Source organism: Streptomyces sp. NPDC028928, from assembly GCF_055564915.1.
The window spans coordinates 409472-465136 of the sequence record NZ_JBVHVI010000005.1; the positions used below are offsets into that span (position 1 = coordinate 409472).

The window sequence follows — 55665 nt, forward strand, 5'->3', positions numbered from 1 at the left end:
GTGCCGGGCTGGGCCACGATCTTACTGGTGCTGCTCCAGCTCGCTGCGGCCGTGGTCTCCTCATGGCTGGCCTGGCCCGCCTGGGCGGCGGTCTGTGTGACCCTGCTGGCCGCGGCCACCCTTGTCACGGAGCGTCGGCGCTGGCGCTGGCTGGTTTCCGCGATGCCACTCGCCAACTCAAGCGCTCGGTCACAGTTCCTGTGACTGAGCGGAACAGTTGGCCTGGAAAGACAACTCCGATGCTCAGGAACTGAGCCGGCTTCCCCAGACCCGGTAAAGCCGAGGACGTCGCGGCCCTTCCAGCGGTGGGGCGGGACGGGAACCTCGGGCGGTCTCCGTACCGGTCCTCTGCGAGTAGTTGGGCAACCACTGGTGACGCCCTTCGTACAACGCGCCCGCGCGCCCCATGGCGATCAGCTTCTCGTTGCCGGTAGCACCTACGGCAGTCCCGGCGGCCTTGCCGACTGCCTGCTCGACCTTGGCTCGAACCTTCTCTCCGTTGAGTGATCCGATATGCACGGCACGCATGCCCTTCAACCTGTGAAAGTAACCCACATTTTGTGTGCTTGTAGGGCTGAGATAAGGGCATCCGGTGGCCAGGAGGTTGATAACGATGGTTCCCCTGCTTCTGGTTCTTCTGCTGGCTCTGATCCTCTTCGGTGCGGGTTTCGCACTGAAGGCGTTGTGGTGGATCGCGGTGATCGTGCTGGTCGCGTGGCTGCTCGGCTTCGTCGTCCGTCCCGCGGGCAGTGGTGGCCGCAAGGGGCGTTGGTACCGCTGGTAGACGAAGGTGCCTGTGCGCGAGGTGTGCGCAGCGCGCGAAGGCTCAAGTGGGCCCGGCCGGGTATGGCTGGGCCCCACGCGCATGCCGGTCCTGCGGAAAACCCAAGGCCGGTGCTACAGGAGAACCCCCCATCTGTACGACGGGGTCCAGCAGCGCCTGGTCGCGCCCGCCATGCTGCGGCGAAGTGGCCTGCTGGGCCTACCCCTCAGCACTGGGGGCGTTCGCGTGCCCCGCGCTGGCCTGGCAGGCCCCTGGCCGTTCTGGCCGACCGCGTATTCCCCGCGTGCCATCCGCAGCCACCTGCGGCGCCGGGGCATCCGTGCGGTCATCCCACAGCCGTCCGACCAAGTCGGCCACCGCCTGCGACGAGGCCGACCGGTGGTCGCCCGCCGGCCTTCGACAGCGAGGCACTGGACCCGACGCTGACCAAAGAGACAGAACCTAGGGGTTCACCAGATTCCGGGAAGCAGGCGGGCCGTCGCCGTCGCATAGTCAGTGTAGGCGGGGCCGAATGCCGTCGTGAGCAGGGCTTCTTCGGCGCGGATGCGGTAGAGCAGGCCGACTAGGGTGCTGCCGACGAGGGCGGCTGCTGCCGGGGGATGGTCGAGGGCGACGGCGGCCCAGCCGATCGCGAGGAGGCCACCGGCGTAGGAGGGGTGTCGTAGGTGGCGGTAGGGGCCGGTGCGGGTCAGGGATTGGCCGGGGTGGACGTCGACGGTGGCGCGGTGGTGTTCGCCGAGAGTGGTCACCGCCCAGTGACGCAGGGCCAGACCAGCCCAGACGCCGGGCAGGGCGATGAGCGTGGTGGTGGCGCGGTCGCCGAGCAGGCGGCGGGTGGGCGCGTAGCGCAGCAGGGCGACGGCGGAGAGTTCGCCGAGGACCGCAGCGGCGAGGAGGACGCGACCGCTGTGTCGGTCCGCGGCCAGTGGCTGCACCGGGTGGGTACGGCACTGGTTGCGGCGGCGCAGGATCCAGTTGGCTTCAACAGCGCACCAGGTGACGTGCGTGGTGGCGGCCAGACCGTAGGCGAGTGCCTTTTTCACTGCGCCTGAGGAGTGCGAGGGGCGGGTGTCGCGGGCTGGATGCGTGCGGAACGTGGATAGCTTGTCGGTCATGAGCGACATCGTGTCTTTGCGCCCTTTTCGGGAGGGTGATCTGGAGGTTCTCGTCCGGTTGATCAGTGACCCGGGGGTGTTGGGGCCGTTCGCGTGGACGGGGTGGAGCGGCGGGGCCGGGAAGCTGCGGCAACGCTGGGAGATGGACCGGTTGTTGTCGGCGGACGACGGCATGCTGGCGGTGGTGCGTGGTGATACCGCGGTCGGGGTGGCGACGTGGCGCGCCGTTTCGTACAACGCCGTGTCGCGGTGTTGGAACGTGGGGTTGTGCATCCTGCCCGAGGAGCGCGGCAGGGGCGGGGCTGTGTCGGTGGGGCGGTCCTTGGTGGAGTACCTGTTCGCCCACACGCGGGAGCAGCGCGTGGAGGCTCACGTGGAGGTGGGCAACACGGCGGCGGGGGTGGCGTGCGAGAAGACCGGGATGGTGTTGGAGGGCGTGGCGCGTGGCGCGCACTGGCGTGACGGCCGGTGGCGTGACGTGGAGGTGTACGCCGTTCTGCGCGACGACTTCCCGCCGCGACCGGGGGTGTGAGGGCCCGGTCGCAGCGGGAGGTCGCCGCGGCCGGGCCGGGAGGTGTGGCGGTGTCCGGCCGGTCAGGCGCGACCGGTCAGCCGGGCCAGGAGCTCCCGGTCCAGCGGCCGTTCCGGCAGGGGCGGGACCACCAGTGTGGTACAGGCACTCATCGGGGTGTCGGGGAGCTTGACCAGCGGGACGGTGGTCTGGCGCGGCGGTACGGTGACGTACGGCGACGCCTCGTACGCGGTGACGGGATGGTCGTCGGGGTAGTGGGCGGCCAGGAATTCGACCAGAAGCGCGGCGCCGGGGCGCGCGTCGAAATCTGCGTCCCGGTCGAACATGCCGATGACGCCGACCTGCCACAGGATCAGCAGGCTGGTCGGGTCGAAGACGCGACGGTGGACGATGAAGTCGCTGGCTTCGAAGCTCTGGCAGCCGTGGGTCGCAGGGTCCAGGCCCAGATCGGCGAAGAGCCAGTCTTCCGCGGAGTTGGCCGGCAGCATCCGCGCGGGGATGCCGTCCAGTTGCGCCCGGCGGATCGCCTCGTGTCCCACGCAGGCGAAGACACCGGGGTGCCCGTACAGGGCGACACACACGAATTGGTCGCGGCGCACTTCCGCGAGGATGTGGTGGACCATGTCCTCGTAGGAGCGCTGCCGGGGTTTCCCTGGGGCGTAGTGGCCGTCGAGGGTTTCCACCGTGGGGTTCAGGCGCTCGATGTGCCGGGTGACCAGAGGATCCCCGATCAGGCACAACACCTTGTCAGCCTGTTCCAGACTGGCCCTGGCTTCCGTGGTCAGGTCCCCGACGGCCCGGTATCCAGTGCCCACAACGACCAGTTGCGCGTCGTTCATGACCAGCTTCGCCGGGCCGTCGGGCCCCTGTGTCACATTCGGTTCCACGCGCGGTGGATCAGTTCTCGTCGTCGCCGAAGGCGAGGACGACGACGAGGACGCCGTGGGCCTCCTCCTTGACGGGGCTGTGCTCGGCCAGCAGAGCGCGGATGCGGTCCACCTCGCCGGAGGTGAGCGCGGCCTGTTCGGCCGGGCTCAGGCCGCGGTCGGCGGTGTACTCGTGCGGCGAACGGCGAAACGCCTGCTGTCGACGGGGGTCGGTGACCAGTTCTTCCATGAGCTCGACCACTGCAGGAGACATACCCACTCCTTCATGACAGGGACAAAACCTTCTAAAGTCGAACACAGTCAGCGCCGCCTCGCCTCGCCCGCCTGCTGAAAGTGGGCCTAACGGCGCAATCGCGGTCATCCTCACGGGGCGAGCCGGTGGACGATCAGGCAGCAGGCGAGAAGCGGTACAGCCAGGCAGGTCCGCCCGATCACCCACCGGCGGGGCACCCAGGCCGCTGCCTTTTCATGGTGCCCCGCCGTGCCACGAAGGGCACGAGCCGTCGGGGCGGGCCTGCTTTCGACAACTGCCGTGGTGGTAGCCGCGTTTCGCGTGGGATGGCGGCACGACGCCGCGGGCGCGGACCTGCCTGCGGTAGAGATCGTGGTCGTAGCCGCGGTCCGAGTGGGGCGTTACCGCTCTGCGGCGGGGCCGGCCGACCCGGCCGCGTACTGGCGGCACAGCATCCAGCAGCGGCAGGAGCTGGGTGACGTCGCCCACGGTTGCGGCCGGTCAGGATGACGGCGAGCGGGGTGCCGTGTCCGTCGATGATCAGGTGGTGTTCGGAGCCGGCCCGGCCCCGGTCGACCGGTGACGGGCCCGTCGCGACCGCTCGTCCGGATGCCGCACAATACCTGCCGGTTCGGCAACGGCTTCCGGCCCGGATACCGGAACCGGCGTTCCCGCCTCGGCGACAGCGCTCGTCGCTCCGTCACCTCATTGTGTTAGCCGCTGTAAAAACGGGGGCCGAACCCCTGGCTCCTTGTCGACAGCACTGCCCTTCCGGCCGGCTCGGCGCGGAGGCGGGCTTGTTGGTGATCACATGCCAGGAGACACTTCTACGGCCGTAGATTCCCATCCGGAGGGCGGACCTGATGTTCGGCTTGAGTGAGCTGGCCGTGATCCTCCTTGTCGTCGTCGTGGTCCTCGGAATCAAGAAGCTTCCCGAGCTGACGCGGTCGGCGGGCAAGGCGGCCCGGATCTTCAAGAGTGAGGCCAAGGCGCTCAAGGTGCAGGACGCGCCGCAGTCGGCATCCCGCGCCGGCAGTCGGGTGGTATCCGGTGCGGCGGTCGACCGGGACGACGCCGTTGCTCACGATCCCGCCTGCGCCAGAGGGTAGTGGGTTTGGTCCGGCTGGCGTGACGCGCGTTTACGGGCTCGCCAGCCAGTCGGTGTACCAGGATCGGAAGCCGGGGCTCACCGGTACGAAGCCGCCCCAGTCCGGATCGATCTGCCAGATCTGTCCTGCGTGTGGGCCGTTCAGGATGAGCCGGGTGTAGATGCCGCAGCCCTGTTCGGCCAGCATGAGCGTGCCCCGGGTGAGATCGGCGGGTGCTCCGATCGGGCCGGGCCGGGGTTCGGTGAGTGGGAACGGCTCGGCGAGGCGGCCCGGCAGCCGGTCCTCCTCCCACTCGTCGTCCGCAGCCCATTCCTCGTCGGCCTCCGGGCGTGGGACGGTCAGCGACATCATGCCGTGCCCGGGCCCGGCGGGGCCGTTGCCGACCTCCGCGACGAAGGACCGGTACTCCACCGGGAGAGCGATGCCGTGGGATTCCTCGAACGCCCGGATCTCCGTCTCCGGTAGCTGCGGCGCCAGCGCGTACCGATGCGTGCGTGCCCCGAAACACCTCCGCTCCGGGTCCCGTGCGGCCATCTCCCGTATCCGTGCGCGGACGCCGTCCTCGTCCCAGTTCGCCATCCAGCGACCGTAACAATGACGTCCGCGCCCCGGCCCGCCGCCCCTCTCGCTACGCGGCCGTCGGCTGTGGGGTTCCGCAGCGGGGCGTCTGTGTCCGTTCTCGACAAGGTCGCTGGCTGGCGGCCTCTGAGCTGGGAGTTTTCGTCTTGGGGTGAGGCAGCTTCGCTCGCTAGGTCACGACTGCTTGGGCTTGTGTGCGAGGAAGAAGGCTTGCTGACCTTGTCGGGGTTTTTCGCTCTCGTCCGGTTCGCGGATCATCTGGGCGTCCATGACGAGGCCGGCCTTGCTCATCAGGTCGGCAACGTGATCAGCTGACATCCAGTAGACGTCGAGCGACAGCTCGTGGCCGTATGCCTGGTCCAGGTGCCGACGCTGGTCCCCGACCTTGAACGCCAGCAGCGTGTGGCCGCCCGGGGCCAGCACCCGGTGCCACTCCGCGAAAACGGTCGGCAGCAACTGCGGTGGGGTATGGATGGTTGAGTACCAGGCGACGATGCCGCCCAGAGTGCCGTCCCCCAGATCCAGAGCGGTCATCGACCCCTCCTCGAACCGAAGACCCGGGTGCGTCCGACGGGCCAGCGCGATCATCTCGGGCGACAGGTCGATGCCGAACACCTCCACTCCAAGAGCGTGGAGGTGAGCTGTGATGCGGCCGGGCCCGCAGCCGAGGTCGGCGACCGGCCCGGTGCCCGGCGCCTGCACCAGTTCGGAGAACGCGGCGAGCATGGCGCGGTCCAGCGGTTTGGTGTTCAGTTCGTCGCGCAGGAGTCTCTCGTAGTCGACGGCGACGGTGTCGTAGGCCGTCCGAGTGGCGTGCAGGTAGGCCGCTTCGGTCATGGTCGACGACGGTAGCCCGTTCCGGCCTTGCTCGTCGTCAATTCCGGTGGGGGTCGATTCTCTGAGCTGGGGTTGCTCAGTCTCGCGCCGCCGAGGTGGAGGAGCATCTGATCCAGTGGCCGGCCCACTTCGGCTACATCACCAGCCCCGAGGAGGAACAGGCCGCCCGTGCCTGCGGCTACAGCATGCTCGGTTCCCGGGTCTTTCCCCGTGGCCCCGTCGAGATCACCCCGCCCCCGCGAACTCATCTGGCCAGGCGCCCTCGCCCTCATCGCCGCCCTCGCCGAGGAACATCACTGCGCCTACCAGGAGGGCCCCTCGACCTCGCCGTCGCGATGCACACCGAGGAGACCCGCAGCTTCCTCGACCTGGTCGAGGAGGAGCGGCAGCGCGGCTGCGACCCGCGCATGGACCGGTACTTCACTGGCATCGCCCACTGGATCCGCGGCAACCTCGACTGGAGCCTCACCACCAGCCGCTACAGCGCCGGCCCCACCGCCAGCGGCCCGCAGAATGACCAACTCCCCTCATCCCGTAATCACAGCCGGCCTACGCGAGCGCGGTGACGCAATGCACCCAGGGCCGGGACCGGAAAACACATCAGACCGTCGGCGACCGGCATTGGTCAGGCGTCCTCGATGGGCGCGGGCCTCGTGTGCCTCATTGCTGACCCGCTCTGTGCCGGGCGGACCGAGTGTGTCAGGAGCAGGCGGAGGTCGATGACGCGGTAACCGCGAGCGGTGACCGCGTCGAGGATCCGCGGCAGGGCCTGGGCATCGATCACGTCGGTCTGGCCCTCGGTCGTGCCGACATGCATCTGCAGGATCATCCCCGGACGCAGGGCGTCCAGCGCCCGGCGCACCGCACGGCCCACGGTCATGCCGCCCTCGGTGCCCTTCCACCCGTTGGTGTCGGTGGTGAATTCGATATCCGCGAATCCCAGCCCGTTGACCTCCTTGATCTGGGCAGGGCTGGTTTCGCTGTAGGGGAAGCGGAAGAACGGGGTCAGCGCCGCTCCTGCCCCGGCCGCACGCAGGGCCTGGTCCGCCGCCCTCACCTCCCGGCTCCTTCCGGCGGCGGTCAGATCCTTGAAGTAGGGGTGGCTGTAGGAGTGGTTGCCCAGCCCGTGTCCCGCCGCGGCGAGCCTCTTGACCACCTTGGGGTGGCGGTCGGCGAAGTCGCCGGTCAGGAAGAACGCGGCAGGCGTACGCCGGCGTGCGAGCTCACTGAGAACGCGTTCGAGACCAGCATCGTTCCAGGCCGCGTTGAACGTCACCGCGACCACCCGCTCACGCGTACGGATCACACGGTTCTCCGCCCCGAACAGCGCCTGCAGACCCTCCTCGTCCGCAGCCGCCGCCCGACGCGGCGAGAAAGCCCTGGCCGCTCCGGCAGAGGCCCCGGGGACCACCCCCCAAGCCGCAGCGAGCAGCCCGGCGGTCACCAAGCGACGGGAGACGAGACGACGTGCGGCGTGACAGCGCGTTTCCATGCCACCGTCATCGGCCGGCCGATACCGGTCCTTGAGCCCGGACCGTGGCCACGCTGAAGGCCCGGTAGGTAGGAAGAGTTGCTCCAGGGTCCCAGCCTCCGCCTGATCGCTGCGCGGGATGCAGCCACGTACCGTGTGCTGTGCGGCGGTGTCGTTGCGCCGAGGCCGCTCACATGTAGGCGCCGGCCGCCACCCGGCACGCCATCGGAACGACCGTGACCGCGTGATCACCAAGCAGCTCCCGGTTCGAGCTGTGAGGTGCTTCCGGGGCGCGGACAGGGTTTGGCGGTATGCCCCCGGCGTACGCCGTGCCAACTCGAATGGCGGTTCAGGCCGGCCGCGTGAGCGGATATCTCTGAGTTCGGCTACCGGCTCCAGTCCGGCCCCCCGGCCCGGTGCAACAGCGCTTGACTCGGCCCTCGTGTTCCGTCTCAGCCGCTGAAACCGCTCCGTCAACCTGCCCCGACTCGCATATGAAGGAGGATCCGACATGTCCACCCCTCAGACCGAACCGCAGGCGGCGGCCTCGGCCGACCTCACCTCCCCGAAGGCGCGGATCTACGCGATGCTGGACACCGACGGCGACGGAGTCGCCTCCCGGCACGACTACTTCGTCCGTATCGAAAGGGCTCAGAAAGCAACCGGACGCAGCGACGACGACCCCCTGGTCCTTGCCGCCCGCGCCACCGGAGAACGCGCCTGGGCCGCGATGGACGCCAACGGCGACGGCATCATGACGTACGAGGAGTACATCGCCTGGGTCGATGCCGAAAAGTTCGACAACATCTGCCAGTACGCCCTCGGCGCCCTGTTCGATCTTGCCGACGCCGACCAGGACGGTGCCCTGGACCGGTCGCAATTCACCATGTTGCGCCAGGCACTGGGCAACCAGGCGGACAACGCCGATGCGGCTTTCGACGCGCTGGACAGTGACGGTGACGGACGCGTCAGCCGCCAGGAGTACCTGGCAGCGATCCGCGCATACGTCACCAGCGGCGACTCTCCCATGGGAGAGGCCCTGTACTGACCACTTCACCCAAGCCGCGACCGCGCCAGCCTGAGCCATGATGCGAGGTCCGTACATGCTCCGTAGCCCCCTGCAACAGCTGCGCAGAAGACCTTCCGACCGGCAAGGTCGCCGACTTCCTCCGAGCCGCCGAACCGGAACCCGCCAACGCCCGGCCTGACCGGTGATCCCACGCGGCTCTCCCGACGCCCGGTGGACAAGTCGGATACCCAGCCACACCAACTGCCCTCGTTCGTGCATCCACGCCAGGTACCGGGCGTCCGCCTCGGCAGCCGGCGGGCCGAGGAGTCGGCGGGCCGCGCGGTCGGCGACGGGTCGTGTGCCGCGGCGGACGATGGCCGGGAGGGCCTGCGCGGTGGCTGCCCGGGTGGTGTTGCAGGCCCCGGGTCTGGGCCAGGGCGCGGTCGTAGAGGGTGCCCTGACTGGTGCTGCCAGGCGTAGGAAGCCGTGGGTTTACGGGGGTGCGCCGTCCGGTGTGCGCGGACTGCGTGACCTGCCGCCTCTCCTGCTTCCGCGGCTCGCCCCGACCATCAGCCTGAACACGGCGGGTCACCCGGCTGCTTCTCTGTGGTGCTGTGAGCGGTGTGGTGGAGGCGGGGGTGTGGGTGGAGGCCGAGGTAGAGGCCGGCGGCGGCTTGTTCAGGGTTGGTGGGCAGCGGCAGCAGGTCGCTTGTTCCGTGGCCTGCGAGTCCGGGCGGCAACTGGCCGTTGACGGGTTGGCGCACGGTGTGCAGGAAGGCGTCGACGGGGTCGGTCTGGGTGTCGTGGAGGTCTTCGGCGCCGGTGATGATGTTGAGGAAGGATTCGTGCAGGCGTAGGGGTGCCTGGTCGCGGCGGCTGAGTCGTTGGGCTGTGCGGAAGTAGGCGTCGCGGCCGTCGTGGATGCGGTAGAAGGCGCTGACCAGGACGAGGAGCCGTTCGTATGCGTGCCGGTAGGCGGCCTGGTAGAAGGCGTGAGCCGCGTCTTCGTCGACTTCGCCGCGCAGCACGCTGCCGATGGAGGCGGCGGCGAGCAGACCGCTGTACAGGGCGAGGTGGACGCCGGTGGACAGCAGCGGGTCGAGGAAACAGGCGGCGTCCCCGGCGAGGAACCAGCCCGGTCCGCTGAACGCCTCGCTTACGTAGGAGTAGTCGCTCTCGGTTTTCAGCGGGGCGTCCTGTCTGGCGCTGGTAAGCATGCCGGCCAGCAGCGGGCAGCGGGCGATCGCCTCTTCGTAGACGGCCTGAAGTGAACCGCCGACCGCCTGCCTGGCCCGGGCGAAGGAACGCTTGTCGGTGACCAGGCCGACGCTGAGACTGCCGTCGTGCAAGGGGATGGCCCACAGCCATCCGTGGTCCGGCAGTGAGAACACCCCGATCGCCCCACTGGGAGCGGCGGCGAGAGGCGCCGCGCCACGCCAGTAGCTCCAGGTGGCGACGTTGCGAAAGATGTCGTGAAGGCGCCTGGTGCGCAGCTGCCGGGCGGCGAGAAGTCCTGCGCGGCCGGAGGCGTCGATGAGCTGGCCGAACCGGATGCGCCCCGCAGCTCCGTCCTGCCCCGTCCAGGACGCTTCCACGGCCCGGTGCCGCCGACCGGCTGCGCTGCCGTCCTCGAACGTGATCCGTCTCGCGTGGATCTCTTCTCGCACGTCGGCACCCTGCGTGCGGGCATGGTCCAGCAGCAGCTGGTCGAATTCGGAACGCACCACCTGGAAGCTGTAGGCCGCCGGTCTGCCTGGCTCGTCGAAGCTCAGCGACCACTCTTGTCCGCCCCAGCCGTAGAACGCCCCGGCCTTGCGGACGAAACCGTGCGCCTCGACCACCTCACGCGCACCCAGTACGTCCAGCACGGGCAGCAGGGACGGCAGCAGCGACTCCCCGACGTGATAGCGCGGGAACCTCTCGCGCTCCAGCACGCACACCTGGTGTCCCTGCCGGGCCAGGAGGGCCGCGGCGGTCGCACCGGCCGGACCACCTCCGACCACGAGGACATCGGTTCGTTCACGCACGCTGTGCTCCTCAACCGTCGACGAACGCCGTGGACGCACACCGATCAATGACTTTCTGAGACAGTGTCATCACTATGAGCAGTGAACCTGACACTGGGCGGGCCGCGACAGACGCTCCTGCGCCAGTCCTCATCACCGCATCGGGCCACGCCCCCACCCCGCTCACCGTGGGGATCGAAGAAGAACTCCTCTTGATCGATCCGGCTACCCGGGCCCCGAGCCCCCGTGGGCCCCAGCTGGTGCAGGAGGCTGCCGGCGAACTCGGCGAGCGGGTAGGCACCGAGCTGACCCGCTACCAGGTCGAACTCCGCACCGACCCTCACACCTGTCTCAAAGAAGCAGCCGATCAGGTCCGCTCCACGAGAACGACGGTCGCTCGTGCCGCCGCCCGGCTCGGCCTGCGCATCGCCTCCACCGGCACCCCGGTACTCGGCCAGGCGGCCCCCGTGCCCCTGACTCCAGGCGCCCGCTACGCACACAGCGCCGCTCACTTCCGTGCCCTGGACGACGAGCAGACCGCGTGTGCCTGCCACATCCACGTCGGCCTGCCCGACCCCCGGGACGCCGTCCACGTCAGCAACCACCTGCGGCCCTGGCTGCCCACCTTGACCGCACTGGCAGCGAACTCCCCCTTCCAGGCCGGACAGGACACCGGATACGCCAGCTGGCGCACCACCACCTGGGGACGCTGGCCCGTGGCCGGCCCGCCCCCCTACTTCGAATCACCCACCCACTTCGACGACCTCGTCCACACCCTCCTCACGGCAGAGGCACTCATCGACCGCGGTGGCCTGTACTGGGACATCCGACCCTCCCACCACCTGCCCACCATCGAAGTCCGCGTCGCCGACGCAGCCCTGACCCCCGACGACACCATTCTGCTCGCCGCTCTTGTCCGCGCCCTGACCGCCACCGCCCTGACGGCCATCCAGGCCGGAGAACCGGCACCCCGCCCGGCACCGGAAGTCCTGCGCGCCGCCTGCTGGCGCGCGGCGCGCGACGGACTGGCCGGCAACGGCATCGACCCGCTCACCGGCCGCCTGGAAGCCCAGACGACACTGGTCGAACGGCTGCTGCACACCATCGGGCCGGCACTGCGCCAACACGAAGACCTAGATCTGGTACGAGATCAATGGCGGCGCCTGCGCGCGGAAGGAAACGGCGCCGACCGCCAACGAGCCGCTCACCGACAGCGCTCCAACGCGCTAGATGTCGTCGACTACGTCATTTCCGCCACGTGCCCGCAGTAGGCCACGGGCTCAAGGCCCGGCAGCCGCCGGCCCTCCAGCCGCTGCAGCCGGGTGCGGACGGAGACACGCAGACGGCTCGGCGGCACCCGGTCGAGGTTCGTCGAAGCCGAAGCGCCCCGGGGCCTGGCCGACGAGGTCGGCTTCGAGCGAGGGTGGGCAGCAGTGCCCAGGCACCCGCGTTCGGCGTACGCGACCACGGCGTGGCACAGCACGCAACCCCGTACAACCGGCGACGCACGGGGCGCTGAGCGAGTCAACTGGTGGGTATCGCCAACGGAAACGCTCAGGCACACCTGGACCTGTGATCGGGGAGCCGGATCACCTTGCCGTGCCCCGGTTACCCGACCACACCCCGGCACTCCAGCTGCCGGGAACTGGCCATTTCGCATCCTAGGGGGCACTGTCCGAATCAGGTGGCGCGCGATCGGGCCCCATCCGGGTAGAGCGGCGCGGCCGCGCTTATCTGCATGCGGATCGATCAGGGACTGGCAGACCGGTCGGAGCCCTACCCCTCTGAGGCCCCGGAACCCGAGCCTCCTCGCCTGACAGATGCCGGCGCAGCAGCCGAACCGCAAGGACATGGTCGTATCGTTCGGCCACTTCGAGCGGCGTCTGGCCCGCGGCATCCCGCAGCGCCGGATCTGCACCGTAGGCGAGGAGCACAGCAGTCGTGGCCACGGTGAGCGGCTCACCGCTCTGCAGCGCTACGTCCCCTTCCGTCTCGATCGCATGCGTCAGCGGAGTCGCACCGTTTCCTTCGTCGGGGTCCGCACCGGCATCGAGGAGCCGAGCCAGCAGATCCACATCCTGGTGCTCCACGGCGAAAAGCGTAGGCGGCCACCAGCTACTCCCGTCGATAGCCGCCTGCTGGCTGGGTCGCAGCGACATGAAGACGGCGAACCGCCGCCAGGTGCGCTCCACCGCAGCACTCAGGTACGGTCGTGCCTCGCTGATTGCGTTGTGGACCTCGGAGCCCGGTTCGTAGCGGACCAGGATGTCGTCGATCCGGGTGTCGAAGTCGATGGACTGCCCGGCGGGACCGGTCGTCATGTCGGCGAAGATCAACGCGTCCAGGACCGGCGAGTCTTCCCGCTCGTAGACCGCAAGGTCAGCGGAAAGCCCCCGCTGCTCCGCCTCGTACACGGCCTCCAAGTGATGGGCGACCAGTCGCACCAGGCGCGTCGGCGCACCCAGCGACTCAAGGTGACGAGCACCGTCGAGAGCGTGGAACCCGGTGTCACGGAGCGCAGGCGCGTACCCGATGTCGTGCAGCCAGGCAGCTGCGACGAGGAGACTCCTGTCCGCCTTGGACACGGCCGCAGCAGCTTGGTGAGCCCGGGCAGCCACGGCTTGGGTGTGCAGCCACCGATGTGCGAGCGGGGCAAGCAGGGACTCGGCGAGTTCGGCCGCTCCCTGGGGCGTGTCCAGCGCAGAAGGCATGGATGGAACGGTAGCCGAGCCGAAGGATGGCTGACAGGCCACGATCCAGCGCTCGCCAAGTGTTCTGTCACGGTCGGGACGACGTAATGGGCTGGAACGGGTCGAGCCGATCTCATCTCCACTTCATCGAGCGCAGATGTCCGCAGTCAGCGCATCCTGATAGCCGGATCCGGACACGTCTCGCAGAGATCCAATGGCTCATCAGGCATGTCCGGAGTGGCAGGCGGGCCTCGGCGTTGACGGCCTGCCCGGCGGCTGCGAAGGGAACGCCGGAGCATCCGTGGCCGGAGAACGTCGCCCGCAGCGGCCAGGCCCTGTCAGACGTCGAGGATTCCGCGACCATACAACTGGGCCCAAGTCCACAGGCATTCAAGAACAGAGGGCCGGGGCCCCGGGGCCCACGGCTATGAGCCGGGCACCCGCAAAGCGGCCAGCACCGGTAGGTGGGATGGGCCGGCTGGGCGAGGGCGGCGCCGACGTCGGCGGTGAAGGGTGGGCCGGTGGGGGTGCGACCGGGCCGAACGAGAACACGAACGGTCTGCTGCGGCAGCACTTTCCCACGGGCACCGACCTGGCGGTCCACACCTGCGAGGACCTGGCTGCCGTCGCCGCCGAACTGAACAACCGCCCACGCAAGGCGCTCGGCTGGGAAACCCCACCCGAGCGCCTGCGTCGGCTGACGGCTTCTTTGAGCTGGCCTGCGCCTATCTGGGATCGTCGCTTTGCCAGGGACAGACGAAGAGGGGGGCTGGACAATCCATGCGTTGAGCAGGGTGTTCAGCTCAGCCTCGTCCGGGGCGTTGGCGGACCGATGAGGCCTGAGCCGATGTCGTAGTCGAAGCCATCCAAGCGGTCGCGGTCGTACTCCCAGTGCTCAAGCCGGAAGCTACGTTCAACGTCGCTGCGAACCCACCCCTCGCCCCCGGCCTGGACATCAGGCTCACTCCGCGCGGGGCGGATGTCCACGAATGCGCGGCGATCCGGTCGCGATGGCGGGACTTCCGCAACCAGCCTCCTACCGAGTCGGAGCGCGGTCAGTTTGTCCGTCGGCCAGTGCGATCCGTGATTCGTGTGGTTCATTCTGTTCCTGTCCGTGGCGGGCTGACCAGCGGGGGCCAGCGCGACTTCTGTGAGCCATGAGCCGCTCGAACCGAGCCCGCCGGAACGGCAGCCCACTCCTGCCGGCAAACGCAGCACTGCTCACCGCGCACCGAGGTGGTGCCCGGGTCGGCGCTCCCGACCGGTCATCGAGCGCCGGCGCCTTCAGGCGGGCGACGATCCGGTGAAGGCGCGGCGGGCGACCGTGCTGGGAAGGCACATCGAGCACAACCAGTCGCCGAAGACCACCACGGCCGGGAGCGCGCGGAGCCGAGGTGCACTTCGCACGCGACGTTCCCGACGCCCGGCTCGCAGTCCTCGCGGCTTGGACACGTTCGCCAGAAGGCGGTCGTCAGCAGGTTCGAAGGGCGTCGGGAAAAAAGATCTTCCGGTTCCGGTCACATCGTGGTGAGCTGATCCGTCAGTGGAGTGAAGTCGCCGATCAGGCCGATGTGAAGGAGTGCAGTCATGACGAACCCCTCGATTTCCCGGATGCCGAACCCAGCCGAGTTCGTGCCGGAGCTGAACGATGTGAGCGCCGCTCTGTTCAGGGCCACGGGCAACCGCTCGGTGCCACGAACCACCATGAGCCTGGTCCATCTGCGTGCCGGACAGATCGTCGGCAACACCTACCTGACGATCCTGAACACGGGGTTCCTGCGGAAGGCCGGGGAGTCCGAGGAGCGCATCACCGCCGTCTCCTCCTGGCAGGACGCCCCTTACTTCAGCGATGCTGAACGCGCCGCGCTGGCCCTGGTGGAAGCCACCCTCCAGCCTGCGCCGGTCGGCAAGGAGCGCGTTTCCGACGAGTTGTACGCCGAGGTGGCCAAGCACTACGACGAGAAGGCGCTGGCGACTCTCACCATCGCCATCGGTCAGATCAGCTTCTTCATCGCCCTGGCCGTCATCGGCAAGCCGCAGCCGGTGACTTCTCTCGCGGACCAGCAGTGGGACTGAACTGCCCGCTCTGTTAGGCAGGCGCTGGAAGGCCTGGCCGGAGCACGCCGCCTGGCCAGGCGGGCGGATGATGCCACGAGACCAAGCTGTTCCGATTGTCATGGAGGGGGTACGAGTGAAGCCAGCGCGGTGGGCCGTACCGCGCTGGCGGCGGCCGAGCCGAGCAGCAAGTCGGCCAGGTCATGGCGTTGCGCCCGCTCATCGGTCGGGGCCGCTGCGGTGATGCGGTCCAGTCGGAAGCCTCGACCGGCTTGCCGAGTGCGGCACCAAGCGATGAGGTACCACTTGCCGTCGGCGGTGAGCAGTCCTGCTGGTTCAACGAGGCGGTCGCTCTCCCGCCCGGCCGCGTCGACGTAGGAAAGCCGCAGCACCGTGCTGTCGGTGAGAGCCTGCTCCACCGCGGTCCGGACCGATTCCGCGGTTTGTGTCGGCAGCGCGACGATCCGGGCGGCGAGTTCCTGAGCCGTCTTCGAAGCAGGACCGGTCATCGAGGCCGCGACTTTCTGGGACGCGGTACGGATCGCGCCGGCGTAAGGGGCGGAGGCGTCGGCTACGGCGAGCGCGGCGACCAGCGCCGCGGCCTCTTCGGCGGTGAAGCGGATCGGCGGGAGGGTCATCGCAGGGTCGATCGACCAGCCGCCGCCCCGCCCGGTGGTGAAACGCACTGGGGCACCCGCCTCCAACAGCGCCTGGAGATCGCGCTGCACCGTGCGCGTACTCACCTCGAACCGCGCGGCGAGCGCGGCGACCGTCAACGCTCGCGGCGCCGCCGCACGCAACTCTTCCACCAGTGCATAAAGCCGAGGAGTGCGGTTCATGGGACCGACGCTACCGTCCCGCGCCGGCCAGGAAATTACGCTCCCGCTGCTGTTCTCGTGCGGTGATGGTCAACGGGAACAGGGTGAAGCCGTGCATCGCGCCCGCCACGACGTCGAGTTGCACGGGTGCCCCGGCCGCCTGCCACCGCTGGGCCAGGAAGAGCGAGTCGTCCAGCAGCGGGTCTTGAGTGCCGACGACGATCCGGGCGGACGGCAGACCGGTCAGATCGGCGTACAGCGGCGAGACCTCCGGGTCGCGGCGCTCCTCCGGGCCCATCCCCTGCGTAAAAAGCTCGTAACTTCCCCGCACGGACTCGGAGTTGCTCAGCAACCGCCGGGAGCCGAACAGCCGCTGGCTCGGTGTCATCGACAGGTCGTACGGACCGAAGGCCAGGTGGGCCGCGCGGAACGTGCCGGTGATGCCATGCCGGTCGCGCAGCCGCAGCAGGGTCAGGACGCTCAGGTGAGCACCGGCCGACTCGCCACCGATCAGCAGCCGCCCGGTACTGAACTCGGCCTCGGCGTGGTCCACCAACCACCGGGCGGCCGCTTCGCAGTCGTCGGGGCCAGCGGGGAACGGGTGCTCCGGTGCCAGGCGGTAGTCCACGCTCACCACGGCCAGCCGGGCTTCCACTGCCAGCCGCCACAGCTTCTCGTCCTGCCCGTCCGCAGAGCCGAATGCCCAACCGCCACCGTGTATGTGCAGGTACACGCCGTCGACCTCATCCGGCACGAACGCCCGGACCTTCACCCCGCCCGCGACGACGCGGTCCTGGCCCTGCGGCAGTCGCACTGGTGGCGTGTCGCCACCGAGCCGGTTGCGCCGCAGAAGTGCCAGAACGTCCGCATTCGGCGCTTGGCCACGAGGGGGACGGCTCGCGGCAGTAGCTTCGAACTGGGCGTTGAATGCCAGGGTCTCGGCGAGGCAGTCCTCGTCTGTGATCGTCATGCGTCGACGGTTGCAGATGTCTGCGACAACACCCTGTCACCCTTTCCTTGTGAACTGCGTCACGCCCCTCATCCACTTCCCGGTACGATGCCCTGACCGCCCAACGCTGCGGCATGCAGCGCCGCCCGCCCGCCGCCACGTTCACCGCGGTGCCGGCAGCGCGGCCAGAGGCCGACGATTCTCACCGTGGCCGACAATCCGCCACACCGGTCGCTCGGGCCGATGCGCGGTCATGAGGGGCAGGGTCGTGATCTCCCCACCGTGACCCGCCGGTTCGGCCGTGAGCGGTCGAGGAGGCGGAGAGGGTGAGCGAACAGCTCGCCGATGCACGCGGCTCGGTCGCGCCGGCGCCGGGGCAGGTGGGCGGCCGGGCGGTGCTGCTGATCCCGCACCGCACGCCGGACATAGAGGAGACCATGCTCCCACCGGACTACCAGCGCATTTCTCGCCGCTGTGCGGCAGGCCGCCGGGCCGGTCATGGTTCGGCAGTTCGGCGAGATGCCAGGAGTCGACGTCGCTGTGCGGTCCAAGCTGGAACCGCTGTGCGGGAGGCTGGTCAGACGCGTTGATCGCGGCTGCTGCGCAAACTGTCCGACGGCCGGTTCATCACCCGCCTGCGACCGGCCGCGCTATCGCCCGGAGCGGTGCGTCGCGGGAGTAACCACGGCGCCCCCGGCGGCCGTTGGATTTGTGTGACGAACCAAAGAACGCGCCGAGGGCAGCTGTCCGCTTGCGGACCGTCAACCATCTGGCCGGTCTGCTCAGGCGCCATCGGAAGGCGATCCGTTCCAGGTGGCGAATGTTGTCGCCCGGGTCGATCGCGGTGATCGTCCTGGCCGTGCTGCGTCACGACCAGCGCCTGGCGCCCAGCGCCGCACCGGAAAGGCCGACCAGCGGAACTACTCCGGCAAACACCGCAGCCACGGCCTGCACTTTCTCGCCCTGCCTGACGAGAGGGGCCGCCTGATCTGGATATCCGCAGCCCGGCCCGGCCGTACCCACGACAACACCGCCGCCCGCCACGACCACATCCTGGCCCACCTGCACGCCGCCGGCCTCGGTGCCCTCGCGGACCTTGGCTTCCGCGGTCGAGCACGGCTTCACCCACCTCAAGACTGGCGGACCCTCACCAAACTCTTCCGCCCGAACCCGCCCACGCGACCCGCCTGCTGCGTGCCTTACCCGTTCTGACGAACCCCGAAGTCAACCGCTGAGCTTGTGACTCAACGTCCGCTTCGAGGATCGGCCAGTTGGGTAGGGAGATTCACCGACGCATCGTCACTCACAGAGGCGACCCCGAGGTCACGGCGCATCACGGTCCTCATCGTCCGCAGCAGTTCCCAGACCTCCGCTTGGGCCCGGAACGCAGCGGCCATCGTCTCCCCAGGTTCGGGCTCTTCTCGCTCAAGGCGTTTGACCTGGCCGTATACCCTGTTCAGGGCTTTGTTGACCTCACTCGCAGGTACGAGCACGTCATCAGGGACGATCATCTGCGCTTGTGAGTACGTGTCACGGTGGGCTCTTTTTGCCTCGTCGAGCTTTGCCCGGTCGGGTTCCTCAACCCTACGTTCCTGCATGGCATGCAGGAACTGGCTGAGCTCCGTGGTGAACTGACGTGCGTCCCGATTGAGCTCCACGTAGCAGGTGCGTCGGAGAAGTAGGTTCTCGCGGACCTCTTCATGGTCCCGAACCAGCTCTATCTCCCGACGTTTCGCCCGTTCAGAGGCACGTTGAGTAAGCAACGATCCCCCCAATGTTCCAGCCACACCTGCCACCGCGATGATCACAGAGCCGAGATCCACAGCACCCCTCGAAGCCGCTTACAGTCCACTGATCAAGTTCTAGTCACGTTCCACACCGGACGTTAAGCGGCAGGCTGACGGACGATCTACTCCGCAGACTGCCGCCTACGGCCAGCGGGGGCAACCCGAGAGCCGGTCACACCAGCCCCTTGCCCTGCGATGTCAAGTTGGCGGAGGCTCAGGGGAGTCCACCCGATGGCGCCCACGCGATGCACTGCATCCGATGTCGTGCACCGAGTGCAGAGCATCGTGCGGTGCTCTCAGTGGATCGATGCGCAGATGGTCACGACAGCCAGGCGGTGGAGTGCCGCTGCCGGGACAGGGCGTGGGCGTTCGCGGCGCGCGGCGGCGTTACCGATCCGGTCTTGCCGAGCGCTGGGCCGACGGAACTTCCCGGCAGGGAGGTCGGGTTGGCCGGCGTCCTGGAGCCGCCGTCGTCGCCTACGTCAGCTCCTGCTTCTTCTGCTCCTTCGACTTCGGGGTCCGAGGCCTCTTCCATATCGGCTCCCACGGCGAAGGCCCATCGGGCATGGCGTCGGTCTCCGAGCGAGGAGTTGCTGCGCCGCCTCGCCGAGCGCAACCAGCGGGAGGACGGCAACGCGCTGACCGTCACCGAGCCGGCGCTGGATGACTTCTACGCCCGGTTCGAGCCCCCGCCCGACGAGGTCGAGGAGATCATCAGGCCCGGCTCCTTTCGACCCGCCGTGCCGCGAGAGGTGGTCCAGCAGACGCCGGGCTTCGGCGAACTTCGTTGAGACAGGACACCCGCGCACCGGCACGCGTCGCGTGGCGGCGGTCCGCCCCGGGCATATATCGGAGCGGCGCGCGACCGCCTGCCGCGTGCGACCGTCCAGAAGCAGGGGGAAGCCGGTGCGCGAGTTCGTCTACCTCTCGAAGAGGAAGCTCAGGCAGTTCACCGAGTCCAACGGCGATGCCGGCCGGCCCCGCTGGTGGCGCCGCCTCGGCTTCGAGGGTGAACTGGCGTTCCCGCCCTTCGGCCGAGCCAAGGTGGCCAGCCGAGAAGCCGCCGCGGAGCCCGTGACGCTCACCGTGGACGAGGTGATTGACGAGTTCGAGCGGGGGGACCGCGCGGCCGGATGGTTCGCCGACGACAGCGTGGGCGCGGGGTCCTGGGCCTTCTTCGAGGCACCCCTGAACTACCGGGTGATGGACGACAAGTACTTCCGATCGGCCGTTCTCTTCCTGGACTCGGGAGTACGCTCCCCGGACTACCGGACGGGAGGCTCGGTCCGGCTGCTGCTGCACGGGTCTCGGGAACACCTGCTCGGCATGGAGGGAGCCTCACCGGTCCGGCTGGATGTACAGGCGGAACTCGACCGGACCGAACCGGAGGAGTTCCACGTCGCCTCCGACTCGTCCTACCTGTACCGGCTCGCCGGGCAGAGCTTCAGCCTGGAGGACGAGACCGTGGAGTACCTGCTGCCGGACCTCAGTGACCGCCTCCTGCGCAATGACGAGCTGTCGCAGGAGCTGGGCCGCACCCCGTTGCGCATCGTCTACCAGCACCGCAACTTCGCCGAGGGGCTGAGGATGACCGTGCGCCTGCTGGACGAGGCCTTCGTCCCGGAGACTGCCGCCTGGATGCGCGGTTACGCGCGCATCACGTCCCGAACGAACCTGTACAACGATGGAGAGGACGAGGTGCACCTTGTCACGGCCACCCCGCTCTACGTGGAGTACGCGCCCCAGCCCTGAACCACTCCAAGGGGTGACGGACATTGGGTGCCTTACAGTCGGAAAGCCTCTCATTGCCATGTAAGGCACGCCATCCCTGAACGGGGGAAGATCCGCATGTAAGCGGTGCCGGACCGGTAGACCACCGGCTGGTTCAGGTACCCCACGGACTATGGGATCTCTGGACTGGGCACCGGCGCTGCTGGGACGGGACGGCGAGTCGGCCGGGCTCGAAGACGTCCACCTGGACGCACTGGACCAGGCGACCAACGGCGACACCGCCCTCGACCTGCGCTTCCTCAACACTGATCCCCACGCCATCCAACCGACGACAGTGAAGCCGCATCCGTGGTCGGCCACGGTGCCGACCAGATCACCGGCGGCCCGTGCCACAGGGCGGCACGGGTGGGCGCAGCGGCCTCCCCCGTAGCGCCGGGCCGCGCGACCCACCGCCGGCCAGCCGCAGCGCCGGGCGGCTTGGAAGCCGGCGTCACTCGTACTCCGTGCCGCCCTGCCGCGTCAGGTACGCCGGACTCACCGCCTTGGCGATGGCCCGGCCGCCGGTCACCTCGCTGTACCGTTCCACCGCAGGCCGGATCACCACGCCCTCCCGCAGATGCAGCTCCCGGCCGGAGACGGTCTCCCGGCCGGTTGCGAGTGACAGCACCCTCTCCGCGTCGTACGGCCCCTCCCAGAGGCGCGGGACCAGCGGCAGCTCGCCGCTCAGGAGTTCCCCCGCGTCCAGCCACCGCACCGCGCCCTCGATCTCCGCGGACACGTCGAACACCGCGTACCCGAGTCGGTCGTCCCGGCGTCCGTCCGCGCCGTATGTCAGGTCCTGCACCCCCGCCCCGTACACCTCGCCGAAGATGCCGACCCGGCGGGCGCCCAGCCGGCGGGCGAGGCGCGCCGCGGCATCCGCCACGCCGTGCTGACGTATCGCCCGCCAGTAGAGGTTGCGCGGGTCCTCCTTGAGCGCGAGAGACTTCGCTCCGAAGCCCTTGGAGGAGACGTACACCCGGTCCTCGTCGGCGACATACGTCAGCAGGCATGCCGAGCCGTGCAGCTTCTCCGTCAGGACCACAGCCTCGCCCGGTGTGAAGATGCCCGGAAAGCGCTGGATGTTCTCGATGTCGACCCAGGGGAGCAGGTCCGCGGCCGGTTCTGCGTCGCCGTTCATGGTGGGCGGGACCGGGAGGACTCACTTGGTGATGCCCAGGCGGTCCGCGAAGTCGGTGCCGGCCAGCGCTGCCTGGGTCAGATCGACGTCCGCCAGTGCCTTGGGGCGGCACACGATGCCCTGGGACAGTTCGCCGCGCAGCCGTACCGCCTTCACCCGGTCCGAGCGGCTGCCCGCCAGGCGTTCGGTCAGGCCCAGCTCTTCGATCAGCTCCGGCGGCAGCACGGCCTGCTCAGGGATGTAGACGGCCGTTTCACCGATGCGGTAGGCGCCCTTGGCGACGACGGCCCGGTACAGGCCCACCTGGGCCAGTTCCAGCGCGTCGGCGTTGGGATGCTCGTGGATCCTGAGGATTTCGGCGGTGACGCGCAGCGTCGACATGTTCAACTCCAGGGCGTGTGTGCCTGTTTGCTTCTCATCGCCTTTCACTGTCCGGACGGCAAAGCGGTGGAGCGAACGGATTAACGCTTGCTAGAGTCGCGATCTTCGGCCGGCGGCGAGGCGTGCGCGGAGTCACGGGCCGGCCGAGCAGGCCGCCGCCGTCGACGCCTCTCCGCACGTCTGGTGGCAGGGCGTACTCGCCGATGCCGAGCCGTCGTACCCCATCGACCACATCTTCGAGACCTGCGCCGCGATCGCCCGGACCGTCACCCACCTTTTCCGCGGCGCCTGGGGGCGCGGGCCGGCCCGCCGATGCGCACTGGTGCACTGTGCCGAGGAGTGGCCGTACCACCTGCTGTCCGATTTCTCGCCGTTCGACTGGTAGTACAACGACGCCGAGGACCAGGCCGTCCGTCCTCGAACTGCGCGCCTGGCTGACCGGACCCGGTGCCACCCACCTGCGCGCCCTGGGCGCGGACGGCCTCGCGATGCGCACCGAGCTGCCGGCCCTGCCCTACGACGAGCGCTGGGCGCATCCGTACTGGGACACCGCCTCCGACACCAACTGGGCGTTGGAACGGGCGAGTTGGCCGTTCGCCAGGAACAGGGTGTCCTCCAGGCCGATGCGGGTCGCCAGGCCCAGGCGCGCCGCGAGGCGGAGGACCGGCCAGGTGCCGCCGTTCTCGCCGTGGAGGAGGATCGGGCGGTCGTGGCGGTCCAGTGCCGAGAGCAGGGTGCGGGCCGTCTGCTCTGCTGTGTCCGGGTTCTGGTCCGTCACCTCCGCCAGGATGCGCAGGACCTCGCCGGCCAGGGGTGAGCGGGCGAACCGGGTCGCTCCGTCCGTGTCCGACCAGATGCCCGCTTCCACGGCCACTCCGCGCTCCAGCAGCGCCGCGGCCACCTCCTCCGCGCCCGGTTCGTGCCAGTTGACCGAGGCGTGGTCGGGGAGCGTCGTCCAGGTGCGGATGCGTGCCACGCGGGCCGATGGGTCCGGATCCGTCCACGCGCCCGTCGTCACACCGACGGGGACCGTCACCCGTGCCTGTATCGCCTCCAGGGTCGGGGCCACGACCCGGGGAGAGAGGGAGTCTTGGCCGCACGGGGTCTTCGGGTGGACGTGGACGTCCGTCGCCCCGGCCGCCACCGCTTCGGCCGCGGCGGTGGCCAGCGCGGCCGGGGTCAGCGGGATGTGGGCGCCATCCGTCGCGCCGCGTTCGCCGTTGAGGCAGACCTGGACCATGCTCCATGATGCCGGTCGCCACTGACAACGCCCTCCGGCGCAGGGGGTGCGGCATGCCCGAAGCACCCCCGTCACGTTACTACTGCAACGGTGTTTGCCGTGACTGATGAGCAGGTCATCGGGTGCTGGACGCCGTCGCCCGTCAAGCGGTGATCGAGGATGGCGTTTCGGGTCTTCATGGGGGCGATGGCGTGCTCGACGGGGGCGTGGATGTGGCGGTGGGGAGCGTGATGTTCTTCCTTTCAGGCGGCCGGGTCTGCTCTGTCCGCGCTGGTGGTGGTGCGGGATGGTCAGGCTGGCGTCCCGGTGGCCGTTGTCGGTGATCACGGTGGTGCGGCTCGGCGGCGCTCCGTGGCTTCGGACAGCGTGCAGGCTTTGCGGTTGGTGCGGTTGGTGCGGTTGGTGCGGTTGTTGCAGTTGTCGGGCGACGGTCCGGCCGATCACGACGGTAAAGCGGGGTGTCTGCGTCGGTGACGAGCTGGTGGTCGGTGGGGCAGGGGTAGTGCACCGGACCATCTGCCCGTGCAGTGGTCGGGGGTAGGGGGCGGCTAGGGTTCCTTCCCTCGGTGAGCACGGTGCCGACGGGACCGCCTGCGGGGCTTGGGCGCGAGCAAGCGCGAGTGGGGGACCGAGCTGGCTGATGCTGCGGTCAGTCGCCGTATTGCGGGTCGCCGAGCGGTGGTGCGGGCTGGCGCAGCGTCACGTTGATGCGTCTGTACGCGTGACCAGCAGCACCCCGGTCGTGCAGAGGCCGGTTCCCTGGCCGACCCGTGCGTGCCGCATCAGCACCCTGGTGCCGCGGTAGGGTTGCCGGTTTGCCGAACAGGCGAGGGCTCAGCCCGGTGAAGGGTGCTGTTCCAGGACGGATCCGCATCCGTGATCACAGCAGTCACCGCGAGATCATGGCTCTCGCCCCTGGGTCAGTCGAAGAGAGCAATGACTCCGTTCACCCAGATCGCAAGGAATGCAAGGGCCCCGATCAGACAGCCGATGCCCGCCAGCACACCGCCCACCGACCACGGCTCGGAGGGCTCCTCAAACTCCTCCTCCAGGCCCTCCCGGTAGGAGTCCGGGTCGTCCCAGTCGACGGGATGGCCCAATTCCTCGGCGCAGGCGGTCCGCACCGCCACCAGCTGAGCTTCCGCGAAGGCGGTGGCAGCCATCGCTTCGGGGCCGCGCCAGGCGAGGGCCTTCATCCGCCACCCGGGAGATCCGTACCGTGCCTCGAAGGCGGCGGTCTCCTCAGCGTCGCGGTCCTGTTCAAGGTACATCCAGCGTCCGGCCTCAGCGGCGTCGCCGTAGAGCCGGTACACCTCGGCCAGGCGCCGACGCAGCGTCAGGTCGTAGGGGAAGGAGGAGACGAGACCACGCAGACGCTGGCGCGCGAGGGGAACCCGGCCGGCGGCCAGGTCTGCGTCGACTCGGGCAAGGGTCTGTCTCAGGGGCATGAACGCATGATCGGGTACCGCGCTGATCTACGTCGACCTGGTTTTGTTGCTCAGCACTCGCTCGCTCTCGACGGCGCCGGCTGAACGTCACCGAGGAAACGGTGACCATGCCTGTCAGACGGTCGTGGCCGACGCCAGCTCCCTTCGCGGCACGGGGCGAATCACTGATCCGCCTGCTCCCGCGCCCAACTCCCGGACCACTCCGGTTGCATCCCCGACCTTGCGACAGCAGCGGAGCGGATCGCCTGCCACTGGCGCCTGCCTACCGCTTCACCTCGTGATGTGGGTGGAGCTCTGGCGTGCGGGTGGGCTCGGCCGGTGGCGCGGGCGGCCCTCGCGGCCGGCCGGTGCACAAGGGATCGATCGACACGGATTCCGGGTGGGTTGGGGGGCGGCTCTCCCGTGCCGGCTGGGCGAGCCAGAGCGAGCTACGCCGATGGCGGGCAGCGCCGTATGTCCACGGTGTCCGCGGTGTCGAGGGGGAGTTCGCCGGCGGGGGAGTTCACCAGCCCCCAAAGAGCCCCAACGTGGGCCCGTAGCTGCTGGCGCGCCCGGCGTTCCTCCACTGCGGACCACTGCGCGACGGAGCGGTCCCGCTGGGGGGCGGGCGAAGGAGTAGATCTCCACCGTGCGGCGGATCATGCGGCGTTGGGGCTTTATGGACTGCCGTGTCGCGTCGGTGAAGCTGTGTGCGCTGTACCGGAGGTCGTGGAGAACCACCGAACGCAAGGGGTTTCCTGATACCGCCCCGCTTGGGAGGACAGGTGCTGTCAGCGGTGCATACGACGACCGCCGCATCCACCCGACCCGTGTCATCGAGCGCCCGTGCGAGTTCATGCGAGGATCTCGACGTGAACGATCTACGCTTTCGCCTCGCCCAGGAGAGCGACCTTGCCCCTCTCGTCCGACTGCGTGACGAGGCCGCCCGCTGGATGCTCGCCCAGGGCATCACCGGCCAGTGGCAGCCCGGTCAGCTCGACGAGGACCACTTCCGCAGGGTCATGGCCAGTGGTGAGGTCTGGCTCGCCGAGGCTGGTGGCCGCCTGGCTGGGGCGTGGGAGCTGTGGTGGGAGGACGAGGACGCCTGGGGGCCGCAGCCGCCGGTGGCCGGCTATGTGCATCGGCTGATGGTGGACCGCGGCAACGCCCGGCCGGGGACGGGACGGTGCTTGCTGCGGGCGGCGGAGCGCCGCATCGCCGCGACGGGACGGGCGTTGGTGCGTCTGGACTGCCTGGCCGGCAACGGGCGCCTGACTGCCTACTACCTGGACGCCGGTTACCGGGTCGTCGGCCACAAGGCAGGCAAACCGCAGCCGGGAGGTGTGCCCAAGTCGTTCACCTTGCTGGAGAAGACCTGCGGACCGGTGGCACAGGCCCAGCGACTGTAGCCCGGGGGCACTACGGTTGCAGACGGTGACGGCACTCGAGGTCGGTCCGCTTCCAGCCGCAGCTGCTCGCGACGCGTCCGGCGCTCGGCGGTCAGCCCGCTACCCTGCGGATACCTCATGTGGACGACGTACCGCAGGGATCAGGGCCATCTCAATGCGGTTGGCAGGCGGCGCAGCAGAGCGGTGGGCAGGCGGGCCGGTCCTGCAACTGCTCGAAGGCGAGACGCCCCGTGGCGTCCCACGCAAACCAGCTCGCCGTCCAGCGCGGTCGCGTCCGGCAGCTCCGCGACCTCCGGCTGCGATCTCCACAAAACGCCGGTGCCGTCTCCAAGCCGCGTCTGGAGTGCAGCACTACCTGGCCCGCGTCGACAAAGACCAGCGCACTGAACTCGTCCTTTTCCAGACTTCGTTGTGCTATGAGACTCGCAGGCACCGGCAGGATCGCAGTGACGTGGTTCTGGTTCAGGTGGAGACAGGGGTGCGGGAGAGCGCGGTGCGCAGCGCGAAGACGCCGAGCAGGCCACCCGCCGTGAACCGCTGGGCCGTCATGGCACGGGGCCGGGCGGTCAGGAACCCCGACACCCGCGCTGCGCCCAGCATGATCAGTGCGTTCACCGAGATCCCCACGATGATCTGCACCCCACCGAGCTGGAGCAGTTGCGCCCAGGCCGGACCTGCCTGCGCGTCCAAGAACTGAGGCAGCAGGGCGGCATACATAAGAGCGATCTTGGGGTTGAGCAGGTTGGTCAGCAGCCCCATCGAGAACAGACGGGCGTCAGAGACCCGGGGCAGGTCCTGGGCCGGGGCGAAGGGCGAGCGGCCGCCGGGCTTGAGCATGCCCCAAGCGAGGTAGGCCAGGTAGGCGGCCCCGGCAAGCTTGACCACCATGAACGCCACCGGCACGGCAGCGAACAACGCCGACAGGCCCGCAGCCGCGGCCAACAGATAGCACACGAATCCCACAGCGGTCCCACTGAGGCTGACCAGGCCCGCCCTGCGGCCTTGGGTAATCGCACGGGAGGCGAGGTGAACCATGTTCGGTCCCGGAGTCAGGGCCATGCCCAGTTCGATCAGGGCCACTCCTGCGACTGCGGTCAGCGTGATCACCGGTCATCCTTCTGCTCGGTCGTCGGGCACCTGATATGAACTGGGTCGCCCATGTGCAACGGACGGCTACGCCGTATCAGCAGCATCTGTCGTGCCGTCCGCAGCGTACGGCCTTGCCGCTCGCTGTCTTCATGCACCCCGGCACCGTTCCTGGCCCACCGAAGACATAAAGTGCTCGACTTGCAGCTTCAGCCGGGCAGGAATTGACAAGGCGGCTCCCAAGACGCACCTGAGGCGAGACATCTCAAGGTGCTTGGAGAACCGTCGAGTCCCAGCTCGAAGGCGAGCCGCCGGGCAGCGCGCCGGGCGCGGGCAGCATCGCGCCCGCGCGCCGGCATCGGTGTCACCGGCGGTCGCAGCCTTACGGGTCCTGTCTACGGCCACGACCACCGCCCCGCGACTGCAGGGCGCCCACAGCGGCAGGTCGCAGGTCCGGGGCACCCCGGGACCCGTTGCCAGGGACTTGATCTGCTGGGATTCGGGCACCGCGACCACGTATCCGGCGCCGAGCTGCTCGAGCAGGCGGCGGAAGTGTCAGTCCTGTCCGTAGGCCTCGGCCGCGGTGACCCACGCGGCGGGCAGGCCGGCGGCCAGGCAACGACGGACGAATGTCCCGGGCCAGCTCGCCCTTCGTTGCGGACGTCCGCTCATCAGGGATCTTCGCTGCCCGGCACCGCGCGAGGTCGGATGTCCAGGACTTGGGCAGGTAGAGCTCCCGGTCAGCCAAAGCCCTGCCCGAGCCAGTGGCGTAGGCGGCAAACACCCCCGATCTGGCAGTTGTCAATCTTTCCGGAGGTCCCGGGGTACTGCCGGCCGACCCCGCCGACGTGGTGCCCTTCTTGATGAACCCGGTGTCGTCGATGATCTGCACCCCGTCGGACCCAGTCGTTTCGCCACGTAATCGCGGACATCGTCACGCAGGGCGACCGCGTCCCCAGACGCTGCTGTGCAGCAGCCGCTGAAAGCCGTCCGGAGTGCGGTGGCCTGCCCACTCCGCGAGCTGCCAGCCGTTCTTGCGCGTCGCCTGCCCCAGCCACGGACGTAGTCCCGCATCCGCCACCGCACATCCGCCCTGACGAACCTGCCCGCCATCCGAGCGAACACCGATTCCAACTCAGCTGCTCGGAACGGGACTTTACTCATCCCCTCTATGCCAGGACAACGACAACTACCAGCTCAGGACACGAACCGCTGCTGGAGTACTAAAGAACCGTCAGCCGACCGAAGGACACCCCCGGGTGGGTCCTGTTGGCCCGGCGCTGGGTGGTCGAGCGGTCACTGGACCGGATCATGCACGCCCGCCAACGTCCGGGGGACTGCGAACGGCTCATCCAGCACTCGGAGTCGTTGATCACCTGGGCAGCTGCCACCCTCATGACCAGGCGAATCATCCGCCGAAGGTCCCGCAGGAGCGGCCAGCCGGCGTCCCGCGAAGCCCAGCGGGACTGATCGTTCTCAAGGGCAGGACCATCACCTTGGCCTTCACCCGGGCCTGGACGCGGCCCTGAGCAGGATTGAAAGCAGCACTACGCAGGCGAGATCATGCGCCGCTTCGGCCAGCTGGTCGAGGCGCCGACCGACCCGTTCAACGGGCGACTCCCTCTGTTGCCGGTACCTATCACTCCGATGTCCCATCATGTCGGGGCCGGCCGCAAGGCACGTGCGACGGTTGATGACGTGCCACCTGCACGACGATCGTGCGCGACAACGGAGCGAGGAAGGAGCCTTGGCATGGCTGTGGAGGAGCGTGTGAAGACGCTGCTGGCGCAGAAGCTGGCGGTGGAACCTGACGAGGTGACCCCCAATGCCCAGCTGCGCGAGGACCTGGGTGAGGAAGACGGCGACGGTGGCCCACTGGCCGACGCGCTGTCCCAGGAGTTCGGCATCACCTGCACTGAGAACGACCTCTACGACCTGCTCACCGTCCAGGACGTCATCGACTTCGTCAAGAAGCAGGCCTGACGGAGGCGTGTCCGGCCGCGCGTGCCCTGCCGCGGCTGCGGGGAGGACGGATCGCCGACCTGTTCCAGGCTGAGCCGGAGCTGACCCCTGAGGACGCCGCCACCCGTCTCGGATACCCGACCGCGGTGCAGCGGACGGCCCTCGCCAGCGCCGCCACCGAGCTGCGCGCCCGCCGGGTAGAGCCATTCCTGCAGCGCGTCGCCGACGTCCTGGTAGGCGCTGGCCTGGCCGAGCAGCAGGACGTCCAGGTACAGCGTCTGGAGGGCGACGTCCTCGCCGCGGCCGTGCTATCGCCGAAGGCATCATCCGGCGTGAAGCCATTCGCTGCCTCAAACGCTCCGTCGTGAGAGCTCTACACAATCATCATCCGAGCCCGAACCCTGCCCGACTGGCTGTAACCGGCACGTGAACCAGTCTCAAGCCCACATCGCTTTGGCGACGGCGTGCCGTGCTGAAGCCGCCCGCCCGTAGAACCCTTGGAGGTCCCGGTGATAGTCGAGGAACTCCTGCCTGACCTGTGCCTCGTCCCAGCCTGACCAGACGAGCTTGGCACTGGCGACGTTCCACAGCTTGTCGAAAGAGACAGTGGCAAGGAAGTCTGCGGCCTGTGCCACGGGGCGTCAACCGGCCTCTACGCCGCAGCTGATTTCGCTCCAAGCTCACTGCCGTCTAGGACAGAAGCTGACCTAGCTCACGGAGCCAGCCGGCCGCGGTGCGTCGCCGCCCGAGCGGGGCGAACGGCACGCGACCACACCTTGCGCGCCCCCATACCGTGAAGGGCTCCGGTCCGCATCCGCCCCTTCGGGCGGTACGGACCGGGGTCAGCCGGGCGCGACGGCGGTCAGGCGGTCGCCTGTCGCCAGGTGTCCAGGACGGCCTGGACGGCACCGGAGACTTGAGCCTGCTGGCCGTTGTCCGCCCACAGGTGGGCATCATGCTCGCTGAGTGTCACTGTCTGCCCGGTGACGGTGGCGGTGAAGTTGTACTGGCGGGTGCGGCGGCCCGAGCCGGAGCGGTAGTCGAAGTGCCCCAGGTAGGTGTCGACCTCGGTCACGGTCAGGCCGGTTTCCTCGGCGACTTCGCGCCTCAGGGCCTCGATCAGGCTCTCGCCGGACTCGACTCCGCCGGAGGGCAGCTCCCACAGCCCGCCGAGGTAGTCGTCGGCCTGCCGGTGCATCAGCAGCACCTCGCCGTCCTCGCTGGCGATGACGGCGCCGACGACGGTCTTCTCGATGCCGTCCCGCGCGGCGGTGCGGGCGAGGTCGTCCAGAAGGTCGGGGGTGACGGTGGAGGTGGTACACGTCAGGTCCTTCGCGTGGGTTGCGACTTTGGTGATGGCGGTGGTGTTGGCGTCGGCGAGGCGGACGTCGTCGGCGCCGCTCCAGACCGGCAGCTTCAGCGTCGTGGCGTGCACGTACTCGGCTGCGGGGAAGCTGTCGGCGGGCTGGTGGTGGCCGTCTGCGTAGCCGGGCACCAGGAATCCGGGGGCCTGGAGCAGCGGATGCGTGTGCAGCGGGCAGGTGGAGCCCGGCTGATCGGCTTCGGTGGCGCCTTCGGCGTGGAGGGCCTCGAGGAACCGCTCGATCGGCAGGCCGCCGAGTCCGGCGGGCTCGCAGCGCAGCGGCGGCGCGTACCACGACGCCCGCGCGGCGGCTGGCACGTCTGGGATGCGGATGCCAGGGACGCCGTTCAGGGCGGCGCACATCCGGGCCGCGATCGTCTGGCGTCCGGCGAGGTGGCCCTCCAAACGAGTGAGCTGGGTGCGGGTGAGGGCTGCGGCCAGGGGATGGATGCGCTGTTTCAGCCCCATGCCGGTGACCGCATAGCGGGCGAGCGGGTGACTGGCGGGGATCTCACGGCGGCACCGCTTGTTGTACTGGCCGTGGAGCAGCACTCGGTAGTACAGCTCGGTGTCGTCGGTAGCGACGAATCCGCCCTCGCCGGCGGACAGCGGCTTGGGCCCGTTGAGGCTGAACGCCGAGGCGGTGCCGAAGGTGCCGGTCGTCTGGCGGTTCCAGGTGGCGCCGTGGGCGTGGGAGCCGTCCTCCAGCAGCATCAGCTCGTGCTCGTCGGCGAACGAGGTCAGCGCGTCCATGGCCTCCGGCAGCCCCCACAGGTGCACGGCCACTACCGCCTTCGTCCGGGCGGTGATGCGGCGGGCGGCGTCGTCCAGGTCGAGCCGGCCGCGGTCGTCGACGTCGGCGAGGACGGGGTGGGCGCCGAGGTGGAAGAGCGGGGTGGCGGTGGCGTGGAAGGTGAGGGCCGGGACGATGACCTCGTCACCGGAGCCGATGCCGGCCGCGGCGTACATCGAGTGCAGCGCGGCCGTCCCGGTGCAGGTGGTCACCGTGTGCCGGACGCCGAGGTAGGAGGCGAGCGCGTACTCCAGGTCCGCGACGATGCCGGAGCGGTCGGGGATCGAGACGGCCGTCTCCAACTGCGCGGCGACCGCGCGCCGGTCGGAGTCTTCGATCGGCGGCCACGTGAAGTGCGGGCCCGGGGCCGAGATGGCCGGGGTGCCGCCGAGCAGGGCCAGCGTGGAGTCGTTCATGCCAGGTACTCCTTGGGGTCGGCGGGGCGGTTGGTGGTGGCTGAGGCGTAGGCAGCGGCCAGGAACGCGGCGTGCAGCAGGTGCTCGGCCGGGCCCGAGGGGTTGGGGGCGGAGCCGTCGGGGACGCGGCAGAAGCGGTCGATCACGGTGGCGGGCGGACAGGGCCAGGCCGGCTCGCGCAGCAGGGACTCGACGACCTGTCCGGCCGGGTCGAGGAGGCTGACGACGCCGCGGTCGAGGGTGAGCGTGCCCTAGGGGCCGGTGATGGCCAGGTGCTCAGTCTTCGGTCCGGCCGGGCGGGAGACCCGCAGCGAGCCGTACAGCCCGCGGTCGTAGGCGAGGTGCACCAAGGCGGTGTCCTCCGCGTCGTACTCTGCCTCCGGTGCTGCGGCGGCCGAGATGTCGGCGCGTCTGAAGGCCCTACGCGAGGCCGACCCCGATTTCGTCCTGCTGGACGGGACCCTCGCCGAGTGCGACCGGGTCGGCGACTCACGCGCGGACTACTCCCACAAGCACCGCCGGCACGGAGTGAACGTACAGGTGGTCACCGATCCGGACGGCCGGCTGCTGTGGCTCTCACCCGCGCTGCCGGGCCGCGCCCGCGACATGACCACCGCCCGCACCCACCGGATCATCCGCATCTGCGAGCGCCAGGGCGTTCCCATCCTGGCCGATCTCGCCTACCAGGGCGGCGGCCCCTGGCTGACCACGGGCATCAAACGCAGGCCCCTGCAGGACCTCACCCCCACCGAGAAGACCGTCAACCGGGCCCTGGCCGCGGCACGGGCACCGGTCGAACGCGGCGTCGCCCGCTTGAAATCCTGGCGGATCTTCCGCAGGTCCCAAAGCCATCCTCACCCTGGAGCGTCAAGGCTGCAGAAGCTCAATTGACCGATCCACTTTGGATCGCATTCATCATTGAATCGTGAGTGAAACGTAAAACCCTGTCGACTTGCGATCAGGATTGCGGAGTGCTGCTCTGGAATAGGCAGGGGGTAAAGGGCTAAATGATCCGGGCCCGAATGGGTGGCGTTCAGCCGAAGGAGGGGGACGACGCGTCGTGTGACGACGGGATGCCCCGCGCTGCGACCCGCTATCGGAGGTTCACGATGACACAGGTCTCTTCTGCCCGCATTCCACTACGTCAGATCATGGCCGTGCTCTTGACGGCCGCCCTGACCCTCTCCCTCTCGGTGGTGCTCACCGTCACCTCGACGAAAGAAGCAGCCGCCTCGTGCTCCGCCAGCCGGTTCAACGGAACGTGGCGCTCGTCCGACGCGAGGCTGAAGCGTATCGACGTATGGCAGGGAGAGGACTGCCACCTGTACGCCAGGGCCTGGTCCGTCTGCGAGAACGACTCGTCGCGTATCTGCAGCTGGGGAAACAGGAGAATGGGAGACAGTCCCGAGCCGAACTTCCAGTTCGTCGGATACAACTGGAGTGACGCCGATGAGGTGCTGCACCTGCGGATGCAGGACAGGTCTCACATCTCGGTGTGGGACGGCACCGACTACCACAACGGTAAGAAGGTCAGCTTCACGGTCGCGATGTACAAGAGCGGTTGAGCCCGCGAAGGGCAGCAACTCCGCCCGCGCCGCTACTGGACGAGACCCCTTACCAAGACAGGTGGGGGCCTCGCCGCTCGTCCCCCGCGCCCGACAGGATGCGAACCGCGCCGGGATGGGCCCCCGTTCGTGGATACCATGCCGGCTCGACGAGCGAACGGAAGCACTGAGCGTTTTCAGCGTCGCCACTGATCGGGTGATGCCGGTCAGGGCGAGGTGAGGGCCACAACGCACAAAGCCCCCGTGCCGTTGAGTGAGGTGTCGTCGTCTCAACCCACCGGCACGGGGGCTCTGTTGGTTTCCTATCCTGTCGCTCTCGAACTCCCTCACGCCCTGGTCGAGTGGGTCACCATGCTCATCGTCACCCGCGAGGGTGACCGCCGCTGCAAGCTCCCGCCGCACCAGCGTGCGCTTGTCGCTCTGGTGTACCTGCGCCGCCACGACACCCTCGCCCGGATCGTGGCCGGGTTGGGGATATCCGTCGGTACCGTCCACGCGTACGTCACCAGCGGGGCCGGCCTGCTCGCCGAACGAGCCCCTGGCCTGCTCAAGACGCTGGGCGAGCATGATCCGGACTTCGTCCTGCTGGACGGGACCCTCGCCGAGTGCGACCGCGTCGGCGACGGCCGGGCGGACTACTCGGCCAAGCACCGTCGGCACGGCGTGAACGTCCAGGTCCTCACCGATCCGGCCTGCGAGTTGCTGTGGATCTCGCCCGCCCTGCCGGCCCGCACTCATGACCTCACCGCGGCCCGTACCCCACCGGATGATCGGTATCTGCGAACGCCAGGGTGTCCCCGTCCTCGCCGACCGTGCCTACAGGGTGCCGGCTCTTGGGTCACCACCGGACTCAAACGGCCACCGGGCGGCGAGCTCACCCTCACCCAGCGCACCGTCAACCGAACCCTGGCCGCAGCCCGGGCACCGGTCGAACGCGGCATGGCACGGCTGAAGTCCTGGCAGATCCGCCGAAGATCCCGCATCAGTCCCAACCGCATGACCGTCATCACCAAAGCTGTCCTCACCCTGGAGGGGCAACGCTGAAAACGCTCAGTGGCCCCGCTGAAAGACCTCACTGCTTGCGAAGAGCTCGCTGAACCAGGGAAGGCGGCATCTGGGGCCCGTCCTCGAACGCCGCAGTTCCCATCAGCGGCGGCCCGATCGCGACGCGGCGATCAGCTCCCGTACGACCCAGAGTTCCAGGCCAGCGCCCACCGTGACCACCGTGACGACGCTTTCCAAGGGCCTGCCGGAGCAGACGAGACCGGCATCAATCAAGAGCACGGTCACCACGAGGAGAGCTGCTGCCGTGGATACGACAGCCGATTCGAAACGAGGGGGCGCGCCGCGTTGTTCGCGGCCTCTCTTGCTTTGGGCGTAGATGGACTCCAATACCGGTTCGCCACTCGACAAGCCGCCCTGTACGTACTCCAACTGAGCTCCAGCCCAGTGGAGTTGGGTGACTGCGTGTCATGGTTCCGGGCGCGTAGGGGGTAAGTCCAACGGGCGCAGCCCACCGTTTCATTCTGTCCGGGCAAAACGCTTGAATCGGTGGCGGTGAAAAACCCGGCTGCCTCATGAAACACACAGCTCAGCGGCTGCAAGGGCCCGGACAAACATCACGGCGGCACGAGGCAGAACCAAATGTGTCCGGTCGCCGCTGTCCATCCGTTCCGGCCCCCGACCTACTCGTCGTCAAGGCGTTGCGGCGTTTCGACCGCATGGCTCCCCCGACCACCGCCCCCAACCACCCACAATGCAGCCTGACGCTAGGGCGTGTATCGAAAGCGCGGAAAGGCCGGGCGGGGTGATGCCCCGGTCCGGCCCGTCCGCTCTCTGCTAGAGGTCGAGCTGATGCTGGTGTGTCGTGTGCGTGGGTGTGTAGCCGAGATCGTCGTTGATCCGTCGCATGTGCGCGTTGCTGTCGGCGGTGTCGGTCAGGAGGCCATCTAGGTCCGGATAGTCCCTATGGGCTTGTCGGATCGACTCGGCCTTCATCCATCGGCCGAGGCCGTGACCACGGTGCTCGGGCAGCACGCCCGTGCCGTAGTGCTGGCCGTCACCTACGCCGTTGCCGGGGATGACGAGTTCGGTGAACCCGGCGATCGTGCCGTTGGAGGCGTCGATGGCGACGACGGTGTGCAGGTGGTCGCCGCGCTGTTCGACGGCCTTCGCCGCAGCCCGCACGCGGTCCACGTCCCAGGCCACGGTGGCGTACTCGGCGTCGTCCATGGGCATGTCGTCCATGGCGCGGCGTGAGGCGGCGAACGTTCGGGCGAGGTCGTCGGGGACGGTTCCCTGCCATGACGTCAGCCGGTAGCCGGGATGAGGACGCTCGACGATCCCAGCGAGGACGGTGGTGTCCACCTCGGCCATTGCCAGGCGGGTGTACCTGAAGGTGAGGACCTTCCGGAAGCCGCGCGCTGCCAGGAAGTGGTCGCCGGGCGATCCGTCTTCTGCCTGCGCGACGACGTGGCGTCGGGCGTTGTCCCGGGCGGTGGCCAGGGCGGTGTTGAGGAGCCGGGAGCCGACGCCCTTGCGGCGCTCCGCGGGATGAACGCGGAGGTCGAGCTCGGCGAGGTGCTCTTGTCCGCCGTCGAGCAGACGCAGGAAGGCGGTCCCGGCAGGGATGGAGTCCGCGTCCGAGGCCAGCCAGGCGAGACGCCGACCGTGCGGCCCGTGAGCGGGGTCGGTCAGTGGGGTGATGCGAAGGGACAAGGTGTCTCCGTCGAGAGGAGGTGGCAAGGGTCAGTACGCGAGCTCAACTCCTGGGCACTCGTGCGCATGTGCTCTACACCTCCTGGTCGACAGCGCCGGCCTGCACCGAAGCGGGCGGCTGAGTGAATCTAGCTGGCTGCCGGACCCCTGGGCAACGGATTAACGAAGGGCGGTGCGCGTGTGTGGTCACAGCCACTAGTTGATGGCCGCGACGAGGACGGCCAGCGGGTGATCTAGGACGGGCCGCAGGGCTGCGAGCGGGAACCCCTGCCGCTCGCCGGACGGGCGTTCGACACCGCGGACCCGGACCTGCTCGATCAGGTTCTCGCCCCCGACTGGACTCCACAGCTGCCCGTTCCTGGCAACCCGACCTGCCCTACCAGGTCGACGTCGTCGTCGAGGGAAACACCGCGGCGGTCCGCGCACGGCTGTCCGGCCGCCAGGTCGGCGAATTCCTGGAAATGCCCGCCACCGGACGCAGGATCGAGATGACGACCATGGAGTTCCATCACGTCCACAGCGGCCGCATCACCACCATGTGGCACCTGTGGTGAGGTGTGGGTCAAGGCGTGGTTGTTGGCGGGGTGGATGCGGCTTTGGCTTCTGTCGTGGACCTCAGCGGGGGAGTTGTGTCACGGTGCCGGAGCCGGCGGCGCGAGCGTGGTGGCGGAATGCGAACGTCTGGCGTTCTTCGAGTGCGTGGGGCTGTTCGGGTGCCACGGTGACCTCGGTTTTGTGCAGGGGCTGGAGTATGGCGGGGGTTTTGGGGGGTGTGAGGGTGGCCCACACTGCGGTGGTGCGGGTGTGGAAGCACAGGTGATCGCCGCAGAGAATGTTGACGGTGCTCTGTTCCTCGGGCAGCAGGGTGGTGTCGGCGGTGAAGTCGGCATGGGCGGTGAGGGAGCGTGGTGTGGCGAGCACCTGGCCCCGCTCGACGGTGTCTGTGGCGATGCCGTGCAGCAGCACGCCGACATTGATGTCGGCGCTCGCTTCCCCGATGCGCATCCGGTCCTGCTCGATGTCCGCGACGAGGGCGGTTGCGCTGCTGCCGAAGCCGATGATCTCCACCGTGTCGCCCCTGCGCTCCCGGCCGCGTTCGATCCGGCCGCTCACCATGACCGCTCTGCCCTGCTGCAGGCAAAAGACGTCTTCGACTGGCATCAGGAACGGCTTTTCCACCGCGCTCCCCCTGACCGGCCTGGAGGTCCACTCATGCGTGCCCGTGCTCCCTCGTGACCGGACGCGGCTGTGGTGGACGGGGTTCCCAGGCTGACAGCGATCGCCGGCCGCCCCCCGGGGGGGGCGCGGCCCGGCTCGGGGCGGCCAGGATCTGACGGAGATGTGCCAGGGAGCGCGCTACGGTCGAAATGCTGGATGGTCCGCCTCATGGTGTGGGCCGTTGTGGGCCGTGGTTACTGCGTTGCGATGTCGTGGGTGGTGCGGTTGGTGATGGCGTGGAGTTTGTCGGGGTTGGCGACGTTGTGGATGGTGGTGATACGGCCGTCGGCGTCGAAGTCGAAGGTGATGGTGGCGATCACGCGCTCGGGCCCGGTGAACACGATGCCGGGGCCGGCGTTGATGTCGAGGAGTTCGGCTTTCATGTCGGCGGGCTGGATGCCCTGGTAGGTGACGGTGCTGATGGCTGCGAACCAGGCGGCGACCGTGGCGGCGCCGGTCACCGGGTGCAGGGCCTGGCGGACCTTGCCGCCGCCGTCGGTCCACAGGGTGACGTCCGGGCAGAGTAGTTCCATCAGGGCGTTGACGTCCCCGCCGGTCGCGGCGGCGAGGAAGCGTTCGGTGGCTTGGCGCCGGTGTGAGGGGTCGGCGGTGAAGCGGGGCCGTCGGGCTCGCACGTGTTCGCGGGCGCGGTGGGCGGCTTGGCGTACTGCGGCCTCGGAGCGCTCTACCGCCTCGGCGATCTCGGCGTGGGTGAAGCCGAAGACTTCCCTGAGTACGAACACCGCGCGTTCCAGCGGGCTGAGCGTTTCCAGTACCACCAGCATGGCCATGGACACCGACTCGGCGTCCGTGACGGCCTCGGAGGCATCCGGGCCGGTGAGGATGGGCTCGGGCAGCCACGGCCCCACGTAGGTCTCCCGCTGGTGCCGGGTGGAACGCAGCCGCTCCAGCGCCAGGTTCGACACGATGCGTGTCAGGTACGCCTTGGGGTCGGCCACCTGCGAGCGGTCGGAGGCCGACCACTTGATCCAGGCGTCCTGGACGGTGTCCTCGGCATCGGCGGCGCTGCCCAGGAGGCGGTAGGCCACGGAGAACAGCAGCCGCCGGTGCTCGTGGAAGACCTGCTGACCGGGGTGGGTGGTCAGGCCGGTCACCGGGCCTCCCGGACCCGGCTGGAGCGGCCCCCGCGGGGCCAGACAGCGCCCGAGGCGGGCATCTTCTTCATACGGCCGTACGTCGGCCAGGGCGAGGCGGTCACCGTCTCCTTGTACCGGACGGCCATACGGCCTGTCAGGAAGATCCGGCGCGGGCTGTCGTCGGGCCGTGTGAACTGCACCACGGCGTCACCGCGTCCCAGGCTCACCGGCGTGTGGTAGTAGCCGAACCGGAACGGTTTCGGCTGCTTGCCCTTCAGTGCCCGGTCGATCGACAGCGCGGCGTGCACCCCGGTCGGCATGCCGCCCTGGCAGGTGCCGTGCATGACGCCGTAGCCCTGCCGGATCGCGGCCGCGTCACCGATCGCGTACACCTGCGGGTGGGACACCGACCGCAGCGCGGAGTCGGTGACGATGCGTCCCCGCGCGTCGACGGCCAGCCCGGCGGCGGCTGCCAGCGGCGAGGTCCGCGTGCCGCTCGTCCACAGGACCGCGCCGGCCTCGATGCTCTCCCCGCCTGCCAGCTCGACCGCGCCGGGCAGCACCTTGACCACCTCGACGCCGGCGCGTACTCCCACTCCCAGCCGGCCGAGCGCGGCGTGCAGATACCTCTGGGCCTTCGCCGTCATGCCCGCACCGGGCTCCTGCCTGCCCACCAGCACGACGTCCAGCTCCGGATGCCGCTCGGCGATCTCCGCGGCCGACTCGATGCCGGTCAGCCCGCTGCCCGCGACCACCACCGTGCCGCTGCCCAGCCGCGCCAGCCGGTCGGCCAGCAACTCGGCGTCCTGGGCGCTGTTCAGGGTGTACGCGTGGTCCTCGGCCCCCGGCACCGCCGCGGTGTCGGCGACGCCGCCCAGCCCGTACACCAGCGTGTCGTAGTGCAGCACCCGGTCGTCGTCGATCCGCACGGTCTTCGCGTCCGCGTCCACCGCCGTCACCCAGCCGCGCACGAACTGCGCGCCCGTGCCCTGAAGCAGCTCGGGGATGCTCAGCTCGGCGAGCTGCTGCCCGGTCGCCGTCATGTGCAGCCGCATGCGCTCGGTGAACCGTTCCTGCGCGTTCACCACGGTCACCTGCACGTCCTCGCGCCGCTTCACCCGGGCCGCGAGCTGGATGGCCGCGGCCATGCCCGCGTATCCCGCCCCCAGGATCACCACGCGGTGCGCGCTCGCCGTGCCGGTCTCCTGCCGTGTGCCCATCGTTTCCGTCCTCCTCGGCTCGCTTGCTGACGCCCACCAGATGGGAGCAGGCGGCCTGGACGTGACATGGGCCGGGTGTGATGCGCGCCACAGCCTGAATCCGGGCTCGTGGGAAGGCGGTCGAAGGTGTCCGCGCAGCCGTGGCGCCTTCGGCGGGCGAGACGGCTCCCGGGACGGACGCTCGAGCCCCGCGGCCAGTGCGAACGCCTCGGTCAAGATGGCCGCGAGCACGACCACCCGTTGACCGTCCTGCTCTCGTCGTCGGTGGCATCCGGATCGCGCGGCGGCCGCAGCCCACCGGGCGGGCCGGGAAGCTGGAACGGCTACCGGCCGGGCATGGTGATGCGCTTCCGCACGAGCAGGGAGGGGCGGGACACATCCTCGTCGCGGTCCGTGGCCGCGCACAAGGCCGTGGAGGCCGGTGCCTACGAGGCACTCACCGTGCTTCTCGCGTCCGAGGCGGATCCGAACGAGAGGTGTTTTTCGGGGACACGTTGCTCACCCGCGTGCTCGGTCTCCAGGGCGAGGGTCACCTGCGGACGGGACACCCGGGGAACACGGCGGCCACCGCGATTCTGCTCCGCGTACGAGGCAGATCCTCAACTGCCCGCTGACGACGGGCGGACTGCCCTGCAGGTCGCCGGATGCCACGGTCACGTCATGGCCCAAGCCCTGCTCAGGCGTTTCCTCTCTGCGCCGGCTCGCACCGGCCGGTCACAGCCATTCGTTCGGTCCGCGACGAGCGCGGTCGTCCCGTGGCGGACGGCAGGCGCGTCGTACCTGGCGGCCGCAGCCCGGCGGCACTTGAGGCGGTTGATCCCGCACTGGACCGCGTGGCGCTCGCGATAGCCGGTCTGGACGGCACGGTCCGCGATGCCCCCGCCGCGGGCGCCGCTGCTGCTCACCGTCCGGTGCGTCGGCGCGCCGGTGGCTACAGCTCGAATTCGAGGTCGATCAGGTCGGTGAGTTCGACTTCGAGGCCGTGGGCGCGGCGGCCGTTGTCGCGGAAGTAGACCTCGCCCAGGGCCTCGGCGGCGATCTGGCGGAGCCGGTCCTCGGTGGCGCCTGCCTCCCGGGCCGTGAAGAGGCGGGCGGCGTGCTGGGGGGGCAGGGCGAGGGTGAGGTGACGTAGGCGGGCGTCGTCGGTGCTGCCGGGGGCGGCGGTGTAGCCGAAGCGGGCCTGGACGTCGATCATGATGCCGCCGGTGGTGGCCGCGGTCTGCTTGGCCCTGGCCCGGATCTGAGGCTGCCAGCGGGCGCGGACCTCGCCTTCGAGCCGGTCGGCGAGCTGGGGCCGGGGGGTTTTGATCTGGTTCTTCACATAGCGTTCGACGGTGCGCTGGCTGACGCCGAGCAGCTCGGCCACCCGCCGGGTGCTGCCCTGGTGCCGGCGGACCAGGTAACGCATCTGTGCCCCGGCGGACTTCGGGATCGGGCGCGTGAACGCGCCCTGGACCGCCTTGTCGAGTCCTTCCCCGACCGTGACCATGCCGCGATTCCCCTACTCTCCGGTGTCCTTGGCGGTGACCTCGCCGGTCTTGATGTAGCGGGCGAGGTTGGCGACATGGCCGTCGCCGGCGAGCTGCTCGAGGACGTTGGCGCCCCACAGCACGCTCTGGGTGCCCTCGTGTTTGACCATGCCCGGGCTGACGCCGAGCCGGAAGCTGCCGGGGATGGTCTTGCCGCCGGCGTCGTAGGGCAGGACGTCGAGCGGGCTGGGGCCGTCGGCGGCGTAGACGGCGCAGTCCGAGAGGACCGCGACCGGATACTGCCCGGTGGCCGCGGCCAGATGCAGCATCTTGCGGTGCATGTTGATCCGGGCCCGGGAGATCACGGCGGCGCGGATGTCGGGCCGCCACGTGGGCCGGGCGAGTGACGGTCTGCGGCGGAGTGTCAGTCGGGCATCGTCATCTGAGTGTCAGTGGTGCAGGCTCACTGACCTGGTGGTTGGCACTGACGGATGGTGCTCATTTGTTGCTGACATGGGTGACGAAAGGACATGTCATTCTCACGCCGACCGCTATAGTGTGTGCGGAGTTTGCACTGGTCAGGGACGTGAGGGGAACGGCTTCACTCGGCTCTCGATCTCCGTGGCCACGCCGATCTTCACGGCCTTCGCGTTGTCCGCCGACGGCACGACGTGACATCCTCAATTCCGACAACTCACTTGCCTGGACGGCCTGGAGCCGTTCGAGCACCATTGGGTCGAGCAACCTTTGACCGCGGGACATCCTTCGGGCTGCGCGCCGGAGGGCCGGTCGTGTCGGTGTCGGTGTCGGTGACTACACTTCAGCAGTCGGTCGAGCTTGTGTTGCCTTGCGGTTGTGGGCGGGGGCCGGGGGAGTGGCAACTGATGTCCGGGGGCGGTGTGAGGGACCGGAAGGTGCGTGTTGGCGGGCGTAGCGTGGAGTTTGAGGTAGCTGCCCGGTGGGTTCGCTCCTATTTCGATGAGTCGGCGAACAGGGCCGCCGCGGCCGCGAAGGGGGTCAAGCCGTTCGCGTACCCGGCATACGACCGGATGACCACAGGCAGCGGTCCGGACGAGTTGAATGATGGCGACCTCCTCGCTCCGTTGCTCCTCAACGCCGGTCCCACGATTGCCGCTGTGTACTCGCTGCACGCCGTGCGGCCGGCGCTGGAGGCCGGGCTGGCCGCCATACCCCAGGACCTCGCGCTGCAGACCGCAGTGGCCCATGGCCGCCACGGACCCCTGCTCGAGAGCCTGATCGGCGTCTTGGACGTTCCCGGAAAGGTGCCCGGGATCGGATTGACCAAGTTGACCAAGATCCTCCATCGGAAGCGCCCGCTTTTCATCCCGCTCTTCGACCAGCAGGTCAAAGCTTGCTACTACAGCAGGGACGCCAACTATCCGATGCATCCCACGTCTGGGCGACCTGACGCAGTTTTCTTCTCGACTCTCGCCGAATGCATGGCTCGGGACCTCAAGGAGCAGCCGGAGCAGTGGGAAGCCCTGGCATCGCAGGCCCCGGACGACGTGTCGCGGTTGCGGATCCTCGATGTCGTGGCCTGGAAGCTGGGTGCCGACTCGCCTGCGCCAACAATGCCTTGATGAGCTTCGGCTGGCATGGCTCAGCCTGAGGCACTACCCGGTAGCGGGCTGGTCGGACAGGTCCTGCTGGCCGCATTGCGTTGCGGTGAAGAAGTTCTCCGCGGTCGCGTCAAGTTGTCGGCCGATCATGTGAGCGCTCCCATGAGCTGACAGCGAGGAAGCCGGAGCCTGGCGTGGGCGAGCAGCCATGCCCTCGTCTACCTGTGACTTGGCGGCTTTCAGCATGGCGCCTGGCTGCTTTTCCCTGGTGTGGTCAGGACGGAAGGGCGCGCAGGACGAACGCGACCTCGTCGTACCAGCTCAGGAGCTCACCGACGGTCGGTGGCATGGCGTACTGCTGGTAGTGGCATACGCCGCTCAGACTGCGGCGATCCTGCCGGCGAGTTCGGGGTTGAGGTGGTGGGCCAGCCAGACGACCTTGGTCTGCATGCGGCACCGCCCCAGTGCTGGACGCTGTCTGCTGAGGTAGGTGTCCAGCTTTCCTTCCAGCGCTCGGCGGAGGAGGAAGGCTGTTGCGCGAGGGTGGGCGCTCCCGGAGGCGCTGGCCTCCAGCAGGGCGACGGCGGCAGCCATGCGTTCGGCGGCAGTCAAGGCGGGCGCGGTGGAGGTTGTCACAGGGAACGCAGTCCTTCCGCGGTGTTGGTTGCGCGCTCGATGAACCGGGTGGCGTGGGCTGCGTCCGGGATGGTGGTGTGGGCGCCCTTGTTGCACTGCTCGACGACCGCAGATGCATCAGCGCCGAGCCGTCGACCGAGTTCCTGGTACACCGCGGGCTTGCCGCGCCGCTCCCCGAAGAGGGCGAGGGCGGCCAGATCGGTGAGTTCATGGGCCTTGCCGACGCGGTCCTCGATCGTGGGGTGGTCCATGCCGGTGGCGAACAGGGTGCGGCGGGCCGACTCCTGGAGCGCGGCCTCCAGGGCAGGGCGACACTGACCCGGGAGGATTTCGCCGAGAACGGCCGCAGTGACCTTGGGGTCCTTGGCGACTGCTCGGACGGCTGCCAGTTCCCGCTTGACCGGGTCGTCGACGCGGCGCACGGTCACCTTGGAGTGCCGAAATCTGCCGACCTCCAGGATCGTGGCCTTGATCCGGTGGAAGCGCACCGCATCGGGCAACCGGGTGTCGTGGGAGAAGACGACGACCTGGTGCGTCTTGGCGATCGCGTCCTGTGCTCCATGAGCAGGGAGATCGCCGAGCGACTCGCGGACCTTGAGGACTGGCGACGCGACATTGCCTTCTTCGCCGAAGTCCGGGTCTGGATGGTCAAACTCGACGCCGCGGACCGTGAAGCCAGCGGACAGCCGGTGCCAGCGGAGGTCAGACTCTACCTCGAACAACTCGCGGCCTCCGCCATAGACGCCGAGGAGATCACCGATCTGTACGGCGAGGCTGGTATCGGTCAGCTGGACATCAGCCGCCTCAACGAAGCCGTACTGCACCGACTGCAGAACTCCGAGACCCCCCACCTGGCCGCCGAAGCCCTGCGCCGCCTGATCCAGCAGGAGATGCGCGAGGTGACGCGGCAGAACATCATGCGCCAGGAGAGCTTCAGCCAGCGCCTCGACGACCTGATGAAGCGCTACATGCGGCAGCAACTCACCAGCGCCCAGGTGATCGCCGAACTGGTCGCCCTGGCCAAGGAAGTGTCCGCCGATGCCCGGCGCGGCGAGCGGTTCGACCCCCCGCTGAACCACGCCGAGCTCGCTTTCTATGACGCGGTCGCCCAGCGTGGCATGGCCGAGGCGATCGCCGGCGGTGACGCGACCCTCGCCGCGATCGCCCGGGCTCTGGTCGACGACATCCGCAAGAACCTGAGCGTCGACTGGCTCTCACGCGAACCGGTCCGGGCCAAGCTGCGCGGCCGCGTCCGCCGGCTCCTCGCCCGCTACGACTATCCGCCGAAGGAGGAGCGACAGGCCGTCGACCTGGTCATCAAGCAGATGGAGGCCTTCGCCCACGAGTGGGCCCCCAGGGCTGAGTAACACTCTTCACGAGGTTCCCCGCCGTCAAGGCAGTGCCGCCTGTTGATCTTGCAGGCGGAGTTTGATCTGGTGCAGCGTCTTTTCGAGGGTCACGCTGGGAACCTACCGGCGACCACTGACCCCGGGTGGAGCTGCCTGGCGACTGGCGAAGCTCCGCGATCTGGTCGCAGAGGCCAAGCGTTCCAGCGTCGGACAGGTGTTGGGTTTCAACGGCTCTTCGTAGTTGAGGGTGTAGCCGCGGTGCGCGCGTCGGTGGCCGGGTAGGGGTCGACGTCTTCCGATGATGGGGGCTCTTGCGCCGCTCACCCCCGCTACCTTCAACGGCGAGGAGCCACTACAGGAGAGGGCGATGGATAACGAGATTCAGCTGATCAGTGACGGCGACGGACTCGCGGTCATCGGGAACCCGACGGATGTCGAACGCTTTCTCGTCTCAGAGGGACTGCTGTCGTTGTCGAAGGACCTCGTATTGCAAAGACTCGGACCTCTCCTCCGTGCCGGGGCCGGAGTCGCACAGGCAGGTTCCGAAATTGCCGCCAACTCAGGGCGCTGGTTGAAGCTGACCGAGGAGTCCGCGCATCTTTACAAGAAGTACGGGCTGATCGAAAGCAAGACGCCAGGCATCAGCTATGCGATGGTGGGGAAACCGGGCGCAATCAAGTCATGGCTCCAGATCGCGAAGGGGCCCGCCTCGCTCCTGACCAACCCGGCGATTCTCGCTGGTACCGCGGGGATCATGGCGCAGCTCGCGCGGCAGCACGAGATGAGCGAGATCAAGAGCTATCTCGCCACGATCGACAAGAAGGTCGATGACGTGCTCCGCGCCCAGAAGAACGCCGAGTTGGGGAAGGTGTTCGGAGCGGGCCTCGACATCGAGTCCGCCATGACCGTTCTGGACCGTGAGGGTCAGGTCGACGACGATACGTGGTCGACTGTGCAGGCCAGGACCCATACGATCACAGATGCCCTGGGGTGGGCGCTGGGTCAACTCGACGCACTCGCGGAGAGGGTGGAGAGCACGACCAAGATCGGTGATCTCGCCAAGATGGCCAAGGAAGCAGAGTCCCACGTTCAGGAGTTGCTCGCCGTTGTGGCTCGTTGCTTCGAACTGCAAGACGCGCTCGACGTGCTGCGACTGCAGCGGGTGCTGGACAAGTCTCCGGACAAGCTGGACGGGCGTCGGCTCGCGCTGAAGGATGACCGGCAGAAGCGGCGGGAACGCATCTCACAGAAGATCGAGCACCTGATGGCACGCATGGATGCGGCTGCCGGCACGGCCAACTCGAATGTGCTGCTGCACTTGCCCGCGCACCGGGCTTTAGTGGGCTCGATCAACCATGTCGGCATCACCGTCGACGACTTCCACAGGCCGCTCGGGATCGAGTCTGGCCGACATTCAATGGAGGCGACGCGATGGTGGGACGCGGCCCGGGACCCGACGCAACTGAAGAACGCGGCCGCAGAGGTGGGGCGCAAAGCGGCCATAGGAGCGGGTGGGGCCGTCCTGGGGGCCGCGGTGACCTTGGCGAGCCGCGCTGCCCTTGCCCTCGGAGAACGCGGCGGAGAGGAGTGACCGCAGGCCAAGAGTAACTGCTATCTGCGAGGACTGATGATGGACGGTCGCCGCAAGTCCATCCCGGCCATGGTCTCGCGGCTGCCACGGCAACGAGCAGAACCTGCAGCAGTTCGTGAACCAGCCCACGTAGGATCCGATGCCGGTGCGCCAGCGGATCGCCAGGCGGCTGGTGCCACGGATCGGCCCGGATGCCTGGGCGGTCGATGACGCGTCGTTCCCCAAAGACGGCAGGATGTCGGTGGCGGTCGCTCTCCAGTACTGCGGTGCGCTGGGCAAGCAGGCGAACTGCCAGGTCGCGATCACTGTGCAGGCCGTGTCCGTCGTTCCCCGTGCCCGCTGAACTGGCGGCTGTTCCTGCCGCGGGAGTGCGCGCAGGACACCATCCGGCGTCATTGGACTGGCGTCTCGGAGCACGTCGGCGGGGTGGTGCGAGAGGTTGCGAAAATGTGTGTGCATGGTGAAGGGATCGTGTGTAGGATGCGCGCAGACCGCGTGCGGGTGGGGTGCTTGAGGCGGTTATTTACCGCCTGTGCCGTTCGTGGTGCGGGCCCAGCAAGCCGGGGGTGTGGATGTATCTGGCATCTCTGTGTGACGAAAACTTCCTGCCCTTCGGCTGCGCACGGCAGAACGAGCGGGTCAGGACGTACGTCTGCAGGCCGACTTCGGCCCGGCCACACATGCTGCGGTCGGGGAGAACGAACAACAGGGCGAGACCGCTTCTCGCCGACGCCATCCGCCTGTGCCCCTGTGGCGCGGATAGACCGACCACGACATCACCCGTCGGCGATCAGCGACGCGCCTTCGGCCAACGCGTGGGTCGTCCTGCGTCGATGGCGGAGCGCTTCGATGAGGGAAGGTGCCAATGGTCCTTGGCACGCGACGAGTTGGGAGACCGGTGGGCGGGACTGACGGGTACCGGCCTTGCCCGGGTTGCGCATCTGCAGGGTAAGCCGCCCCCGTGCCCGTCGGGACTGGAAACCTTGGGAGTCCCGGCAATCTGTGGAACTGCGCAGTAGTTTCGGCGCCCCGGCGTACGGTGTCCACCGCCAGCCGCCAGGGCCGCCCCGACGCACGATGAGATAGGCACAGGACCGCCGATGACCGAAACCGACTCCAAGACCCCTGGCGTCGACAGCACTACCTCAGGCCCCGGTTCAGCGCCCCTGACGAGTCGGCAGCCGCCTGGAGGCCTGCCCCTCAGTGGCGGTGTCGAGCAGGAGGTCGGGAAGGTTGCAGGCACCGAGGACTCCACGCCGTTGAAGTTTCACGTCGCCCTTTCCCCCGACGCGTACCTGCAGCTCGACGACGTGGTCAGCACCCGTCGGCAGATCCCCGGCTACGGCGAGGTCGTCACCTCCGGCGTGGTGACGGAGGTGGTCGCCCGCCACGAGGGCGCCGCGTTCGGCTCGGATGTGTTCCTCATTGCGGACGGGATCTTGCCGGCGACCGTGCAGGAGATCGCCGAGGTCACCACCACCCGCGTCGAGCCCGAGTGCTACGTCCCGCCACGTCCCGGCGCAGTCGCGATCCGGGCCTCGGGTGCTGACCGGGACGCCGCCTTGTACTTCGACAAGATGGACGCGCGGATCCCCGCCGGCATCGGTCGTGACGGCGAACCGATCTATCTCAACCTCGAGTTCCTCGACGGTACCCGCGGCGCCCACGTGTCGATCTCGGGTATCTCCGGGGTGGCGACCAAGACCAGCTTCGCGCTGTTCCTGCTGCACTCGCTGTTCACCTCGGGTGCCCTGGGAGCCCGTACGGTCAACGCCAAGGCCCTGATCTTCTCGGTTAAAGGCGAGGACCTGCTGTTCGTCGACCAGCCCAACGCCCGCCTCGATGAGACGCTGCGCGCCGCATACGCGCGGCTCGGCCTGCCCGCTCGACCCTTTGCCTCTGCCGGCTTCTACGCGCCGCCGCTGCCTGGCGATACCACCGGCCGCCCCCACGTCACCGGCCGGACCAGCGGGGTGACCGCGTTCTGGTGGACGCTCGCGGAGTTCTGCCAACGCGAACTGCTCCCGTACGTGTTCGCTGACGTCGAAGACGAGAAGAACCAGTACACGATTGTCGTGCACCAGGTCACCAGCCGGCTGCGCCACGAGGCCCAGGCCGCAGGGAACGACGGCGCGGTCGCCATCGACGGAGCCACCATCCGCACCTGGGCGGAGATGATCGCGTTCATCTGCGAGAAGGTCACCGACGAAGCCACTCGCGCCCACTGGGCGGGGCCGGCGGTGGGGATGGGCACCGTCAACGCATTCGTGCGGCGGCTGCGGTCGTCCCAAAGGCCGCTGGGCCCCCTGCTTCGTGGCGACCTGAGCACGGTCACCGACCGTCCGGTCACGCACTCCATCGACACCTCGGGGCAGCAGGTCACCGTCGTGGACCTGCACAACCTGCCGGAGCGGGCACAACGCTTCGTCGTGGGTGTCGTGCTCGCCGCGGAGACCGACCGCAAAGAGCAAGCCGGTCCGGGCGGGCTGCTGTTCACGATGATCGACGAGTTGAACAAGTACGCGCCGCGCGAGGGCTCCTCTCCGATCAAGGACGTCCTGCTCGACATCGCCGAACGCGGCCGCTCGCTCGGCATCATCCTTATCGGCGCTCAGCAGACCGCATCCGAGGTGGAACGGCGCATCGTGTCGAACTCCTCGATCAAGATCGTCGGTCGGCTCGACCCCGCCGAGGCCGGCCGCCCTGAGTACGGCTTCCTGCCCGCCTCGCAGCGGCAGCGCGCCACTCTCGCCAAGCCTGGCACCATGTTCGTCTCCCAGCCCGAGATCCCGGTGCCGCTGGCCGTCGAATTCCCCTTTCCCGCCTGGGCCACCCGTCTCTCCGAGGTCGCCGATCCCACCTTCACCACCAGCACTTCGCCTGCTGACTCGAACGCCGGTGGTGCGGCGCGACCGGACCCGTTCAGCAAGCTGCCCCAGACCCAGAGCGACTCGTGGTTCGACGATCCCGACGACGGGGCCATCGACGAGCCGCCCTTTTGACGTCCGCCGACGCGCTTTCAGATCACGCCTGACGCAATCCGCTGCGCTGCTTCAGCCATCCGAAAAGGACCGACCCGGTGAAGTTTCTCCACACCTCCGACTGGCATGTCGGCAAGACCCTCAAGGGCCGTAACCGGCTCGAGGAGCAGGCAGGCGTACTGCGTGAGATCACCCAGATAGCCGTCGGCAACGACGTCGATGCCGTCCTCATCGCCGGCGACCTCTACGAGAACGCCGCGCCCACCGCGGACGCCCAAAGGCTTGTCGTGCGCACCCTGCTGCAACTGGCCAAGCAGGACATCGAGGTTGTCCTGATCGCCGGCAACCACGACCACGGCGCCACACTCGAGGCCTACAAGCCGCTGATGGACATCGCTGGCATCCATGTCTATGGCCAGGCCCGCCCGGCCGCAAAGGGCGGCGTGCACAGCTTCCGCGCCAAATCCACCAACGAGCGTGTCAACGTCGCCGTTCTGCCGTTTCTCTCCCAGCGCTACGCCGTCCGCGCCGCGGAGATCATCGCCAATACCCCCTCGCAGAACGTCGGTGCCTACGACCAGCTCATCCGTGATGTTCTGGACAACCTGACAGGGGCTTTCACCTCCGACGCCGTCAACATCGTCATGGCCCACCTGACGTGCACCGGTGGCGTCTTCGGTGGCGGCGAGCGGGCTGCCCAATCGATCATGGAATACCACGTGCCCGCCGCTATTTTCCCCGTCGAAGCGCACTACGTGGCCCTGGGCCACCTGCACCGCCGACAGACGATCCCGGCCGCCTGCCCGGTGCACTACAGCGGATCCCCCTATGCGATCGACTTCGGCGAGCAGAACAACACCCACGTGGTCTGCCTCGTCGAAGCCTCTCCCGGAACCCCCGCGAAGATCACCGACATCCCGGTCACTGCCGGCCGCAGGCTGCGCACCATCGAGGGGACCGTCGCCCAGCTCACCGCCGACCACGCCGTCTACGGCGAGGACTACCTCCGGCTCGTGGTCACCCAGCCCGCCTACGCCGGCATGCGCGACGACCTGCTGGAAGCCCTTCCCAACGCCCTCGAGATCCGCATCCACCCCGACCATGCGAGCACCGGCGCCAAGGCGGGCATCGCCACCCACCAGCCGACCAAGACGCCTGCGCAACTGTTCTCCGACTACTGCCACAGCGTCGGCGTCAGCGACGACCGGGTCACGGCCCTGTTCAACCACCTGCACGACGACCTGACCCGCTCGACCGCCCGCTCCTGACCCAGCGGCCCTGACACCCGCTAGAAGGAATCCCTCAACATGCGCCCCGTTCGCCTGGAGCTCAACGGCTTCGCCGGTTTCCGCGCTCCCACCGTGGTCGACTTCACCGACGCCGACTACTTCGCCCTCGTCGGCCCCACCGGGTCAGGCAAGTCCACCGTTCTCGACGCCCTGACCTTCGCCCTGTACGGCTCGGCCTACCGGTGGGGCCGCAGCAACGCCATCGCCTACGCGCTCGCCCCCACGAGCAACCGATGCACGGTCTCGCTCACCTTCGACGTCGCATCCCAGCGCTACCAAGTCGCCCGCGAAGTCCGCCGCGTCGGCCAACAGATCCAGCAAAAGACCGTCAGCCTGGTGAAGTTCACCGACCCTACGGCGGTCGTCACCGACGCAGACGGGCCACAGCCGGAAGTACTGGCCGGAGAAATCAAGGAACTCAACGCCACCATCGAGCAGTTGCTCGGCCTGTCCTTCGACGACTTCTGCCAGTGCGTCGTCCTGCCCCAAGGCGACTTCGCCCGGTTCCTGTCCGCCAACGCCCGCGACCGGCAACAGATCCTGCTCAAGCTGCTCGGAGCCGCCCACTACGAAGGCATCGGCAAACGCGCCGGCGCCCAGGCGGCCGAAGCAGCCAAGGAGATCGAGGTCCTCACCGACCAACTGAGCCGGCACGCCGACGCCACCCCGCAAGCCGAGGCCGACGCCCAGGCCCGCCTGTCGGCACTGGGACAGCTGGCCGCCACCGTCGACCAGCTCGTGCCCCGCGTCGCCGAGGCACACTCCCGCGCCAGCGATGCCCAGGCACGTCTCGCCGCGCTGCGCACCGAACTCGCCCGGCTCACCCCCCTGCGCACCCCGGACGGTATCGAAGAGCTGCAGCGCCATGCTGTGGAGGCCCGGACAGCCGCCCACAAGGCCCGCGACGCCGCCGACGCGGCTGCCCAGACCCTGGCCGACGCCACTAAAGCCGCCCAATCCGGCCCGCAGCGCGCTGTCCTCAACATTGCCCGCGACCGTTACACCGAGAAAGCCGGCTTGGTCGGGCGCCGCGACGCAGTCATCGCGGCTGCACAGCGTGCCCGCCAAGAGCTGGCGCAGAGCGAGGAGCGGCTACGGGCGCTGGCAGACGCCGTCACCGAGGCCCGGCGCACCGCCGAGGAGACCCGCGGCCGCCGCGACCGGGTACAACAGGCGTACGCGGCATTGCAGCGTCGCCAACAGCTGCTGGCTCCCGTCCAAACCCCCGACGGCGTCACCGACCTGACCAGCCGGGCAGCGGCTCTGGCACGGCAGGCCGACGCCGCCGCCACCCAGCTGGCCGCAGCCCGCGACCGGCACAACCAGTCCGCTTCCGCGCTCACCGCCGCCGGCGACGGCAGCCGGCTCACCGAGGCGCGCGAGGTACTCGACCAGCTCCTTGACGTCACCAGCTCCCTCACCGACGCCACCAGCGAGCTGGATGACGCCGTGGAGGCAGCCGCCCAGGCCGACAGTGCGGTCACCGACGCGCAGGTGCGTCTCGACGCGGCCACGGCCGCCCTCGAGGAAGCCCGCACCCTCGCCGGTGCCGCCCAGCTACGCCCTCAGCTCCAGGTGGGCCACGCCTGCCCGGTCTGCGAGCAGAGCGTCACCACCCTCCCGCCGCCGCTGTCCGACCCGGCCCTGGCCGCCGCCCAGGCCGCGCGTGACGCTGCGGTCCGCGAACACCGTGACCTGCATTCCCAGCGTCAGGCCGCCACCACGACGGTTGCCGCCAAGCAGCGCGCCGCGGACACCCTGACCCAGCGGCGCACCCTGCTCGATGAGCGGCTGGGCACGCTGCTGCCCGATCGTCCTGCCGACACCGAACGCGACTGCGACGCCGACCGCGCCCATCTTGACGAACGCGCCGCAGCCCGTGACCAGCTGGTCGCCGCCGAGCAGCAGGCACGTGCCGCGGCACAGGAGGCCGAAGCCGCGCACACCTCCGCCACGGCGGCCGTCGCCACGCTGCAAAGGGAGATCGATCGCACCCGCAGCGACCTCCACACGCAGCTGGGCGCCCTGGCCGAACTCGACCCACCTGCCGTCGACACCCATGACGTGACCGCCGCATGGTCCGACCTGGAAGCGTGGGCCCAGGGCCAGAGGTCCACGGTGGAAAACGACCTCGCAGCCGCCCAGGCCGAGGCCGCCACCTCCCATCAGGCCCACCAGGACGCGACCGCCACGCTGGAAGCAGCCGAGCAAGCACACGCCACCGCCCACAGCGTCCACACCACCGCCGTCCAGCAGAGCGCAGCCGCCGACCACGCGCAGAGCGCCCTGACCGACCGCCTGAGTGAACTGCAGACGCTGCTGGACCAGGCGCCGCCCGCAGATGCACTGCCGGGCCTACTGGAGGAATGCGACCGCCTCGAAGCGGCCGTGGAGATCGCCACAGCCGAGGCAAGTCAGACACGCGAGGCACTCAAGGCGGCGGAGGCCGAACAGCAGCAGTGGCAGGCTCGCACCGCGACCGCCTGGTCCGAGCTGACCGCTGCCCGGGACGCGGTGGCGGCCCTCAAACCGCCGAGCCTGGACACCGACGACCTCGCCGCCGCCTGGGCCAGCCTGGCCGCCTGGGCCACCCGCGCGGCCGACGACCGGCAGGCCGACACCCTCCGCGCGCAAGCCGACGCCCACACCGCACACAGCGAAGCCGAGCAGCTCCTGGACCAACTGGAGGGTCTGCTGCGCGACCACGACCTGGATCCCCAAGACCTCGGCGACGGTCCTGGGCGCGCCACCCAGGCCCCCCGGGTGGTAGCGGTCGCAGCCGAGCGGGCCCGGGGCCGGGTAGAGATGATCCAGCGCAGCCTCGCCGACGCCGCCGCCATACAGGACAAGATCGGCAGCGCCCGCACCCAGCAACAGGTGGCCGCCGAGCTGGCCAGGCTGATGCGGTCCAACAAGTTCCCGCAGTGGCTGGCCGATTCAGCCCTCGACACCCTGGTCGCGGGCGCCTCGCAGTCGCTGCGCCGGTTGTCGGGTGACCGATTCGACCTCAGCCACCACAAAGGCGAGTTCTACGTCATCGACCACTCCGACGCCGACTCACAACGCTCGGTTCGCACCCTGTCCGGCGGCGAAACCTTCCAGGCCAGCCTGTCACTGGCGTTGGCTCTGTCCGACCAGCTGGCCGGCATGGGCGGCGCGACGAAGCTCGAGTCCATATTCCTCGACGAAGGATTCGGCACCCTTGATCCCGACTCGCTCGAGATGGTCGCCGACACCCTGGAGAATCTCGCCCAAGGGGAGCGGATGGTCGGGGTGATCACCCACGTCACCGGGCTCGCCGAACGGGTACCGGTCCGCTTCCAAGTACACCGCGACCCCCACACTTCCGTCGTCACCCGGGAAGGCACATGACAAGCACGGCACATGCGGCCCGGATGCGATTCCATGTCGACGGCTGGGACCCCACCTACGGCTCCAGCGTCGAAAACGCCGAGAACACCATCGGGGACTCGACCGCCAAAGTCATCCCCGACCTCGAACTCGCCCCGGCCGACTGGAAGCCCATCTCGACCTCCCACGTGCCCGACCCCGGCGCAGTCCTGTTCGTCGACGGCGTGCGCCGCGTCGAGGCCCGCATCTGGATCGAGCAGCCCCCGGCCGCCGAACAGGCCCCAAGCGCCAGCAACCACGCCGACGACGCCCAGATGGCACTATGCGCCTCCTATGCAGCTGGCACCGTGTGCTGCTGCCCCGACCGTGGCGCGCACCTGCTGACCATCGAATCCCGACGCGGCCTGTTCACCACCGCCACCAACGCCGTCGACGTGCCCACCACGGCCGGTACCTACCAGGCCAACATCACCTTTGACGACCAGGAAGAAAACCTTGCAGTGCTGCTCTCAGCGGCACTGCAACGCCGACTCGGCGACCTTGAAATTCTCGTCGCCGCCAACGCCCGCACTGCCCTGGCCAGCCACGGCGTCGCCGCCAACTCGGACCTGCTGGTGGTTGACGGCCCGCTGCGCGGCCGCACCCATCTGCCGCGAGCGCTGGGGCTCATCAAATCTCACCGCACCGCCTACCTGCCGCCCGACCTACACGCGATGGTCAGCGCCCTGGCCGCCGGCGAACGCACCCCGGTGTTCTTGATGGGCACCTCCTGGGACCGGCACGCCTGGTACCTACGCCTACCGTGTACGCCCGGCGCCCCGTGGGCCGGAATAGTACGGCTGGAATGCGCCGCCGACATCCCCACCCCGGAGGCGATCGCCTTGGCCAACCTCTCGCAACTGATACTGCCGCGATACGCCAGCTGCGAGTACAAAGACGCCCGGGCCCCCCAGAACCTGGTGCCGATCGCCGGGCTGGAGAGGGAACTGCGCCGCCGCCTGGGCAACCCTGCCCTACTCAGCAGGGCCCTACGCGTGGCAGCGGCGAGCTGAGCCGCAGTTCCTCGCATTTCCGCTCCGCGCCGCACCGACTGGCGCCTCCCGCACGCAGCGGACTGGCACCGCAAGTACCACCTGCTGCGCGCCCACCTCGCATCCGGCGCCGACCCCGCCGCACTCACCTGCGCCACCCTCTTGGCCGGGGTGAAGATCGGCTCCTGGCTGCACCGCCAGCTCACCACCTGGCCCACCCTCCACGGCCAGCAGCAACTGATGGCCGCCCTCGGCCTCACCCCCGACACCAACCCGTTCACCCCCGTCCGTCGCGCCCGCCGTACCTTCGAGGAGACCGTCCAGCTCCTGGAACTCTTCCTGCACCGCGAAGGCTGCATCCCTGCCGCCCGCGAGACGATCCGCGTCGACGGAGACACCGTCAAGATCGGCGCCTGGCTCGCCAAGGCCCGCACCAAGCACGGACGTCTGGTTCGAGGGGGAGTGGACAGCCGAGGACGCCGTTCCGGCCGTCCTGGTGGTAGAGGCTGCACACATGGCTACCTCGTGTCAGAGCCTGTGCTCTGCCGTGGGCGGACGTGAGCACGCAGGCCTCGTCAGTGCCGCCTGGCATGGTTCTGATCATGTTCGACGGACTTCATGACATCGACTGGGCGTCGATGGAGCACGCGTACGGCTCGGCCGAGTAGGTACCGGCGCTGCTGTGGGCGCTGCGCTCCCCGGACGCCGAGGAACGCCGCAAG

General features: G+C 68.9%; 53 protein-coding genes and 8 pseudogenes (1 of these 61 running past the window's edge). 31 read left to right on the plus strand and 30 right to left on the minus strand.

Annotated features, from left to right (window positions below; genetic code table 11):
- From ACZ4U1_RS15265 to ACZ4U1_RS15275, 3 genes and pseudogenes are all read left to right on the plus strand, one after another.
- Positions 1-204 carry the 3' portion of a hypothetical protein gene (locus ACZ4U1_RS15265; RefSeq protein ID WP_467903404.1) on the plus strand. The gene continues 198 nt to the left of window position 1, outside the view, so the window shows 204 of its 402 coding nt (coding positions 199-402); its start codon lies off the left edge, out of view; its stop codon occupies positions 202-204.
- Positions 205-613: 409 nt separating this feature from the next.
- A complete protein-coding gene (locus ACZ4U1_RS15270) occupies positions 614-784 on the plus strand; it encodes a DUF5670 family protein (RefSeq protein WP_467903405.1) in 171 nt (56 codons plus the stop codon).
- Positions 785-1002: 218 nt separating this feature from the next.
- Positions 1003-1191 (plus strand): annotated as a pseudogene (locus tag ACZ4U1_RS15275) (IS5/IS1182 family transposase); the annotation flags it as partial.
- A 42-nt stretch (positions 1192-1233) separates the two neighbouring features.
- Here ACZ4U1_RS15275 and ACZ4U1_RS15280 read toward each other — a convergent pair.
- The gene (locus ACZ4U1_RS15280; protein ID WP_467903407.1) at positions 1234-1899 is read right to left on the minus strand and encodes a methyltransferase family protein; all 666 of its coding nucleotides are present in this window, start codon (positions 1897-1899) and stop codon (positions 1234-1236) included.
- On the opposite strand from ACZ4U1_RS15280, the gene ACZ4U1_RS15285 reads away from it, so the two are divergent.
- A complete protein-coding gene (locus ACZ4U1_RS15285; RefSeq protein WP_467903409.1) occupies positions 1898-2431 on the plus strand; it encodes a GNAT family N-acetyltransferase in 534 nt (177 codons plus the stop codon). The genes ACZ4U1_RS15280 and ACZ4U1_RS15285 overlap by 2 nt on opposite strands.
- 62 nt (positions 2432-2493) lie before the next feature.
- Here the strand turns inward: ACZ4U1_RS15285 and ACZ4U1_RS15290 are convergent, their stop codons facing one another.
- From ACZ4U1_RS15290 to ACZ4U1_RS15300, 3 genes and pseudogenes are all read right to left on the minus strand, one after another.
- On the minus strand, positions 2494-3306 hold the full coding sequence (locus ACZ4U1_RS15290; protein ID WP_467903411.1) for an SAM-dependent methyltransferase: 813 nt from the start codon (positions 3304-3306) through the stop codon (positions 2494-2496).
- Positions 3307-3328: 22 nt separating this feature from the next.
- Positions 3329-3571 carry a hypothetical protein gene (locus ACZ4U1_RS15295; protein WP_467903413.1) on the minus strand — a complete coding sequence of 81 codons (243 nt, stop codon included), beginning with the start codon at positions 3569-3571 and terminating at the stop codon, positions 3329-3331.
- Between the two features lie 273 nt (positions 3572-3844).
- Positions 3845-4190: pseudogene (locus tag ACZ4U1_RS15300) on the minus strand (transposase); the annotation flags it as partial.
- A 223-nt stretch (positions 4191-4413) separates the two neighbouring features.
- Between ACZ4U1_RS15300 and ACZ4U1_RS15305 the strand changes: the two are divergent.
- Complete coding sequence (locus ACZ4U1_RS15305; RefSeq protein ID WP_467903414.1) at positions 4414-4659, plus strand: twin-arginine translocase TatA/TatE family subunit; 246 nt, start codon at positions 4414-4416, stop codon at positions 4657-4659.
- 30 nt (positions 4660-4689) lie between these two features.
- Here ACZ4U1_RS15305 and ACZ4U1_RS15310 read toward each other — a convergent pair whose 3' ends face one another.
- Entirely contained in the window at positions 4690-5238 is a 549-nt protein-coding gene (locus tag ACZ4U1_RS15310) for an SMI1/KNR4 family protein (RefSeq protein ID WP_467903415.1), read from the minus strand.
- Positions 5239-5412: 174 nt separating this feature from the next.
- Positions 5413-6075: a class I SAM-dependent methyltransferase gene (locus ACZ4U1_RS15315; protein ID WP_467903417.1), complete on the minus strand. Its 663-nt coding sequence runs from the start codon at positions 6073-6075 to the stop codon at positions 5413-5415.
- Between the two features lie 95 nt (positions 6076-6170).
- Between ACZ4U1_RS15315 and ACZ4U1_RS15320 the strand changes: the two genes are divergently transcribed.
- Positions 6171-6641, plus strand: coding sequence for a hypothetical protein (locus ACZ4U1_RS15320; protein ID WP_467903418.1), 471 nt, complete (start codon positions 6171-6173; stop codon positions 6639-6641).
- Between the two features lie 59 nt (positions 6642-6700).
- Here the strand turns inward: ACZ4U1_RS15320 and ACZ4U1_RS15325 are convergent, their stop codons facing one another.
- On the minus strand, positions 6701-7519 hold the full coding sequence (locus ACZ4U1_RS15325; RefSeq protein WP_467903419.1) for a polysaccharide deacetylase family protein: 819 nt from the start codon (positions 7517-7519) through the stop codon (positions 6701-6703).
- A 538-nt stretch (positions 7520-8057) separates the two neighbouring features.
- Between ACZ4U1_RS15325 and ACZ4U1_RS15330 the strand changes: the two genes are divergently transcribed.
- Positions 8058-8594, plus strand: a complete 537-nt coding sequence (locus tag ACZ4U1_RS15330) for an EF-hand domain-containing protein (RefSeq protein ID WP_467903420.1) — start codon at positions 8058-8060, stop codon at positions 8592-8594.
- Positions 8595-9124: 530 nt separating this feature from the next.
- Here ACZ4U1_RS15330 and ACZ4U1_RS15335 read toward each other — a convergent pair.
- Positions 9125-10582 (minus strand): NAD(P)/FAD-dependent oxidoreductase, encoded by a 1458-nt coding sequence (locus ACZ4U1_RS15335; protein ID WP_467903421.1) that lies wholly within the window; start codon positions 10580-10582, stop codon positions 9125-9127.
- A gap of 74 nt (positions 10583-10656) precedes the next feature.
- Between ACZ4U1_RS15335 and ACZ4U1_RS15340 the strand changes: the two genes are divergently transcribed.
- Positions 10657-11832: a carboxylate-amine ligase gene (locus ACZ4U1_RS15340; RefSeq protein ID WP_467903422.1), complete on the plus strand. Its 1176-nt coding sequence runs from the start codon at positions 10657-10659 to the stop codon at positions 11830-11832.
- Positions 11833-12291: 459 nt separating this feature from the next.
- On the opposite strand, the gene ACZ4U1_RS15345 is transcribed toward ACZ4U1_RS15340, so the two are convergent.
- The gene (locus ACZ4U1_RS15345) at positions 12292-13272 is read right to left on the minus strand and encodes an ankyrin repeat domain-containing protein (protein WP_467903423.1); all 981 of its coding nucleotides are present in this window, start codon (positions 13270-13272) and stop codon (positions 12292-12294) included.
- A 514-nt stretch (positions 13273-13786) separates the two neighbouring features.
- Here ACZ4U1_RS15345 and ACZ4U1_RS15350 point away from each other — a divergent pair.
- Positions 13787-13963: pseudogene (locus ACZ4U1_RS15350) on the plus strand (transposase); the annotation flags it as partial.
- Between the two features lie 572 nt (positions 13964-14535).
- Here ACZ4U1_RS15350 and ACZ4U1_RS15355 read toward each other — a convergent pair.
- Entirely contained in the window at positions 14536-14658 is a 123-nt protein-coding gene (locus ACZ4U1_RS15355; RefSeq protein ID WP_467903424.1) for a hypothetical protein, read from the minus strand.
- A 180-nt stretch (positions 14659-14838) separates the two neighbouring features.
- Between ACZ4U1_RS15355 and ACZ4U1_RS15360 the strand changes: the two genes are divergently transcribed.
- Positions 14839-15327, plus strand: coding sequence for a carboxymuconolactone decarboxylase family protein (locus ACZ4U1_RS15360; protein WP_467903425.1), 489 nt, complete (start codon positions 14839-14841; stop codon positions 15325-15327).
- 98 nt (positions 15328-15425) lie between these two features.
- On the opposite strand, the gene ACZ4U1_RS15365 is transcribed toward ACZ4U1_RS15360, so the two are convergent.
- Together ACZ4U1_RS15365 and ACZ4U1_RS15370 are read right to left on the minus strand one after the other, a co-directional pair.
- Positions 15426-16145 carry a helix-turn-helix transcriptional regulator gene (locus tag ACZ4U1_RS15365; protein WP_467903426.1) on the minus strand — a complete coding sequence of 240 codons (720 nt, stop codon included), beginning with the start codon at positions 16143-16145 and terminating at the stop codon, positions 15426-15428.
- Between the two features lie 10 nt (positions 16146-16155).
- Positions 16156-17094: an alpha/beta hydrolase gene (locus ACZ4U1_RS15370; RefSeq protein ID WP_467903427.1), complete on the minus strand. Its 939-nt coding sequence runs from the start codon at positions 17092-17094 to the stop codon at positions 16156-16158.
- A gap of 792 nt (positions 17095-17886) precedes the next feature.
- Here ACZ4U1_RS15370 and ACZ4U1_RS15375 point away from each other — a divergent pair.
- The gene (locus ACZ4U1_RS15375) at positions 17887-18285 is read left to right on the plus strand and encodes a transposase family protein (protein WP_467903428.1); all 399 of its coding nucleotides are present in this window, start codon (positions 17887-17889) and stop codon (positions 18283-18285) included.
- A 32-nt stretch (positions 18286-18317) separates the two neighbouring features.
- On the opposite strand, the gene ACZ4U1_RS15380 is transcribed toward ACZ4U1_RS15375, so the two are convergent.
- Positions 18318-18896 carry a hypothetical protein gene (locus ACZ4U1_RS15380; protein ID WP_467903430.1) on the minus strand — a complete coding sequence of 193 codons (579 nt, stop codon included), beginning with the start codon at positions 18894-18896 and terminating at the stop codon, positions 18318-18320.
- Between the two features lie 554 nt (positions 18897-19450).
- Between ACZ4U1_RS15380 and ACZ4U1_RS15385 the strand changes: the two genes are divergently transcribed.
- The 3 genes from ACZ4U1_RS15385 (at position 19451) to ACZ4U1_RS15395 (ending at position 21021) form a co-directional block, all read left to right on the plus strand.
- Positions 19451-19651 (plus strand): hypothetical protein, encoded by a 201-nt coding sequence (locus ACZ4U1_RS15385; protein WP_467903432.1) that lies wholly within the window; start codon positions 19451-19453, stop codon positions 19649-19651.
- Positions 19652-19766: 115 nt separating this feature from the next.
- The gene (locus ACZ4U1_RS15390) at positions 19767-20612 is read left to right on the plus strand and encodes an SAVMC3_10250 family protein (protein ID WP_467903433.1); all 846 of its coding nucleotides are present in this window, start codon (positions 19767-19769) and stop codon (positions 20610-20612) included.
- A gap of 151 nt (positions 20613-20763) precedes the next feature.
- Entirely contained in the window at positions 20764-21021 is a 258-nt protein-coding gene (locus tag ACZ4U1_RS15395; protein WP_467903435.1) for a hypothetical protein, read from the plus strand.
- A gap of 60 nt (positions 21022-21081) precedes the next feature.
- Here the strand turns inward: ACZ4U1_RS15395 and ACZ4U1_RS15400 are convergent.
- From ACZ4U1_RS15400 to ACZ4U1_RS15410, 3 genes and pseudogenes are all read right to left on the minus strand, one after another.
- Positions 21082-22152 (minus strand): annotated as a pseudogene (locus ACZ4U1_RS15400) (RNA ligase (ATP)).
- Between the two features lie 514 nt (positions 22153-22666).
- Entirely contained in the window at positions 22667-23392 is a 726-nt protein-coding gene (locus tag ACZ4U1_RS15405) for a 3-keto-5-aminohexanoate cleavage protein (protein ID WP_467903437.1), read from the minus strand.
- A 920-nt stretch (positions 23393-24312) separates the two neighbouring features.
- The gene (locus tag ACZ4U1_RS15410) at positions 24313-24840 is read right to left on the minus strand and encodes a DUF6584 family protein (RefSeq protein ID WP_467903438.1); all 528 of its coding nucleotides are present in this window, start codon (positions 24838-24840) and stop codon (positions 24313-24315) included.
- A gap of 851 nt (positions 24841-25691) precedes the next feature.
- Here ACZ4U1_RS15410 and ACZ4U1_RS15415 point away from each other — a divergent pair.
- Entirely contained in the window at positions 25692-26228 is a 537-nt protein-coding gene (locus ACZ4U1_RS15415; RefSeq protein WP_467903440.1) for a GNAT family N-acetyltransferase, read from the plus strand.
- Positions 26229-26690: 462 nt separating this feature from the next.
- Here the strand turns inward: ACZ4U1_RS15415 and ACZ4U1_RS15420 are convergent, their stop codons facing one another.
- Entirely contained in the window at positions 26691-27335 is a 645-nt protein-coding gene (locus ACZ4U1_RS15420) for a LysE family translocator (protein WP_467903441.1), read from the minus strand.
- A gap of 361 nt (positions 27336-27696) precedes the next feature.
- Positions 27697-28206, minus strand: coding sequence for a transposase (locus ACZ4U1_RS15425; protein ID WP_467903442.1), 510 nt, complete (start codon positions 28204-28206; stop codon positions 27697-27699).
- A gap of 335 nt (positions 28207-28541) precedes the next feature.
- Here ACZ4U1_RS15425 and ACZ4U1_RS15430 point away from each other — a divergent pair.
- The 3 genes and pseudogenes from ACZ4U1_RS15430 to ACZ4U1_RS15440 all read left to right on the plus strand — a co-directional run.
- Positions 28542-28730: pseudogene (locus ACZ4U1_RS15430) on the plus strand (IS5-like element IS4811 family transposase); the annotation flags it as partial.
- Between the two features lie 336 nt (positions 28731-29066).
- Positions 29067-29297: an acyl carrier protein gene (locus tag ACZ4U1_RS15435; RefSeq protein WP_467903444.1), complete on the plus strand. Its 231-nt coding sequence runs from the start codon at positions 29067-29069 to the stop codon at positions 29295-29297.
- Between the two features lie 125 nt (positions 29298-29422).
- A complete protein-coding gene (locus ACZ4U1_RS15440; RefSeq protein WP_467903446.1) occupies positions 29423-29644 on the plus strand; it encodes a hypothetical protein in 222 nt (73 codons plus the stop codon).
- A gap of 69 nt (positions 29645-29713) precedes the next feature.
- Here the strand turns inward: ACZ4U1_RS15440 and ACZ4U1_RS15445 are convergent, their stop codons facing one another.
- The 3 genes from ACZ4U1_RS15445 to ACZ4U1_RS15455 all read right to left on the minus strand — a co-directional run bounded on the left by ACZ4U1_RS15445 (position 29714) and on the right by ACZ4U1_RS15455 (position 31994).
- A complete protein-coding gene (locus tag ACZ4U1_RS15445; RefSeq protein WP_467903447.1) occupies positions 29714-29911 on the minus strand; it encodes a hypothetical protein in 198 nt (65 codons plus the stop codon).
- Positions 29912-30138: 227 nt separating this feature from the next.
- Complete coding sequence (locus ACZ4U1_RS15450) at positions 30139-31848, minus strand: aminotransferase class I/II-fold pyridoxal phosphate-dependent enzyme (protein ID WP_467903448.1); 1710 nt, start codon at positions 31846-31848, stop codon at positions 30139-30141.
- On the minus strand, positions 31845-31994 hold the full coding sequence (locus ACZ4U1_RS15455; RefSeq protein ID WP_467903450.1) for a hypothetical protein: 150 nt from the start codon (positions 31992-31994) through the stop codon (positions 31845-31847). Before ACZ4U1_RS15455 ends, ACZ4U1_RS15450 begins: the two co-directional genes overlap by 4 nt.
- A 265-nt stretch (positions 31995-32259) precedes the next feature.
- On the opposite strand from ACZ4U1_RS15455, the pseudogene ACZ4U1_RS15460 reads away from it, so the two are divergent.
- The 3 genes and pseudogenes from ACZ4U1_RS15460 to ACZ4U1_RS15470 form a co-directional block, all read left to right on the plus strand.
- A pseudogene (locus tag ACZ4U1_RS15460) lies at positions 32260-32739 on the plus strand (transposase family protein); the annotation flags it as partial.
- A 218-nt stretch (positions 32740-32957) separates the two neighbouring features.
- Entirely contained in the window at positions 32958-33413 is a 456-nt protein-coding gene (locus ACZ4U1_RS15465) for a hypothetical protein (RefSeq protein WP_467903452.1), read from the plus strand.
- 294 nt (positions 33414-33707) lie between these two features.
- A complete protein-coding gene (locus ACZ4U1_RS15470) occupies positions 33708-34457 on the plus strand; it encodes a transposase (protein WP_467903453.1) in 750 nt (249 codons plus the stop codon).
- A 102-nt stretch (positions 34458-34559) separates the two neighbouring features.
- On the opposite strand, the gene ACZ4U1_RS15475 is transcribed toward ACZ4U1_RS15470, so the two are convergent.
- Positions 34560-34847 carry a hypothetical protein gene (locus ACZ4U1_RS15475; protein WP_467903455.1) on the minus strand — a complete coding sequence of 96 codons (288 nt, stop codon included), beginning with the start codon at positions 34845-34847 and terminating at the stop codon, positions 34560-34562.
- Positions 34848-35252: 405 nt separating this feature from the next.
- Positions 35253-36131, minus strand: a complete 879-nt coding sequence (locus ACZ4U1_RS15480) for a GNAT family N-acetyltransferase (protein ID WP_467903456.1) — start codon at positions 36129-36131, stop codon at positions 35253-35255.
- Positions 36132-36382: 251 nt separating this feature from the next.
- Between ACZ4U1_RS15480 and ACZ4U1_RS15485 the strand changes: the two genes are divergently transcribed.
- Complete coding sequence (locus ACZ4U1_RS15485) at positions 36383-36685, plus strand: ester cyclase (RefSeq protein WP_467903543.1); 303 nt, start codon at positions 36383-36385, stop codon at positions 36683-36685.
- A gap of 61 nt (positions 36686-36746) precedes the next feature.
- Here ACZ4U1_RS15485 and ACZ4U1_RS15490 read toward each other — a convergent pair whose 3' ends face one another.
- The 5 genes and pseudogenes from ACZ4U1_RS15490 to ACZ4U1_RS15510 form a co-directional block, all read right to left on the minus strand.
- On the minus strand, positions 36747-37310 hold the full coding sequence (locus tag ACZ4U1_RS15490) for an EF-Tu/IF-2/RF-3 family GTPase (RefSeq protein WP_467903458.1): 564 nt from the start codon (positions 37308-37310) through the stop codon (positions 36747-36749).
- Positions 37311-37543: 233 nt separating this feature from the next.
- Positions 37544-38464 (minus strand): RNA polymerase sigma-70 factor, encoded by a 921-nt coding sequence (locus ACZ4U1_RS15495; RefSeq protein ID WP_467903459.1) that lies wholly within the window; start codon positions 38462-38464, stop codon positions 37544-37546.
- Complete coding sequence (locus ACZ4U1_RS15500) at positions 38461-39666, minus strand: NAD(P)/FAD-dependent oxidoreductase (protein ID WP_467903460.1); 1206 nt, start codon at positions 39664-39666, stop codon at positions 38461-38463. Before ACZ4U1_RS15500 ends, ACZ4U1_RS15495 begins: the two co-directional genes overlap by 4 nt.
- 931 nt (positions 39667-40597) lie before the next feature.
- Positions 40598-41155: a telomere-protecting terminal protein Tpg gene (gene tpg, locus ACZ4U1_RS15505; protein ID WP_467903461.1), complete on the minus strand. Its 558-nt coding sequence runs from the start codon at positions 41153-41155 to the stop codon at positions 40598-40600.
- A 12-nt stretch (positions 41156-41167) separates the two neighbouring features.
- A pseudogene (locus ACZ4U1_RS15510) lies at positions 41168-41545 on the minus strand (telomere-associated protein Tap); the annotation flags it as partial.
- Between the two features lie 474 nt (positions 41546-42019).
- Here ACZ4U1_RS15510 and ACZ4U1_RS15515 point away from each other — a divergent pair.
- Entirely contained in the window at positions 42020-42736 is a 717-nt protein-coding gene (locus ACZ4U1_RS15515; protein WP_467903462.1) for a DUF6308 family protein, read from the plus strand.
- 357 nt (positions 42737-43093) lie between these two features.
- Here the strand turns inward: ACZ4U1_RS15515 and ACZ4U1_RS15520 are convergent, their stop codons facing one another.
- Both ACZ4U1_RS15520 and ACZ4U1_RS15525 read right to left on the minus strand, forming a co-directional pair.
- On the minus strand, positions 43094-43351 hold the full coding sequence (locus tag ACZ4U1_RS15520; RefSeq protein WP_435642231.1) for a hypothetical protein: 258 nt from the start codon (positions 43349-43351) through the stop codon (positions 43094-43096).
- Entirely contained in the window at positions 43348-43851 is a 504-nt protein-coding gene (locus tag ACZ4U1_RS15525) for a hypothetical protein (protein WP_467903463.1), read from the minus strand. Before ACZ4U1_RS15525 ends, ACZ4U1_RS15520 begins: the two co-directional genes overlap by 4 nt.
- Between ACZ4U1_RS15525 and ACZ4U1_RS15530 the strand changes: the two genes are divergently transcribed.
- The 8 genes and pseudogenes from ACZ4U1_RS15530 to ACZ4U1_RS15565 all read left to right on the plus strand — a co-directional run bounded on the left by ACZ4U1_RS15530 (position 43828) and on the right by ACZ4U1_RS15565 (position 55504).
- Positions 43828-44718, plus strand: a complete 891-nt coding sequence (locus tag ACZ4U1_RS15530; protein ID WP_467903465.1) for a DUF3387 domain-containing protein — start codon at positions 43828-43830, stop codon at positions 44716-44718. The two genes, ACZ4U1_RS15525 and ACZ4U1_RS15530, sit on opposite strands and share 24 nt — an antisense overlap.
- 349 nt (positions 44719-45067) lie before the next feature.
- Positions 45068-46291, plus strand: coding sequence for a hypothetical protein (locus tag ACZ4U1_RS15535; protein ID WP_467903467.1), 1224 nt, complete (start codon positions 45068-45070; stop codon positions 46289-46291).
- A gap of 3 nt (positions 46292-46294) precedes the next feature.
- A pseudogene (locus tag ACZ4U1_RS15540) lies at positions 46295-46714 on the plus strand (transposase); the annotation flags it as partial.
- Positions 46715-47391: 677 nt separating this feature from the next.
- On the plus strand, positions 47392-49293 hold the full coding sequence (locus ACZ4U1_RS15545) for an ATP-binding protein (protein WP_435644787.1): 1902 nt from the start codon (positions 47392-47394) through the stop codon (positions 49291-49293).
- Between the two features lie 77 nt (positions 49294-49370).
- Positions 49371-50540, plus strand: a complete 1170-nt coding sequence (locus ACZ4U1_RS15550) for an exonuclease SbcCD subunit D (RefSeq protein ID WP_435644786.1) — start codon at positions 49371-49373, stop codon at positions 50538-50540.
- Between the two features lie 39 nt (positions 50541-50579).
- Positions 50580-53933: an AAA family ATPase gene (locus tag ACZ4U1_RS15555; protein WP_467903469.1), complete on the plus strand. Its 3354-nt coding sequence runs from the start codon at positions 50580-50582 to the stop codon at positions 53931-53933.
- Positions 53930-54964 carry a hypothetical protein gene (locus ACZ4U1_RS15560; RefSeq protein ID WP_360760608.1) on the plus strand — a complete coding sequence of 345 codons (1035 nt, stop codon included), beginning with the start codon at positions 53930-53932 and terminating at the stop codon, positions 54962-54964. The genes ACZ4U1_RS15555 and ACZ4U1_RS15560 overlap by 4 nt, the downstream gene beginning before the upstream one ends.
- A 150-nt stretch (positions 54965-55114) precedes the next feature.
- Entirely contained in the window at positions 55115-55504 is a 390-nt protein-coding gene (locus ACZ4U1_RS15565) for a hypothetical protein (RefSeq protein ID WP_359867842.1), read from the plus strand.
- Positions 55505-55665: the final 161 nt, after the last annotated feature.

Bases quoted from the DNA above. Each gene is read 5' to 3' on its own strand.
- ACZ4U1_RS15310 (WP_467903415.1), bottom strand. From the start codon at position 5,238: ATGGCGAACTGGGACGAGGACGGCGTCCGCGCACGGATACGGGAGATG.
- ACZ4U1_RS15405 (WP_467903437.1), bottom strand. From the start codon at position 23,392: ATGGTCCAGGTCTGCCTCAACGGCGAACGCGGCGCGACGGATGGCGCC.
- ACZ4U1_RS15330 (WP_467903420.1), top strand. From the start codon at position 8,058: ATGTCCACCCCTCAGACCGAACCGCAGGCGGCGGCCTCGGCCGACCTC.
- ACZ4U1_RS15555 (WP_467903469.1), top strand. From the start codon at position 50,580: ATGCGCCCCGTTCGCCTGGAGCTCAACGGCTTCGCCGGTTTCCGCGCT.
- ACZ4U1_RS15360 (WP_467903425.1), top strand. From the start codon at position 14,839: ATGACGAACCCCTCGATTTCCCGGATGCCGAACCCAGCCGAGTTCGTG.
- tpg (WP_467903461.1), bottom strand. From the start codon at position 41,155: ATGGTCACGGTCGGGGAAGGACTCGACAAGGCGGTCCAGGGCGCGTTC.
- ACZ4U1_RS15535 (WP_467903467.1), top strand. From the start codon at position 45,068: ATGGATAACGAGATTCAGCTGATCAGTGACGGCGACGGACTCGCGGTC.
- ACZ4U1_RS15340 (WP_467903422.1), top strand. From the start codon at position 10,657: ATGAGCAGTGAACCTGACACTGGGCGGGCCGCGACAGACGCTCCTGCG.
- ACZ4U1_RS15410 (WP_467903438.1), bottom strand. From the start codon at position 24,840: ATGCCCCTGAGACAGACCCTTGCCCGAGTCGACGCAGACCTGGCCGCC.
- ACZ4U1_RS15270 (WP_467903405.1), top strand. From the start codon at position 614: ATGGTTCCCCTGCTTCTGGTTCTTCTGCTGGCTCTGATCCTCTTCGGT.
- ACZ4U1_RS15435 (WP_467903444.1), top strand. From the start codon at position 29,067: ATGGCTGTGGAGGAGCGTGTGAAGACGCTGCTGGCGCAGAAGCTGGCG.
- ACZ4U1_RS15305 (WP_467903414.1), top strand. From the start codon at position 4,414: ATGTTCGGCTTGAGTGAGCTGGCCGTGATCCTCCTTGTCGTCGTCGTG.
- ACZ4U1_RS15285 (WP_467903409.1), top strand. From the start codon at position 1,898: ATGAGCGACATCGTGTCTTTGCGCCCTTTTCGGGAGGGTGATCTGGAG.
- ACZ4U1_RS15465 (WP_467903452.1), top strand. From the start codon at position 32,958: ATGACACAGGTCTCTTCTGCCCGCATTCCACTACGTCAGATCATGGCC.
- ACZ4U1_RS15280 (WP_467903407.1), bottom strand. From the start codon at position 1,899: ATGACCGACAAGCTATCCACGTTCCGCACGCATCCAGCCCGCGACACC.
- ACZ4U1_RS15560 (WP_360760608.1), top strand. From the start codon at position 53,930: ATGACAAGCACGGCACATGCGGCCCGGATGCGATTCCATGTCGACGGC.
- ACZ4U1_RS15515 (WP_467903462.1), top strand. From the start codon at position 42,020: ATGTCCGGGGGCGGTGTGAGGGACCGGAAGGTGCGTGTTGGCGGGCGT.
- ACZ4U1_RS15500 (WP_467903460.1), bottom strand. From the start codon at position 39,666: ATGGGCACACGGCAGGAGACCGGCACGGCGAGCGCGCACCGCGTGGTG.
- ACZ4U1_RS15545 (WP_435644787.1), top strand. From the start codon at position 47,392: ATGACCGAAACCGACTCCAAGACCCCTGGCGTCGACAGCACTACCTCA.
- ACZ4U1_RS15315 (WP_467903417.1), bottom strand. From the start codon at position 6,075: ATGACCGAAGCGGCCTACCTGCACGCCACTCGGACGGCCTACGACACC.
- ACZ4U1_RS15345 (WP_467903423.1), bottom strand. From the start codon at position 13,272: ATGCCTTCTGCGCTGGACACGCCCCAGGGAGCGGCCGAACTCGCCGAG.
- ACZ4U1_RS15370 (WP_467903427.1), bottom strand. From the start codon at position 17,094: ATGACGATCACAGACGAGGACTGCCTCGCCGAGACCCTGGCATTCAAC.
- ACZ4U1_RS15295 (WP_467903413.1), bottom strand. From the start codon at position 3,571: ATGTCTCCTGCAGTGGTCGAGCTCATGGAAGAACTGGTCACCGACCCC.
- ACZ4U1_RS15450 (WP_467903448.1), bottom strand. From the start codon at position 31,848: ATGAACGACTCCACGCTGGCCCTGCTCGGCGGCACCCCGGCCATCTCG.
- ACZ4U1_RS15365 (WP_467903426.1), bottom strand. From the start codon at position 16,145: ATGAACCGCACTCCTCGGCTTTATGCACTGGTGGAAGAGTTGCGTGCG.
- ACZ4U1_RS15395 (WP_467903435.1), top strand. From the start codon at position 20,764: ATGGGATCTCTGGACTGGGCACCGGCGCTGCTGGGACGGGACGGCGAG.